The organism is Paenibacillus sp. MMS20-IR301 (genome assembly GCF_032302195.1).
Taxonomy (GTDB): Bacteria; Bacillota; Bacilli; order Paenibacillales; family Paenibacillaceae; genus Paenibacillus_AQ.
Map to the genome: position 1 here is coordinate 6,585,001 of NZ_CP135275.1, position 57,507 is coordinate 6,642,507.

Genomic DNA, 57,507 nt, shown 5'->3' on the forward strand with positions numbered 1-57,507 from the left:
GGTCAGGAGTTCGAATCTCTTAGGGCGCGCCATTTTTCTTATTTGAAGTAACAAAGTTTATATTAACGGGATGTAGCTCAGCTTGGTAGAGCACCTGGTTTGGGACCAGGGGGTCGCATGTTCAAATCGTGTCATCCCGATTTTCACCTTTGCGGGTGTAGTTCAATGGTAGAACTTCAGCCTTCCAAGCTGATAGCGTGGGTTCGATTCCCATCACCCGCTCCATATTAATTTCATAGTTTCGGGATGTAGCTCAGCTTGGTAGAGCACCTGGTTTGGGACCAGGGGGTCGCATGTTCAAATCGTGTCATCCCGATCATACAGCTTCTAGCTGACAACGAACTCTTACTGCGGTAAGAGTTTTTTGTTATGTCAATAAAGGAGCACAAGCTCCTTTACTCATCCCCGATAAAAATCACTTCTGCCGGAATGCCAATCCTTGAGTAATAGCTCATTAAGGATTCCTCTTGATCAATGGAGGTTCCCGCAGATAGCAGCTTAACTGCAAACTGATTAGCCTGGCGTTCGAGCTTCCCGGGTGAGAAATAAGAATTCTCCTCCAGAAAAAAACGGTTAACTCCTTTATGAAGCCGGTCATGTGCCAGTTCATGTGCACATACGAAGCGTTGCCACTCCAGCGGCAGCTCGTTATGAATGACAATAAACCTTCTTCTTAATTTACGGTAATATAAACCCTTGGTCCCTTTGCCGAGGTCCATGAATCTGATGTGGATCCCTAGTGCCCGAGATAGCTCGAACGGGCTGTTGGTTTTATATTTTTTGACCAGTCGATTGATTAGCTCATCCATATTCTTCACCCGCAGCTTGTTAGTAGTTATATGATACTCCTGCTAATCCTTAGTATTGGAACCGTGCGTAGGCTTAGTCCGTTTATTCATCTGCTTAGCTTCCCAGAATAGCCCTGTCAGAACATCTTTAATCCGCTGCTTATCCTCTTTGTTCAGCGGGATCCCGTCAAACATCAGCTCACCATCATCTTCAAGCATTTGCCGGAAGTCCCGTTTATCCTTAGATGTAGCCCATTCGGGGATAGTCTCCTCTGGACTGCCCTCTGAGTCTGTCAGATAACCGGCATACCCCATAAGCTCTTCATAGGATACCTCCGTTGCTTCAGCAATTTTACGCAGTGTAGCAGGCTTAGGAACCCCACGCAATCCATTCTCTATCCGTGAAATTTGTGCTCCGCTGATTCCGGCAAGGGAAGCCAGCTGATTAATTGTCAGACCCTTCTGTTCCCGAAGCTGCTTCAGATAATTCCCAAACTCCTCTGCCATCGTTAACCACTCCTTATGACCTAATAAGCTGTTGCTAATAATATAAGCTTTTTTTGCCTATAGGTAAACAATAAAACGTATATTATTGCCAAAAGGTAAGAGAAAGTATGAATTCAGCCTGTTTATGCTCAAAAACAAGCTTAAATGAGATTTTACGGAATTGGCAGATAAGTGGTATATTATTGAAAAAGGGGAACAACATACGAACAAGTAAGATCATAACACATTTGGCCGGAAAGGTCCGCAATAATGATCTCAATGCTGTATCACAATCAAGATCACCATTAAAGGAGTAGATTATATGATGATTCTATCTTCACTGCCCGAGCTTGACCGCCGCCAAACTCAGGTCACTATAGAAAACATGCTGGAGAAGTACCGGATCTTTAAGACGGTTACTTTCGAGGCTAAAGAGGCAAGCATTACGTATTCCTACAATGAAAGATTTCATGGAGCAACGAATGCAGTTAGCGATCAGACAGCAGCCATCGCGGCTCATAATGTGGATGTACCTGCAGCACGAAGAGCATATTGTGCCGTGATAGATTCAGTTGTAGAGCGGCTCACACAGAGAGAACAGCAGCTGGTGCGGGAAAGGTATATGCGGCGGGAAGAGAGCTACGACTATACGATCTATAATCATGTGTTCGATCCTCCTGTGAGTAAGGATACCTATGTAAAGATAAGATCGAAGGCTTTTTATAAAATGGCACTCGCTCTGGCGGATCTGCAGCTATTGTCGTTAACTGCACTGGAGAAGCAGGCTCCGGGAGGTCGGAAAGAGAAAAAGTAGAACACCATTTGTGCATGTTCCCGTGCAGGATTTTGGAGAAGCAACGTGTAACTGAGATAAGGATTTCAGAAGGCCGTATCCCCTTTTAGGGTGATATGGCTTTTTTGCAACTATGTGGGGTTATTTTGCTGCTCCGCAGACTGTCTTTTCCCATCCCGTTAACCCCCTGAAGTTAGCCCGTTCACCTCCCGGATTACGCCTGCACTAGGGTTCAAAGGGTCTATGATTATAACATGGCAACTGAAGCAGAAAGACACCGCAGGAGCATGAATGCTCTACTACTATCCGCCCTGAAGCGGCTCTTACTAAGCGGTGAAAGCTCTTCTGCCGGCAAGCCATTGGCGGGACAGACATTAATTCTTTAGGGAGGGATAGTCACAACGATTGAGGAGAGGGTTGGGATGATGACCGTTGAGCGAATAAGGGAGAGCATTACAGCCGCATTGATAAAGTTTTATCCGGAGATTCCCGTCTATGCAGATGGGGACAAGCCGCAATCCGCTTACTTCCAGCCGGTGCTGATCTCGGCAACCTATGACAGGCAGCGGGAAGGAAGATACATGGCCGTTTACCGTTTCGGTATCCGCTACGAGCAGGGAAGTGTGCTTGAGGCAGAGGCATTGGCAGATGGATTATGCGAGGCGCTGGCGGTACAGGAAAGCGGTAACTCTGCTTTTCGCGTGGTACGCCAGTCGTGGGAGGCAGGCACGGATGGAAGCGGGGCGTTGTTCACGGTGGACTATATGCTCTATCTCCAGAAGCAGCTGCCTGATGAGGCCAGGCCTATGATTCATCTCAGAGAAGGGATGGGGCTGAAATGAATGCGAATGAAGTGAAGACAAGTGAGCTGGAGCAGTGCGGGCGGGAGCAGAATACTTTTGGAAAAAAGCAGCTCGCGGGCTCAGCCGTATTTTCACCTAAGGAAAAGGATGTACTGGCTGTAGTACTGCAAGAGAATGAATACTACACTGTCGAGGAAGTAAAGCAATTAATGGAGCTGTATCTAACTAAGGAGGTTATCTAATGGCTGGAGGAACATGGACAACACAAAACAAGGTGCGTCCGGGGGTATACGTAAATGTGGCCTCAAATGGTAGCGTTGCAGGTAAAATGGGGGAACGCGGTACGGCGGCACTGGCGCTTGCGCTGCCTTGGGGGCAGGCGGGAGTGATTCTTAAGCTTACTGCCCAAGCGGATTTCAAACAGGTACTGGGTTATGATCTGACCGATACACCACTGCTTCCGGTAAGGGAAGTGTTGAAACGGGCAGGCACGCTGCTGCTCTACCGTTTGAATGAGGGTGTCCAGGCAACTGTGACGAATAACGGGGTTCAGGTTACTGCGCGTTATGGTGGGGAGCGGGGCAACTTACTTAAAGTTGTTATTGAAAAGAATATCGACGACAGTGCCGCGTTCGATGTGCGGACATTGCTTGATAATGCCGAAGTAGACAAGCAGACCGTAGCTGCTGCTGCCGGACTGAATGCGAATGATTATGTAGAATTTAAGCCGAACGGACCCGGAGCGCTGACGCTAACGGCAGGAATGCCGCTGGCTGGAGGTGCGAACGGTACAGTCACCAATGCTGAGCATAGTGCCTTCTTGTCGGCACTTGAGGTACAGGACTTCCAGACAGTTGCCCTAATCTCGCAGGATAACTCGCTGAAGGCTCTATACAGTGCCTATGCAAAACGTCTGCGTAATACGGAAGGTAAAAAAGTGCAGGCTGTATTGTCCGATTATGCTACGGCCGGTCATGAAGGCATCATTAGCGTGGCGAACGGTGTGGTGCTGAGTGATGGAACCATTATTGATAAGACGGCCGCCGTGGCTTGGGTAGCTGGAGCAACTGCTGCCGCTGCAGTGAACGAGTCCCTGACTTATCAAGGGTACGACGATGCTGTGGATGCAGATGTCCGCTTCAGCCATTCTGAGACTGTAGCTGCACTCACTGGCGGTGAACTGCTGTTCACTTATAACGGGGGCCGCGCTGTGGTAGAGCAAGACATCAACACCTTTACTTCATTCTCACCGGATAAGGGCAAAGCCTTCTCCAAGAATCGCGTTCTGCGTGTGCTGGATGGAATTGCTGGTGATCTGAAGCGGATTTTCGAGAACTACTTCATCGGTAAGCTGCCGAATAATGAAGACGGGCGGGCGCTGTTCTGGTCGCAGTGCGTTACCTATATGAACGACTTGCAGAATCTTGGGGCGATTGAAAGCTTCAACGCACAGAGCGATATTGTGGTTACAGCCGGAGCAGACAGCGACAGCGTTGTGCTGGAGGTAGCCGTCAAGCCGGTGGATTCCGTAGAAAAAGTATATATGAAAGTGCAGGTGGTTTAAGATGACATTTTTGAAAGCCAGTGATACCCTCTCCGGCCAGGAAGGCCGTGCGTATGCCACAATTAACGGACAAACGGAAGAAATGTTCTATGTGAAGACTCTGGAAGCCACGGTAGAGAAGCAGAAGGCGGAAGTGAAGACACTGGGACGCCGCGGCGTGCAGCATAAGGCAACGGGCTGGTCAGGCAGCGGCACGATGACGATTTTCTATATGACGAGCCGTTTCCGCCAGATGATGCTGGAATATATGAAGACAGGAATTGACCAGTATTTCAGTATTATTGTAACCAATGAGGATCCGTCTTCATCGGTGGGTGCGCAGCGCATCATGCTGAAGGATGTCAATCTGGACAGCGTAATTATGGCTTCACTGGATACGGAGTCGGATGCGCTGGAGGAAGAGGTCAGCTTTACCTTTGAAGATGTGGAGCTGGTTCAGCCCTTCAGTGCTACGGCTAATTCCGGCCAATAATTTATAGATGATCCGGGGCCCCCGCAATGTATCCGGATCTATATCGGGTTGTTTTGCGGCGGGTCTGTTCTCAGCGTCTGTTTTTTTTAGCCTAATTAAATCTAATATTCCGGGAGGAACATCATGAGTGAATTGAGTTTGTTTTTTGCCCAAAATGCGGCCTGTGATGCAACGGAGGAATTTATTGTCTCTCTGCGGTTCAAAGACAAGGAAGGTAAGCCTGCCGTCTGGAAGCTGCGCAGTATGAATGAGGATGAGAACCAGGAATGCCGGAAAGCGGCCACCCGCAAGGTGAAGGGGAAAAACGGCACCTATACCACGGACATTGATCCCAATGAATATATGGCTAAGCTGATGACGTCAAGCGTCGTGCATCCGGATCTGAAGAACAGTGAGCTGCAGCGTTCTTACGGTGTAATGGGGGCGGAATCGCTGCTGCGCAAAATGCTGCTGCCGGGTGAATTCGCTGCCCTGGGTGAACGGGTTCAGGCGCTTAACGGCTTCGCTACAGATATGAACGAGCTGGTGGATGAAGTAAAAAACTGATTAACGAGGGCGATGGTGAAGCCAATCTGGCTTACTACGCCCTCCACGAGCTGCATATTCTGCCGCATGAGCTGATGAAGCTCTCCGTACGCGAGCGTGCCGCAGTCTATGCGATGATTGCCGTACGTGTGGACAAGGAGAAGCGGGAGCGTGCGCGGAGTAAGGGGAAGAGAAGATGAAGGGGGTGAATGAATGGCAATAGAACTATCCAAAGTCGTCATGGTACCGCTCAAATCGCTTACGGTCTGGAAGGCTGTCCATAAGCAGTGCCTGCGTGCGAATAACAACCTGGAGTCCGTTAACCGTTCTGTTAAAGGGTTTCAGGCTGCTGTAAAACGCTCCAGTGAGCAAATTATCCGCTCCGAGGATCGTATCATTCTGGCTCTGCAGGAGATCAATGATACTTTGCTTGAAGGATTCCGGCGGCTGCCGGTAAAAGTGGAAGTATCGCGATCCATTGTGATAGAGCAAAGCCAGCAGGCGGCTCAATCACAGATGCTGGCAGTCCATACGCTTAATGCTTCCCCATCGGTACAGAAGGCTAACAAAGAACCGGAAGAGGAAGAGCCTAGAGAAGTAGAATGGTGGGAAGGGCTTGAAAAAAAGGAGGATAAAGACGAAGAAGAAAAGAAAGCTGAAGAAAAGAAGCCGGAAGCGAAAAAGCCTAAAGTGAAGCAACCGGAGGTAAAAGCGCCAGAGCCGGAGGTGCTTCCAAAGCCTAGAATTAATTTAAGGAAGGACCCGCTTCCACCACCGCCGCCACCGCCGCCTCCGCCGCCTCCGCCGCCTCCGGACCCTCCACCACCGCCAACGCCTAAAAAGGATCCCAAAGTAATGAATTTTCTCAAAACCGCAGATATCGCTACTCCCTTCAATGCCATCAAATCCTTTGGGGAGAAGGCGGTGAAAGCGGCCGCGGAGCCTGGGGACATTGCTGACTGGAACAAAATGAATGACAACATTGACGGCGCCCTCGGACAAATTGGTGCCAAAGCGTTAGGGGCTCTGCGGCCGGTAATGGATACAATTAATACTGCGTTGACTTCAGGCCAATTGCAGCCGATTATTGACGCCATGGCTAATGGTTTTCTTTTCATAGCAAATGTAATTTCGGTGGTGGTCGACGGATTATTGTGGCTGGCCGGAGTGGTTCAGGATAACTGGGCCTTTATCAAGCCTATCCTTGAAGCGATAGCTGTTGTTTTTCTGGCGGCTATGATAGTCCAGGTATATATGCTCGCAGCTGCCTGGCTGGTGGCTAACTGGCCTATTCTAATCGTAATTGCAGTGATTGCGGCATTATTATTAATCTTACAGAAGCTTGGCGTCTCGGCGGGTGATGTAGTCGGTTTCATCGTGGGTGCGTTCTCGGTTCTGATTGCTGTAATACAGAATATAGGGATCTGGATTTACAATGTCTTCGCTATAGCCAGTGATTTCATGATTAATACCTTTAATACAGCTGTAAATAAAGTGCAAGGCTTCTTATATGGACTAGCTGCCGGAGCGCTGGATGTACTCTATAATATTGCTGTCGGAGCAGAAGGCTTCGCCGGAGGTTTCATGAAGGTAATGGCTAAAGCGATCCAGTGGGTATTGGATAAGTTCAACTGGCTGATTGAGGCAATGAGTCAACTTCCATTCTTCGACGAGCTGGGAATCAGCAAGCTTCAGCTTAAAATAGAAGAACCGGAAACTCCGCATGCTGCCAGTGATCTCATTCAGAAATACCGTCAGGGGCTTGAGACGATCAAGCCGGACAATAATATTCAGGAACGGCATACTGAGCTGAAAGACTATGCTAATGTTAAAGATGCATACAATAATGGAATGAAAAATGGGGACAACCTTTTTGAGAAATTCGGGAATAAAAGCAGAGAAGCCACAAAGACCTTTAAAAATATGACCAGTATTCCAAAGATCAATCCGGGAGGCGGTACTGGAATATTGGCCAGTCAAAACGGCACCCTCAGCAACATCAACAAAGTAAACGAGGTCGGTTCCATTAATGAAAAAGTGAATGTCTCCAGTGATGACCTGGATATGCTGCGCGAGCTGGCGGAGATTCAGTCCATTCAGAATTTCGTTGAGCTGACACCTACTGTGCAGGTAACAACGGGTAATATTAATAATTCTGGTGATATTGACTCTATTATTACGAAGATTGGGCAAAAGCTGAAAGAGGAGTTCGTCTCAACGGCGCAGGGGGTGTATACGTAACATGGAAGAGTATGGATTCTTTCTTAGCTTCAACAATTATGAAGAGGTAATCCGGCTTCCGGTTAACCCTGAGACGCTGGAGATCAAGGAGATCGGCGACGGAAAAAGCTACACGATTATCGACCTTGGTGAAATCAATGCGATTGCCTATCCGAAGCTGACGGAGATTACGATTGAGAGTATTTTTCCGGCTCAGTATTACCCGTTTGTGGTGTATCCGCAGGAACGCGCCGGCAAGCTGCTGAAGCCCTATGAATATGTCGAGCTGATCCGCAAATGGATGCTGAGCCGCAGGCCGGTCCGGTTTGTTTTCTCGGGGCTGAAGGCGGTAAATGTGCAGACTGCGCAAACTCCAGATTGGCTGAAACGGGCGGCTTCGGTGGCCGAGCAGACTTTTACAGGGGATATCGGTATTAATATGGCCGTCAGCATCGAGAGCTTCTCATGGAAGCTGAGTGCAGGTTCATCAGGGGATATTGAATATACTATCGGGCTGAAGAAGTATGTGTTCTATCAGGCGCTGTCAGTGAAGGTCGGCAAAACCGGTGAAGTGAAAACGCAGCAGAAGCGGGCCAGTGAGAAGGCAGCAGCCGCTGCGTATACGGTCAAAGCCGGTGATACCCTCTGGGCCATAGCGCAAAAACAATTGGGTGACGGCAGTAAAGCCAAGACTCTGCAGCAGCTTAACGGTATCCCGGACAGTGAACTGAAGAAGCTCAAACCCGGCAGAGTAATAAAATTGTCGTAGGAGGCTAGGGCAGATGGAATTGATAGTGATCAATAAAGCAGGTACGATCTGGGATATTTCCGGAATTGCTACTGACATCACTTGGAAAACCACACGTACCGGCAAGCCGTCGACACTTGAGCTGACACTGGCGGACAGCGGAATTTACCAGCACAAGAAGTTTGGGATCAGTAACGGCGACATTGTGCAGTTCAGAAAAGACGGGGTGGATGTATTCTACGGGTTCGTATTCAGTATAGATACAGGTACAGATCAGGAGATCAAGCTGACTGCCTACGACCAGATCCGTTACCTGCTGGGGAATGCCAGTTATGTGCTGCAGAATGTCACGGCAAGTGAGGTAATCCGTACAATCGCGGGTGACCGCGGACTGCGCCTGGGGACGCTTGAGCCGGCGAAATATAAGATTCCCTCGCTGATTGAAGATGATAAAAAGCTGCTCGATATCATCATGGGGGCTGTGGGCAGTGAGCTGCAGTATATGGGCCGGCTGATGGCTTTTTATGATGATTTCGGAAAGCTGACGCTGCGTACGCCCCAGTCGATGCTGCTGAATGTGATTCTGGGCGCGGGCCATTCCTTGTATGACTATTCGCTCAAAAGAAGTATCGACAACGATACCTACAACACGATTCTGCTCTACAAGGATAATGAGGAAACCGGCAAACGCGATTTCTATCCGGTCACGGATAAGGAGAATGTTGCGCGCTGGGGAATTCTTCACCTGTACCAGAAGGCGGATGATAAAGCGAATGCTGCGCAGATTCAGGAGAAAGCAGACAATCTGCTCAGGCTGCATAACCGCGAGAAGCTAAGTCTCTCCGTGCAGGCCATCGGAGACATGCGGGTGCGTGCCGGTAATTTTATTTATGTGCTGCTTGATGAAATGGAGACCCAGCTGTTTCTCGTTGACCAATGCAACCATAAAATTTCAGGCGGGGAGCATACGATGTCCCTGGACATTAAGGTGGTGTGATAACATGCTCGATATTATAAAACAAGCAAGCCTCGGAGTCGTATCGAGTACGAATCCGGTGGCTTTTTCTTATGGGACGGTGGTATCGGCTGAGCCGCTGCAGATTCAATTGGAACAGCGGTTCATTCTGAGCGGACCAGCCCTGGTTGTTCCTGAATCCGTAACGGAGAGTAAGGCGGTGCTGGCCGGCGATGAGGTTCTGCTGCGCCGCGGCCTTGCAGCCGGCGACCGTGTGCTGCTTGCACGGATGCAGGGCGGACAGAGCTATATTGTTCTGGATCGGCTGATGGAACCATGATTCCGGCAATTGGCAGGTCTGGTCCAATCTCAGCGTCCCTTAATTCAGGTAATGTACTCATCTCCGGCAACAGCCCCAGCCTGACGTACCGTATAGACTGGGAGCGGGGGCGGATCGCCGGGCTGGCGGACGGGCTGGAGGCAGTGAAGCAGGCCGCAGTCAAAGTGCTGCAGACAAACCGTTTCGAGCATCTTATCTATAGTCCGGACTACGGGATGGAATGGAACCTCGTGCTGGGCCAGGACAGACTGCTGGTCAGGCCGGAGCTGCGGCGGCTTATAAGTGAAGCGCTGCTGCAGGATGAACGGATTCAGGAGCTGACGGATGTGGACATTCAATTCAGCGGTGATACGGTAAGCTTCAGCTGCACAGCAGTTACGGTGTATGGCAGCTTTGAACTTAGAAAGGAGGAGATTACCGGTGTATGAAGATCAAACCTATGAAGCGCTGCTTGAACGTATGCTGGGCCGGGTCCCGGAAGGGATGGATAAGCGCGAAGGCAGCATTATCTATGATGCGCTAGCTCCGGCAGCGGCTGAACTGGCCCAGATGTATCTGGAGCTTGAGGTCAGCAACAATCTGTTTTTTCCTGATACGGCAACGGGCGAGTATCTGGAACGGAGCATTGTCTGGACGGGGATTGCCCGCCACCCGGCAAGCAAGGCTCAGCTGAGCGGGAGATTCTATGGCAGTGGTGAGGCGCTGCTGGATATTCCGCTTGGAAGCCGGTTCTCGCTCGGCCTGCTTCATTATAGTGCAGTAGAGAAGCTCTCACCCGGAATGTACCGCCTCGAAAGTGAGGCAGCAGGCAGGGAGGGGAATCAGTATTCAGGCCAGCTCCTGCCGATTGACTATATCCCGGGGCTTGCCCGGGGAGAGATTACGGCGCTGCTTGTTCCCGGTACAGATGCGGAAGAGGATGAGGTATTGCGCCAGCGTTACTTCGCTTCCGCCAGACGGCCTTCAACGAGCGGCAATAAATATCACTACATGGAGTGGGCACAGCAGGTTGAGGGGGTAGGAGGAGCGCGGGTCTTTCCGCTGTGGGCCGGGCCCAAAACGGTCAAGGTAGTTATTGTGGACACGGAGCATAAGCCCGCGTCTGCGCTGCTGGTGTCCCAAGTGCAGCAATTCATTGATCCGGCTCCGGGTCTTGGCGAAGGGCAGGCTCCGGTGGGAGCTGTAGTGACTGTAGAATCGGCCGCAGGCAAAACCATCAGCGTCGCCGCCAGGGTTACGCTGGCAGCGGGATATGCGCTGCAGCCGGTCATTAACGCATTCTCGGCAATCCTGGAGAAATATCGTAAGGAGAAAGCTTTTACCGCCACCTATATCAGCCATTCGGTAGTTGGGGCACTGCTGCTGGATACCGAGGGCGTAGTGGATTACAGCGGACTTAAGCTGAACGGCGGGACAGGCAATGTGACACTGAATGAAACGGAAGTGCCGCTCTTCGGCAGTATCGTACTGGAGGTGTAAGCATGGGATACCCCGAGCAGATTAATGTATTTCAGGATAAACTCAACAAAAAAGCCAACGGCGGAAGCTATGTTGTAGAGGAGAAGCTGCAGCTGGCAGGCGGTGTGTTCAGTGGGCTTCTCGCCCATGACAACATTAACAACCAGACTCTAGCCGTATACACAGGCTCCCGCTATACCGGGACTGAGCTGCGGAATTACTCGCTATCTTTGCCGGATGAAGCGCCATGGCGGCGGATGATCAAAATCTATGCGGATGTGCCTGAAGTGTATGTAACTTACGAGACACCGGGCGATACGGTCGAAGCGGATGATGTGAATCAGCTGCAGTCGGGACTGACCGCCACACAAGTGGAGCTCGAACGCTATAAAAAGGCCGGGCTGATTGACGGCGGATCTTTCAAGAGAGAGGTGTAAAATGGCACAGAGTATTCAACTCAAACGAGGTACCCGGGCTGAGCTGTCCACATACGGTGCACTGAAGGCCGGAGAAATGGGCTTCTGCACGGACACTAAGGAAATCTATGTCGGAGACGGGTCCTCCAATTCAATGGTCGGCCGGGCATTATCCGGTCCGGAGGCTTCGCGTCCGGCAGCAGCAGCTGTAGGCCGTCTGTATTATGTAAGCAGCGGAACGAACAGCGGATATTTGTATTTCGATGACGGAGCGGCGTGGCGCCGGGTGAATGCACAGAAATTAACGGATCTGACCGGAACCGTGGATGATGTGGCGGATGGTACCACCTACGCCAAGGTACTTAAGGCAGACATCACGGCAGGGCATCCTAACAAGGTATCGGACGGCACGAATACGAAGACGGCTGCTGAGATTAAGACTCATATTGACGATGCTGCAAGGCACCGGTTAATCAACGACACGGGAACAGCAATCACGGATCTCTGGTCGGCGCAGAAAATTAAAAACGAAATCGAGCTAGCTAAGCATAATATCGAGCCGCAGGCTTCAGTCAAGGATCAGAACCTGGCAGCTCCTCCGGCCAGTCCGGTTGAAGGGGACCGGTATATTATCCCGGCCGGCGCTACCGGAGTCTGGGCAGGGAAGACCAGCCAGATTGCGGAGTACCAGTCCGCAGCTTGGGCGTATTATGTGCCGGCTGTCGGCTGGACTGCTTACATTGACGATGAGCAGAAAATCTACAGCTGGAACGGCACCGTCTGGGTACGGACCGGCGGAGCGCTGCAGACTATAACTGCCGGCAGCGGGCTTACCGGCGGCGGCCAGGCTGACAGCGTAACACTGAATATCGGAGCAGGCAACGGGATTGCAGTGAGTGCAGATGCGGTTACGGTAACTGCAGGTAAAGGTATTACCGTGGATGCGGCAGGTGTTGCTGCGAATGTGGATGGAAGCACCCTTGTGTACGATGCGGGGAACGGCAACAGGCTAATGGTAGGCATTATTGACGGCGGAACATTCTAGGAGGCGGTGACCATGGCACTGAAGACATTGATTCAAATCCGCCGCGGCCTGGAAAATGCCCTGGGCACACTTGCCGCAGGTGAATTGGGTTACTGCACCGATACAGGCAAGCTCTATATCGGTAACGGCAGCAGTAACCTGCTGCTGGTTGCCGCCCAAAGCACCGGCGACATGCTGAAGAGCATCTATGATACCAATAACAACGGCAAGGTCGACTATGCGCAGACTGCAGATGCCGTTGCCTGGTCAGGCGTGGACGGTAAGCCTTCCGTGTATCCCCCGGCAGCACATACGCATGATTACCTGCCCAAGGGACCGCTGACCTGGAATCAGCTGAAGGGGGTGTAGCTGTGGCTTACGGAGACATTATATATGGCTTGCTTGAGTATTCGGCAGACGGCCAGCCGCAAGATGAGCCGCAGCTTGAAGTCCCTTATCTTATGAAGTATCTGCCGGAGTATTACCTGGGCGTACCCGAGATGGAGCAGCTCCAAGCGAGTGCCGGTGCGGAATGCGGCGGGCTTGCTTATGCAATGGCAGACAGCGACGGGCAGAAGATTCTGGAGTCTGCCACCTGGGGGCTGTCCCGCTGGGAGCAGATGCTGGCGCTGGGCACCGATACAGGCAAATCTTATGCCACCCGCCGCGAGATGATCAAGGCGAAGCTGCGGGGAAGCGGAACGACGACGCCGGAGATGATCCGGCGGACAGCGTCAGCTTTTTCCGGCGGGGATGTGGAGGTAGCGGAAGTCCCGGATGCGTATAGCTTCGAGGTGCGTTTCGTGGGTACACTGGGCATTCCGGCCAATATGGCTGGTCTGATTCAAATTATGGAGGAGATTAAACCGGCGCATCTAGATTATAGCTTCGTCTACAGCTATACCTGGTGGGATTCACTGAAGCAGCTTACCTGGAACGGCGCACGGGGCGGAACCTGGAACGAATTAAGAGTATACGAATAGGAGTGTGAGATATGAAGACAACAGGGAATTTGGGGCTGAAGAAGCCGGATGGTACAGATATTGTAGATATTGCCGATTTGAACGGCAACATGGATATTCTGGATACAGCCGTTAAGGCGGTACAGGATCATACTGCGGATGCAGTCAAGCATATCACTGCTGCTGAGCGTACGGCGTGGAATGCCAAAGCCTCTACTGCCGCTGCCACTACAGCAGCAGCAGGGCTGATGGCGGCAGCAGATAAAGCGAAGCTGGACGGGGTGGCGGCTGGGGCGAATGCAGTGGCTAATTCTGCTGCCAATGGTGTTATTACCATTAATGGAGTGAACGCCACAGTATACACACACCCTAATCATACCGGTGATGTGACCAGCACAGGGGATGGTGTAACTGCTATTGCACCGGGGGTAATCGTCGATGCAGATGTGAACAGCGCTGCGGCCATTGCCTGGAGCAAGCTCAGCAAGACCGGGGCATCACTGGCTGATCTGCCGACCCGTTCCGCAGCGGACTTGACGAGCGGCACTCTCTCCGCTGCGCGTCTCCCGGCGGCAACGGGTGATGTAACCTCTCCGGCAGGTAGTAATGCCTTTACATTGTCAGCAGGAGTGCAGGGTCAGATTAATTCGAAAGCTAATTTGATGACTACGCCGCAGCAGACTACAGCAGACATTACCTACTATGTCCGTACAGACGGCTCTGATAGCAATACAGGGCTTGCAAATACGGCGGGCGGGGCTTTTAAGACGATTCAAAAGGCGGTTAACATGCTCCCGGCAAGGTGTATTCATCAGGTGATTATAAACGTGGCGGCTGGAACCTATGCTGAAAATGTAGCCATAAATGATTTTGTGGGCCTTGTGTCCTTGCAAGCGGGCAACACTGCTGTCGGTCAAACTAATGTACAATCCATCACATTTACAAGATGTATCGGCAGGTTTGAAGCTAACGGATTCACAGGGACATCTAACGCCGTCACTGCCTTTGCAGCTCTTTATTCTCAACAGGTCATACTTACAACTTGCTGGGCTACAGCAGGCGCATCACAGAATGCTGTTGAATTTACCTTTAGTTCAGGGCGTGTACAAGGCGGCTCTTACTCGAATAGATCAAACGGAATAGTTGCGGCGTGGTCCAGTAACATATATGTCAACGATGTAGGCGGTACAGGTAATGCTGGTTACGGCGTCCTAGCCATAAGATCGTCTTATATCGGTTGTGAAACAGTCACGCATCCTACGGGTGTTGTCGACCAATATGCTTCTAGTGGAAGTACAATCATAACTAACAGTGGCGGTGTTGTTAACCCGTGGGGAGATAATACAACGTCAAGTCGTAGTGCAGCTAGAGCATGGATTAATAATAGTCATGGTTTGACAGGTGGCACCTTTACAAAGCTCCAGTTTAACGGAGTTATCTTCGACCAACAGAATGATTTCTCAACTACTTTATACAGATTCACTGCGAAAAAAGCGGGGATCTATCTGATTGCCGGTTCTGTAAATACCGTCAACAGCACTCCCGCAGGCACTTCCGTTACTCTGAGTGCTTGGATCAATGGCGGTCGCGGTGCAGATTTGGGTTCATATTCAACATCGGGTTTTATCGGAAACACATATACGCAAGGAGCAAGAGCCGTAAAACTGAATGCCGGAGATTTTGTAGAGCTTTATGCATACGCAACCGTTGCTACAACAATCATTCCCGGAGATGGAGCGGTAAGTGGCTTTGAAGTTGTTCAAATAGCATAAAAGGAGGGGGATGACCATGAATATAGCATTAGCAATTATGCACCTATACCCACAAGTTAACCCAATGCGTGATTTCATCGTCCAAGACAACGGCCCAGAGCCTATCCTGCGCCCAGGGGCCGAGGAAAAAGCCCGCGTCCGCTACGAGATCAAACCGCCAGAAGCCGGCGAAGAATCTACTGAAGGCGTCCATTACCGCTACGGCATCGACTACAACCTGCTGACTGAGGGCGAGGATTACGATCTTGTTGAGCGAGGTCCATATATCGCGGTGTGGAACCTGCCGGAACCGCAGCCAAGTGAAGCCGAACTGCAGGAAGCCTGGGAAGCTTACCAAGAAGCGGAGGCCAATAAACCGCCTGAGCTCACTGAGATCGAGCAATTGCAACAAGAAAACATGCTGCTGAAGGCGCAGAATAACGCGCTCTCCAAACGTGCAGATTTCATCGAAGACATCATCGCGGAGATGGCAATGCAGGTCTATCAATAATATTAGGCATTCCTTTATAGGTAGTTGATCCTGCAACCAGAAGGGAGGGAGAACACAATGGCGGCATTTTTTGCAGAGCGAGTGATTCTCGGCAAAACCAAGTATACCGAAGTACCGAATACACTTAAATTGGCAGTTAAAGAGATTTTAGCCGTTAAGGGCAATGAAGCTCTCGCGGCAGAAGAATAGGTAACTTGCAAACGCCCGCGAAGGCGTTTTTATTTTGCCTCCGGCCATCCGGGGGCATTTCTTGTTGGACCAATACGGAAGGGAGTGAAGTAATGAACAGCAATGACATCGCGAATCTGGAGAAGCTGCTGCCGCTGGCAGATAAGTATGGACTGGCTTATATTATTGCGCTGATTCTGCTGCTGATTTTTCTGGTGCTGCTGCGGTCAATTGTCAAAGGAAATCTTGTGCCGCGCGAGCTGCTGGAGCGTGCCGAGGAGGACCGGGACCGGCTGCAGAATATCCTCGACAAGGAGCGGTCTGATTTCATGGCACCGACACTCGAGGTGCTGCAAAGGCTGAAAATCGACCATACCGCAAACGGAGCAACAGCTGGCAGTACACAAGAAGAAGACAGGAGGGGATAACGTGCTGAGTAAGTGGATCAAACGGTTATCTCCTCTCCACCGGGACCGGGAGCGGAAGCTGATGCAAGCGGGCGTTGGAGTCACGCTCTCAATCCGGCGGTACAGGGAATTCTCCAAGGAGATTCAGGATGAGATCAGAAACAACGGGTTTGCCGAGTTTCTAATTTATGACCGGGGGGCTAAAGATGAACATCACTGATATGATACTGCTGCTGGCCTATTCGATATCCTTCATCTGTGCGCTGCTGCTGATAGCTGCGCTTTTTTTGTATTTCCGCAAAAGATTCAAAGCGCGCGTAGTCAGTTTGTTTATGCTGGCGGCATTTTTTTTCCTGGGAGCCTATACGGTTAAAATGGCGGTTGCCTTCTGGATCAGCTTCAGCAGCTCTTCCGGAACGGACGCAGTGTTAAGCTCCTTGCAAACGCAGGCCTGGGTTGTTGCCCAAATTGGCACCACAGCAGGACTTATTATTCTTACTGTACTGATGTATACGAAAAGGCAAGATCTGTTCGTGGTGTTATCCCAGTACCGTAAAGGGAGGTCTGCTCATGCCGACACTGACTCTGCCTCAAGTTCTGAATAAATCTGCTGCCCGGTTATCCGGGCTTCATCCTGCAGTGCTGGCTGCCGCCAATTCACTGATCGAACGCTCCTTTGCCTGTGGTGTACCCATTCTGATTACCCAGGGGCTTCGGACATGTGCCGAGCAAGAGGTGCTCTACGCCCAGGGGCGCACCAAGCCGGGAGCGATTGTTACCAATGCCCGCGGAGGTTATAGCTATCACAATTACGGGCTCGCTGTGGATTTTGCGCTGCTGCTCCCGGATGGTTCGAATGTATCGTGGGATATGAATAGAGACGGAGATAATGACCGTATCGCAGATTGGCTGGAAGTCGTGCAGCAGGCTAAAGAGCTTGGCTTCGAATGGGGCGGGGACTGGACGACGTTCAAAGATTATCCGCATTTCCAGCTGAGCTTTGGATTGCCGCTGGCTGCGCTCCGCGCAGGGGAGAAGCCGGCTGCGGCTGCAGTAGCTGCGGTATATGAACGGGTTAACCGTAGAGGGGGAAGCAGCGTGAAAGCTGACATCATCACAATGGTAAAGATGAATGGAGTGAAGATTGCCGAAGGCATCCTGGAGAACGGCGTAACGTATGCTCCAGTGCGTGTAATTGCCGAAGCGCTTGGTGCACAGGTTGGTTATGATCCGGTAACGAAAGCGGTAGAAATTACCACAACCCGTTAGAATCGAACGAAATAGAAGATTTAAAGAATGAGATGAAAAGAAACATAACCTATATGTAACGGCCGGCTCTGCGGAGTCGGCTTTTTTGCATAGAATGCGTTATATAAATTTACATATTCACTACATGAACTGCGAATAAAACAGACATTATAATAGGAAGAGATACATAATTTTTTGTGACTGTATAAAAAGCCGGATTGGTGTATAATCGTAATTACTGCACTGCTTTACCGCGCAATAAAGTTGAAGATTTCCGGAAGGTTTTATTGTATGATATGGGGAAAGCTTTGAAATAGACAATGTTAAGAGCATTGATCCGGAAGAGGATGGGGGGAGCAGCATGACCGAACTTACGACTACCGTTAGCAAAAGCAACTCCAACAATCTGCTGCGGCGGGACGTACGGTTCCTGGGGAACATACTGGGCGAAGTCTTGGTACACCAAGGCGGTAACGAGCTGCTGGATATCGTGGAGAAAATCCGGGAAACCAGCAAATCGCTGCGCTCACTGTTTTTGCCTGAACTGCACAATGAATTTAAAGAGCTGATTAGTTCACTGGATCCGGAGAATCGCCATCAGGTGATCCGGGCCTTTGCCATTTATTTTCAGCTGGTGAACATTGCCGAGCAGAATCACCGGATCCGCCGCAAGCGCGACTACGAACGTTCTGCCGGTGAGACGGTACAGCCGGGATCAATCGAAAGTGCGATTCAGGAGCTCCGTGAGCGGGATTTCTCCCATGAGGATGTTCATGAGATTATGAATGGCCTGTCGCTGGAGCTTGTCATGACAGCTCACCCTACAGAAGCTATGCGCCGTGCAATCCTCGATATCCACAAACGGATTTCCGACGATGTCATGGGGCTGGATAACCCGACACTGACGTTCCGTGAGCGTGAACAGCTGCGTGAGAAGCTGCTGAATGAGGTTATTACCTTATGGCAGACGGATGAATTGCGTGACCGCAAGCCTACGGTACTCGATGAAGTGCGGAATGGAATGTATTATTTCCATGAGACGATCTTTGAGGTGCTGCCGGATGTATACCAGGAACTTGAGCGATGTCTAAGCAAGTATTATCCGGGCCAGAACTGGCATGTGCCGACCTACTTGCGTTTCGGTTCGTGGATTGGCGGCGACCGTGACGGTAACCCTTCAGTAACTGCAGCGGTAACCCTGCAGACCCTTCGCCTGCAGCGCAAGCTGGCTATCCGTGAATATCAGCGGATTATGCGCGAGCTGATGCAGTATCTGAGCTTTAGTACAAGCATCGTTAAGGTGACGCCTGAACTGCTGGAATCCATTGAGCAGGACCGGGAGATCATCAACCTGAACCGGGTGGACGCTTGGCGCAATGACAACGAGCCTTACCGGATTAAGCTCAGCTATATGATATCCAAGACACAGAATGTTCTGGACGATGATAAAAAAGGTACACCGGAGCGCTACTCCTCCCCAGAGCAATTTATAGATGATTTGAATGTGATTGACCGCAGTCTGCGGCATCACTATGCCGATTATGTAGCCGACACTTATATTAAAAAGCTGATCCGTCAGGTCGAGCTGTTCGGCTTCCATACATCAACGCTGGATGTGCGCCAGCACAGCCAGGAGCATGAGAATGCGATGACCGAAATTCTGGCCAAGATGAATGTTACACCGGACTACTCCAAGCTTCCGGAGAACGAAAAGATTGTCCTGCTTGAGAAGCTGCTGAATGATCCCCGTCCGCTAACCTCCCCTTACCAGTCTTACAGTGAGGGTACAGAGGAATGCCTTGCGGTATACCGGACGATCTACCAGGCGCAGGAGGAATACGGCAAACAGTGTATTACCAGCTATCTGATCAGTATGGCGGAAGCGGCGAGTGATATTCTGGAGGTTATGGTCTTCTCGAAAGAAGTCGGCCTGTTCCGCAAAGACAATGACGGTACGGTAGTTTGCACTTTGCAGGCTGTGCCGCTGTTCGAAACGATTGACGACCTTCATGATGCTCCGCAGATTATGCACACACTGCTCAGCATGCCGATCTACCGTGATGCGGTTAGCGCGATGAATGATCTGCAGGAAATCATGCTTGGTTACTCGGACAGTAACAAAGACGGCGGCGTGGTGACAGCGAACTGGGAATTGCGTGTGGCGCTGAAGCAGATTACAGCCACGGCTGATGAATTCGGCATTAAGCTGAAGTTCTTCCACGGACGCGGTGGGGCACTCGGACGCGGCGGTATGCCGCTGAACCGCAGTATTCTGGCGCAGCCGGCTTCAACCATCGGCGGCGGTATCAAGATTACCGAGCAGGGCGAGGTTATCTCCTCCCGGTACTCCATGAAAGGAATTGCTTACCGCAGTCTTGAACAGGCAACCTCTGCTCTGGTTACGGCAGCGATTCATGCCAAATCGCCGGAAGCCGATCTGTATGAATCCAAGTGGGATGAGATTATTGCCGGCATTTCTGAAGTGTCCCTGAACAAATATCAGGATCTGATCTTCCGTGACCCGGACTTCCTGACCTACTTCAAGGAATCCACTCCGCTGCCTGAGGTCGGTGAGCTGAATATTGGTTCACGCCCTTCGAAGCGTAAGAATAGCGAACGCTTCGAGGATCTGCGTGCCATCCCTTGGGTCTTCGCCTGGACGCAGAGCCGTTACTTGCTGCCGGCCTGGTATGCAGCCGGAACGGGCCTGCAGAGCTTCTACGAAGATAAGGAAGAGAACCTGAAGATTATGCAGCATATGTATGCCAACTTCTCGTTCTTCACAACCTTAATTGATACGCTCCAGATGGCAATCGCCAAGGCTGATCTCGTTATCGCCAAGGAATATGCCGGTATGGGCAAGAACGAAGAAGCACGCCAGCGGATCTTCGGCCAGATTGAAGCCGAGTTCAAGCTGACCTCTGAGCTGATTCTCAAAATCACCGGCCAGCAGGACATCCTGGATAACGTTCCGGTCATTCAGGAGTCGATCCGCCTGCGTAACCCGTATGTTGATCCGCTCAGCTACCTGCAGGTTCAGCTCCTTGCCGAGCTTCGTGCGCTGCGCGATGCTGAAGGTGATGACGCCGAGCTGCTGCGTGAGGTGCTGCTTACTATCAACGGTATTGCCGCAGGACTGCGGAATACCGGCTGATGCAATAAATGGTTCAAAGTCGGCGCAGCCGCTTTAATCTTTAGGTGCTTGATCTTTGAAGCCGGCACAGCCGCTTCCGAACCCCGTCCCCTCTTAACACGAGGATGGACGGGGTTTTTGTGTTGCAAACGAGCCCGGGAGCTGTGACCCGGCAAGTAGCAGTACCGAAGCAGAAGCTGCCGGATACAGCAGCTTCACGCTCTTTGCCCTACCCCATTGTTGCCTGAGATTTACTTTGGGCAACAAAGAGGGGGTCACCTGGCTGATGGAGACGGCGGAGCGGAAATTTGGAACTGTAGGAGCGGCAGCGTCCGCCTTTATTGTCAGATTTCCACCGCAGACTGCGGTTCCAATCAGGAAATCTGACAATAACAGCGGCCGGAAGTCCAAATGTTCCGCGCAGTCCGCAACTAATCAGCCTCCCGGTAAGGTCCGCTACTGCGCAGTCCGCGACCAATCAGCCATTTTTTCCACCCAAATAAAGTACAATATATATAGAAGGTAACAATACATCCCTTGATTTTTGGAAGAACTTGAATTACGATTTAAGAGCTTGTACCGTGGATTTTCGGAAAACCAAGGGCGGCAAGTCTGGGGGAGTTAACAGGTGGAGAATCTGGAAGGCAGATTGACAAAGCTCGCCTTAAAGGGTGATCAAAGGGCATTTGCCGAGCTTGTGGAACTATATAAAGACAAAATATTTCATTTGGCTTACCGCATGCTGAATAATCGCCATGAGGCTGAAGATATTGTTCAGGAGACTTTTTTGCGCGTGTACAGAAATTTGGACCGGTATGATGATAAACAGAAGTTCTCAACCTGGATCTACCGGATTGGCACGAACCTCTGCATTGACCGTCTGCGCAAGCGGCGCCCGACCTATTCGCTGGATGCAGAGATGAATGATCAGGAGGGAATCGATGGGTATTCCATGATCCCGAGCGATAATGTGACTCCGGAGACAGAACTGCTGCTCTCGGAGACGCAGAGCCTGATCTATGAAGCCATTGACAGCCTGCCTGTGAAATACCGGTCGGTGATGATACTGCGGTACCTGCAGGATCTGTCGCTACAGGAGATCAGCGATGTGCTGGATATGCCTGTTACGACGATCAAAACCCGTGTACACCGCGGACGTGAATTTTTACGTAAAAAATTAGGGCCTAAAATGTAAAATAGATTATTTTTTATGAAACATCTTAAGGGCAGTGACGTATGTAAGTTGTGCAAGTCTTACGTGTCCTGTTCCTATGCCTGAAATAATTAAATAAGCACTCATGAAAGGATTGGCTCCTATGGAATGCAAACTGGCCGTCTCTATGATGCATGACTACCTGGATGACGACTTGCCCGAACTGCAGCAGAGGGAATTGAAGGAGCATCTTCTATCCTGTACGGATTGCCGTGCGAAGTTCAAAGAATTGGAACAGACCGATATGCTGATGTTTTCCCTGATGCACCAGACACCCGTTGCCTCGGATGATCTAGTAGGCCGGATTATGGATTCATTGCCGAAACCCAAGAAGGAAAGAGCAATAATCACCTGGATCAAGCGGCATCCCGCGCTTACTGCGGCTTCCGTGTTCATTCTCGTGATGCTGATGAGCTCGGTTACTTTTTGGAATCAGGATAGACAGCTTGTGGTCAGAGGGACTGACCTTGATCAGGTTGTAATCAAAGGAGATACGGTAATCGTACCTTCCGGCAAAATCATTTCCGGCGATCTGACGGTGGAGAACGGTAAAACGCAAGTGTACGGGGAAGTCAATGGCAATGTAACGGTCATCGACGGCTCGCTGTACCAGGCTTCAACCGCCCATATTTCCGGGCAAGTCAAAAGCATAGACCAAGCGGTAAGCTGGCTCTGGTATAAAGTGACGAACATGTTCTCTGAAGTTGCCTACCGATAGCTGATGTTGGTCGCTTGTAGCAGAAAACTCATTTGCGCCTCTTTTTCCGGAAAGATGGCGCTTTTTTGTTGCCTGTATGCACAGGTTCATCAATTTAAGCGGTACGAAACTTGCAACCGGAGCCTGAACGTTATAACCTAGATATGATATGGAGCTTACAGACAATTTACATAAACCCAGTTAATTTGAAATGAAGGGGTTTTCGGCCATGAGCTATTTTACCGACCTAACATGGAAAGAAGCCATTAAAGATATAGTCGATATTCTGATTGTCAGTTATATTATCTACCATGTGCTCAATATGGTGCGCGGGACACGGGCCGTTCAGCTCCTGAAAGGGATTCTGGTACTGGTCGTCATCTGGGGCGGCAGTACACTGCTGGATTTGTACACGCTGAAGTGGCTGATGAACCAGATGTTTACCTTTGGGGTATTTGCGATCTTTATTATTTTTCAGCCGGAGCTGCGCAGGGGGCTGGAGCAGCTGGGCCGGGGCAAATTCTTCGGCCGGAATGCGGAGACGGATGAGGAGATCAGCAAATTAATCGGCGAAGTGATTAAAGCGGTGAATTATTTGGCCGTCCGCAAAATCGGGGCATTGATCGTCTTCGAACGGTCCACCGGGCTTAACGAATATACCGAATCCGGTATAGCCATGCGTTCTGAGGTAAGCTCGGAACTGCTGATCAACATTTTTATCCCCAATACCCCGCTGCATGACGGGGCGCTGATTATGCAGGGGAGCCAGATTGCTGCCGCCGCCTGCTACCTGCCGCTCTCGGAGAATCCGTTCATCAGTAAAGAGCTGGGGACGCGGCACCGTGCAGCCATCGGGATCAGTGAAGTGGCTGACTCTGTATCTGTGGTCGTCTCCGAAGAGACCGGGCAGATCTCCCTGGCGATAAATGGACAAATTGTCCGGGATATCAAAGAGGAGTCGCTGATCTCCAAGCTGCACCAGGAGCTGAGTGCAAGTTCACCTCTGATGGAAAAAAGTTCCGCTTTCTGGAAACGGAGAGGGGGTAAGAGCAATGGATAAATGGATGAAGAACAATAACTTCAATAAAATTCTTGCCCTTGCCCTTGGCATAATTCTGTGGACGATTGTCCATGTGGATACCGCACCTGCCAGTCAGACTACCGTAAACAGCGAATCTAAGACTATTGAGAATGTTAAAGTGGAGGTCGAAGGCCTCGACAGTGATTTATATGTGATGACCAAGGATGTGGATAACGTGAGAATGGAGGTCAGGGGGAAAAAGTCCGATCTGACCTATAAATTCTCTGATGCATACCGGGTGTGGCTGGACCTCAGCGAGGTTAAGCCGGGGGATAATACCCTTCCGCTGATGTATTCGACTCCAAGTGGCGTGACTTTGGATGATATGGTTCCGAATCAGGTGAATGTGCATATTGAGCTGCGGACAACCAAAGCGTTCCCGGTTTCACTGAATATTACAGGAGCGCCGGCAGAAGGCTATGAAGTAGGGGCGCCGGTCATCGAACCGCTTGAAGCCGAGGTCACTCTTCCGGCAAGCGAGCTGGGGCGGGTGGCGAAGGTGCAGGGGAATGTCGAGCTGGATGGTGAGAAGGAGCCGTTTAGTGACAAGAAGCTGAAGCTCTACGCTTATGACAGCGAGGGGAATGAACTGAAGGAGGCGGTGATTACGCCTTCTACAGCGGCTGTACAGGTGCCGGTCTCCCTTCCTTCCAAAACATTGCCGCTGAATATCAGCTTCACCGGCAGTCTGCCGGGTTCACTTGTCCTCTCCCGGGTGACGCCGGATCAGGACACAGTTACGGTCTACGGGAGCAAAGAGATTCTGCAGAACCTGTCCTCTTATGATGCGGTGCTTGACTTAAGCCCGATTGCAGCCGCCGGTACCGAGCAGGTGAAGCTTGCCCTGAAGCCGCCGGAGGGTACAGGGAAAATAGAGCCGGCAGAGATGAATGTCTCCGTCTCGTCAGCAGAAATTGCCGAACGGACGCTTTCGGCGGTGCCTGTCAAGCTTACGGGTGTAGGCAGCGGGCTGACGGCTGTTATACTGGAGCCGGTGAGTGCCTCTGTAGATCTGACCTTAACCGGAGCACCTACTCTGCTGGATCAGCTTGATCAGGATAATGTCAGCATTGTGGCCGATGTGGGCGGGTTTGCGGCAGGGATTCATGACATTCCGCTGCAGGTTTCACTCCCCAGGTTCATTGCACTTAAGAGTGGAACACAGCAGCTTAGTGTCCGGGTAGAGCTGCTCGTTCCGGCTACGCCGGAGGCTTCTGCCGAAGCGGGCGATGCTACAAACGCTTCTACTCCGGAGCCCAGTGCTGAACCTGCATCCGGTGAGGAGACGCCTGTAGAGCCCTCTCCTGCTCATACGGGCGAGCCTGTAGAGCCGAGCCCGACTCCTCCAGTGCATACGCCGGAGAATACAGCTACACCGGCAGCAGGCGGGAGCAATAACGGGAGTACGGGCGGAACGTAACTTTTTCTCCGGAAAGCAGTCTATTTATTATGCAACTCACATACACGCAATAAAGAATCATTCATACTATAATTTATTAAGCTGAAGCAGCGTATTAAAAGGAGAACTATAATGGGTAAGTATTTCGGAACAGACGGTGTACGCGGAGTCGCCAACCGTGAATTGACGGCAGAAATGGCCTACAGCATTGGACGCTGCGGGGGATATGTACTGGCAGGCAATGTGGAAAAGCCTAAAGTAGTCATTGGTATGGATACGCGGATTTCCGGTCCGCTGCTGGAATCGGCACTGGTTGCCGGATTATTGTCCATCGGCGCAGATGTAATCCGGATTGGTGTAGTAAGCACACCAGCGGTGGCTTACATTACAAGATTGCTGAAGGCGGATGCCGGGGTTATGATCTCCGCTTCGCATAATCCGGTGGAAGATAACGGCATTAAATTTTTCGGCGGAGACGGCTTCAAGCTGACGGACGAAACTGAGCTGCGGATTGAAGAGCTGATGGATGCTGAGGTGGATGAGCTGCCGCGTCCGGTCGGAGCGGGACTTGGTACACTGCGGGTAGATAATGATGCGAAATATCTGTACCTGGAGTACTTGAAGACGACAATTGATCAGGACTTTAAGGGCATTAAGGTTGTACTGGACTGTGCGCATGGCGCAGCTTATGAGCTGGCACCGCGGCTGTTCAGAGAACTGGGCGCAGAAGTAATCGCGATAGGGGCAGAGCCGGACGGCCTTAACATTAATGACGGCTTTGGCTCCACACACCCGGAGACCTTGCGTGCAGAAGTGCTGCGCCACGGGGCGGATCTGGGACTTGCTTTTGACGGGGATGCTGACCGCCTGATTGCCATTGATAATAACGGGGACGAGGTTGACGGTGACTTCATTCTCTGCATTTGCGGCGATGCCATGAACCGTGCCGGTAAGCTTAACGACGGGACGATTGTCTCGACCGTAATGAGCAATATCGGATTCTATAAGGCTACAGAGAAATTGTCGCTGAATACGGCGAAGACGGCAGTCGGTGACCGCTATGTGATGGAAGAAATGCGCCGCGGCGGCTATAATTTGGGCGGAGAACAGTCCGGTCATGTTATTTTCCTCGATTACAATACTACAGGCGACGGCATTCTGACGGCGATTCAACTGGTCAATACGATGAAGACTTCCGGTAAGAAACTAAGTGTGCTGAAGTCGATGATGACCAAATATCCGCAGGTGCTCGTGAATGTACGTGTACAGGACAAAACCAATTATCCGAACAATCCGGCGATTGAAGCTGCGATTCTGGAAGTGGAAGGCAAGCTCGGCGACAACGGCCGTGTACTGGTGCGTCCATCCGGAACCGAACCGCTGATCCGCGTAATGGCGGAAGGGCCGGATAAGGCTGAGCTGGATCTTTTTGTAGGGCAGATTGTTGAAGTTGTTCAGCGTGAGCTGGTATAAATACTCGTTATAGAGCATGAATGGCAGCCGGGGGGCGGATGGGATACGATTCGTTCACCGGCTGAAATTAATGAAATGGATGAAAAAGGTTTTCTTCGCCGTATCATTGCCAAAACGATGTAAGGTGCATATAATAGACTAAGTGTCATTCCAGAAGGAAAGCGGGGATAGTAAGGTTAACGTAATGCAAGCGCCAGAGCTTGATCTTGCGCGGGGGAGAAGGGAAGACCGTTAGCTGCCAACGGGGCAGAGCGGCCTGAACGGATCACGGCAGATGTAAGCTGACGAGGTGGAGGTGTTCGAAATGTTCGGCGGGGACCTCCCGGTGATGCACCAGAGCCGTAAATGGAAGCGGAAAATGCGAGGGCGACCTCTCACACAACGCTCCTGTGGGTGCAAATAGAAATGTATAAATCATGGGTATGCGCATAGGATAAGCAACACAGATAAGATCTGCCACGGCAGAAGAGAAGACTGTGCATTGTCATGACTACAGGTTATAGTGTTGCGCTGTAAAGACAACATCATATTTGCTTTTCTTCAAAAACATGCCGCACGGCACGTTTCTTTCCTCATGCCGCCCACACTACGATAAATTGGACGGGGGAAAATATAATGTGTGGTATTGTAGGATATATTGGTAATCAGAATTCGCAGGGGATCTTGGTAGAAGGGCTGAAGAAGCTGGAGTATCGCGGGTATGATTCCGCTGGTATTGCTGTATTCACCAAGGAAGGTCTGCAGGTTGTTAAAGCTCAGGGCCGTATGGCGAACCTGGAATCCCGTCTTGAAGCGACTCCGCTGACAGGCAGTGCAGGTATTGGCCACACCCGCTGGGCGACACACGGCAAACCATCTGACGAGAACTCGCACCCGCACACAGATAACACTCACAAATTCTCGGTTGTGCATAACGGGATCGTTGAGAACTATCTGGATCTGAAGGAAGAACTGATTGCCGGCGGAGCTAATTTCACTTCCGAAACAGACACTGAAGTAATTTCCCACCTGATTGCCCGCGAATACAATGGCGATATCGTGAAAGCTGTGCAAAAAGCAATCACTTATATGCGCGGTGCATTCGCACTGGGCGTGCTGACTGAATATGAGCCGGATAGACTGGTAGCTGTACGTCAGGCCAGCCCGCTGATTATTGGTCTGGGAGATGGCGAGAACTTTATCGGGTCGGATATTCCTGCACTTCTGGAATATACACGTAACGTATACATCCTGAACGACGGCGAAATGGCTGTATTGACACGGGATGCTGTCGAACTGATGACGATTGAAGGCAACTTTATTTCTCGGGAAATGATTACTGTCGATTGGGATGCTGTTACCGCAGAAAAGGGCGGTTATGAGCACTTCATGCTGAAAGAAATTCACGAGCAGCCAAAAGCTTACCGCGATACTATGCGCGGCCGTGTGAATGCTGAAGGCAACAAAGTTATTCTGCCTGAGCTGAACCTGACTGAAGAACAAATCAAGAATATCCGCAACATCCAGATCGTAGCTTGCGGAACTGCATATAATGCGGGTCTCGTAGGACGTAACCTGATTGAGTCACTGGTTCGTATTCCAGTTGAGAACGATATTGCTTCTGAATACCGTTACCGTGCACCAATCGTTACTCCAGAAACCCTGGTAATTGTAGTCAGTCAATCCGGTGAAACTGCCGATACCCTGGCCGCTCTTCGTGAAGGTCAAGCGAACGGCGCCCATGTACTGGCGATCACTAACGTAGTAGGCAGCTCTATCGCCCGTGAAGCTGACAGTGTGCTCGTAACCCTGGCTGGACCGGAAATCGCTGTAGCCTCGACCAAAGCTTACACTTCCCAGCTGATCGCATTCACTTTGCTTGGTCTGTTCCTGGCAGAAGTACGCGGCACCCAGTCTGAAGCTGAAGTGAAGTCGATTGTGGCGGCTATGCAGTCCCTGCCGGAGCAGGTTGAAGTGATTCTGGGCCAGAAGGATGTTATCAAAGCCTATGCCGAGCAAATCGCTGAGCATAAGCACCTGTTCTTCATCGGCCGCGGCGTAGACTACGCAGTAGCTCAGGAAGGATCGCTGAAGCTTAAAGAAATCTCCTACATTCACTCCGAAGCTTATGCTGCGGGTGAGCTGAAGCACGGGACACTGGCACTGATCGAAGACGGCGTTCCTGTTATTGCCTTGGCAACTCAAGAATCCGTTCTTGAGAAAACGGTAAGCAACATCAAGGAAGTCAAAGCCCGCGGTGCACACGTCCTGGCGGTTACCCATGAAGAACACAAAGACGATCTGCTCAGATCCGTTGACCAGGTGTTTGTAATTCCGCAGACGCTGCCGCTGCTGACCTCTGCCTTGTCCGTAGTATCGCTGCAATTGCTGGCTTACTACGCATCGCTGGCACTCGGTCACGATGTTGATAAGCCAAGAAACTTGGCTAAGAGTGTTACTGTGGAGTAAGATGAGTAGATATTAATTTATTAACAAGAGCCGTCCTAATGATTTAGGGCGGCTTTTTTTATTTTACTATATAGATTGAACTATAAAACTTTAGAAAAAGGAGCGCTGGCGGAGGGGAGCTTGGAACTGCAGGGATGCTAGCGGCCGGAAGTCTCACCTTTAAGCGGAAAATCATGTTCAATGAGCTGCCGCGCAGGTAAAGGGACGGAATTGGCTCTCTGTTCAGAAAGTAGCCAGGCACGTAACGGTTGTTCAAGTGACTGGCTAAGCGTTACGGACAGGAGAGACCTTAAGCCTGCGGAATGGCACCAAAGTGCCGACTTGCGGACACCAGCGCCGTTATTTCACCGGAAAAGCGGAGTTAGCCTGTGAAAAGCGGCGGATAAGGTCCGTGGTGTCCATAAGACCGCCTAAAAGGCCTATTTTGAGCGAATAAGAGCTGTAGTGTACTTCTGTCAATAGAGTGGACACGGAAAAACAGGTCATTTTGCAAGTTTTAGATTACGGTAGTATAGGGATTCGAAGCGATCCGGAGACAGGTATCCCAGTTTACTGTGGATTCGCTTCCGGTTGTAAAAGAACTCAATGTATTGAAACAGTTGGTGTTCAGCTTCTTTTTGCGTCTCAAACTTTCTGCGGTAAATGAGTTCCCGTTTCAGAATGCTGTGGAACGATTCAATGCAAGCATTGTCGTAGCAGTTTCCACGGCGGCTCATGCTACGAATCATATGGTACTCTTTCAGCTTTTTCCGGTAGTCTGCAGAGGCGTACTGGCTTCCCCGGTCTGAATGGTGGATCAGTCCCTTCCCCGGCTGCTGAGCCTCGTAGGCCCTCGCTAGCGCGCCAGATACCAGTTCCACTTTCATCCGGTTCCCTAGCTTCCAGCCTACAATCTTACGCGTAAATAAGTCTAATACGCTTGCCAAATAGACCGTGCCTTGGCGTGTTCGGATGTAGGTAATATCCGTTACCCATACCTGGTTCGGTTGGGTACACACATCAAAATGCTGGTTTAGCCAGTTGGGGGCAATCGGGAAATCATGGTTGGAATCCGTCGTCTGGACATTGAATTTTCTCATGGCTTCGGAACGGAACTTATGCGCCCGCATGAGTCGGCCTACGGTTTTTTCACCCACCGTAAACCCTTCTTCTTGCAGCTTTTTGGTGATTTTCGGACTGCCATAGATTTTATCGTTATCGTAAAAGTGGTACTCAATGCGCTTCACCAACTGCTCCTGTCGTTTCTTTCGGTCACTGGGAGGGGTCTTTCGCCATTTATAGTAGCCGCTGCGGGAGACGCCAAGTACGCTGCACATCTTCTCAATCCGGAACATGGAACGGTGTTCCTCAATAAACTGAAACCCTAGCTCCGGTCTTTGCTGAAGATGTGCATAGCTTTTTTTAAGATGGCGATCTCCTCTTCCAGATCCTTATTCTTTTGCTCGAGGTCCACAATCTGTTGTTCTTGGCTACGCAGCCGGCCACTGCCTACAAACGGTTCATCGGGGAACTGACGGTACGTGCTCATCCAACCCTTCAGTGTTCCTTTTGGAATATTGAGCTCGAGGGCAATCTCATCCATGGACTTCCGTTGTTCTTGGATGTACTTTACCGTTTCTTCTTTAAACTTTCGGTTATATCGCTTCCGTTCTGACACGGCGTTCACCTCTTCTGGCATTTATTCTATTATCCATGGGTTGGGTTTGCCGTGTCCACTTATTAGTCTACTTCATAGTGTCCATAAGGGCAAGAATTGGGCTGTATTTGAACCGGAGAGTTGGCATAAGTCCGCTATAACCAGATCCAACGTCACATTTGACTTGGCTTAGCTGCGGGTAATGTACACAGGCAATCGTGTATATTAAGCTGTCGTGCGGGCAAGCGGTGAATCAATAGAATGATTTTCTACCGGCCGTTCAGCAAGGGGATTCTTTGAAAAACTACTCATAATCGAGAGCTTTTTGGCAGAACTTTTCTGTAAACTATTTTTTATATGCCTTTATCTCTTCCTTTAAATTATCCAGTGTTTTACCATTCAATAATTTTCCTGCAAACCCCGTTTCCCCCTGTTCCTTGTTTTCATAAGCCGATAGCACATAATTGTCGTCTACCACATAATACGATCCGTATTTAGTGGAAAAGTAATTTCCCTCGGGATGCAATGAAGCCCTAAATAAAGAGGTGACTAACTTTGTTCCTGGTGTTAAATCAGGTTCACTTTCACTCAGATCAGAGTTGTAAATTAGGTTAACATATTCTCCCACGGATTCCCCGGCAATAACCTCATTGACCTTAACCTTAAAGGGTATAAACTTCGCTTCTGCAAAAGAAAAGCCCATACTCTTTTGCTTTTGATTCAACTTCCCTTCAGGGGTGTTTTCATCATTTATTAGATTAAGAGTGTATTCCGGTAACTTTTCAATCACCTCTACTTCCGCAACGGTTTGAGAGAAGTCTATAACATCAGTGAATGACAACTCTTTAGTCATAGCATTTTGAAGTGTGCTATGGTTTACAGGATACTGGTCTCTAAGCTCGGCAATACGTTCCCGGGAAAGTGACCTGTCTTTTAAAGCTCCCTTCCCGAATAAAGAAGTTCCTGCTCCAACAAGAGCCATAACTAATACAATGATGAGCCAAAGGTATCCTCGTTTTTTAAAAAATCCCATTCAGCTTCCCTCCCATTAGTTCTATTATTTAATCATTGAAGAGTTAGGTATGCAAGGCTGTGATAGCTGGAGCAGAACAGAATACCACCTGCTTAACCAAGTTCCCGCAAGGGTAATATTGGAAAAGATACATACCCGTCAATTACAGGAGGCTGAACCATGAGCGAAGAAGAGGTAGAAGCAAGCGGCTGGGATGCGATTGAAGAGCAAATGAAGAGACTGTATGGTGAGCAGGAGCCTAAGCATTATGGGACTCTGGTGCCTTATATCCTGGGAGGGAAGGATCCGCTGAATGGAATCAGCGCCTATAAGGCCGAGCTGCCTTATCCTCACTGGCATTTTGTAACGTTTGGCTTCTCTGAGCTGTATGCGAAGGAGTCGACAGATCCGGAATACAGCGGCTACGGCTTTGAGCTGACCTTCCGGCTGAGCCGGACTGCTGACGAGCAGGAGCCTCCGGCCTGGGCGCTGAATCTGCTGCAGAATATGGCGAGATATGTATTCTCAAGCGGCAATTTCTTTGCGTCCGGTCATCATCTGGATGCGAACGGCCCCATCTGCCTGGGGGCAGATTCCAAGCTGACTGCGCTTGCCTTCACGGATGATCCTGAGCTTCCGGCCATCGATACGCCTAATGGCCACGTTGAGTTTCTGCAGATGGCAGGGATTACAGCGGATGAGCTGGAGGCTATGACTATCTGGAATACGAATGCCTTCCTGCAGGCAGCAAGTGATGTGCTTCCTTACTATATCACTGATCTCACACGTGATTCACTGCTGCGGATTCCCGGCATTGCGGATGCGGTGCGGGAGGGCATTGAGCGTGACGGTTCCAGTACGGGCTTTTTATATGTCGATCAGCTAGGGTGGGAGCCGGGGAAGAACCGACTGTTCGGCAAGGCGCCTACTGTACTGACCATGGGGGCTAAGCAGGCTGAAATGGCGGCCAGACTTCTCAGCGCCCGGCTGCTGAAGGGGAGGGAGCTGTCCTTAACCAGCCGGGAACTGCATGTTGTGCTGGAGCTGGGAGAGGAGACCGGGTTCAAGGAGGGTGAGAAGTCTGTCCGGATCAGTCTAAGCGAAGAGGCTGTACGGGAATTGTCCTCGGTATTACGGCCCGTTCAGGGCGAATATAAGCTGGCGGCGGCCAAAGAACTGATTGTAAGAGTAAACAAGACGTATATTAAGGACCAGGATGGTCAGGTAGTGGAGACTATCGGCTAGCGTAGTACACCGTTTCCACCTTATAAAGCGTATTCTCAATCACCGGACAGAGGCCGGCATCTGTCTTATAATACTTTACCCGGAAGTACAGGCTCTTCAAGAAGTTCTTGATGTTATATCTCTGCCTGAAGGCAGGGAGGAAATCCGGACTTTTCTCTGCCTCCCCGAAGCCTTGAATCCACTGCTCCACGTAAGCCTGGCTAAGCAGCTGCCGGTTCAGCACACTAATGATGGGCCTGACCAGCCGTTCGTCCTCGCCGTCAGAGTAGATCCGCTCTGTTATAGTCACCTTGGCCTGAACCACATCGAGGATATTCACGAGGTCATCGTAATCCAGCTCAGGGCATTGTGCCAATTCGTCCAGCACATCTGCCCCATGGGCTATGGCATGAGCCCAGCCCTTGTCCTCGTCATAACCGCGGTAATCCCGCTCTGCCAGTATGCTGTCGAGTACCTTGTCTTTGATCTGATGGATCTGCCTGCTTGTGAGAAAAGGTGATTGTCTATGCCTCGTGAAGAGAAGCGGTAAGACCAGCAGAGAGAAGGACCGGGTGAAGACTGAGTCTGTAGCGGTCTCGCCGGACTTAAACTGTAGATGCTGATCATCCAAAATAACGGGGAGCAGCTGTTGCAGTTCATCCACGGTCAGTGATTCGCCGGGAATCCAGTGTGACAAGGTTGTATAAATGAGATCATCCCGAAGTTCGGCATCTGTAGAACCAATGTTAAGTAACATTTCCTGCACTAACTGATATGTACCGGGAGGCGCCTGATAGGCGTTTTCCCGAATCCAAATAAGCTGTTCCTTTAAATTCATTGTATACTCTCCTGCCGGGATTTATATAAATACACGTTCTTTTATCTTACTATAAGGTGCATATATTGTCCCGTGTGCGGATCAAAGGTCTCTGTAGCTCTCAACCACCTGCTCCAGGTAAGCTGATACCTCCGGTGTCTTCTTGTTTCCGGCAGCGTCCAGCAGCGGTATCAGCTTGGCCAGAACCTTCAGTACACCGTTGTCACCCGGCCCTTCCCGAAGAACATCATCGTAGGCCCGGCGGAGTTCGGGGTCCAGTTCATTAGTCTGGTAATCATAGGCGGGGGTATTATCAGCCCCCAGCAGTATGGAGGGAACCGTATAGGACAGCTCTTCGCGTATAGCTGCGTTACGGTTGGATTTCGGATATTTCTGGACAAAATCACTCATGACTGCTGCCCGGCCAATCAGCTCGTCCCATGTAATGACAATTGCGGCGTCGAAGCTGGACGGTGTATTGCTCTCGGTTGCCATAATGTCAATATACGCGGCGATATCCTTGCTGATATTCGGCTTGAATACCTTGAATCCTTCATAATGCATGACAGGGTAATACATGCCTTCACTGGTCTCCAGCTTGTACCCCTTATCCCAGGTTTGTTCAAGCAGCTTACGGACGCCCGGGTCCTTAATCCGCTTCAACTGCTCTGTATAAGTCAGATCATTGCTGATCTCCGCATCCATCAGTACCTGCTGTACATGCTCCGGATAAATGTACTCAGAGAACCGCGGCAGCTCGGCCTTCTGGACATTTTCAAGCTGCAGCGTCATCACGGTTCCATACCAGGAGCCGGCTTCAGCAATATGGTTAATCAGATATTTGCGGGCCTGTGCCAGGCTTGAGGGATTGCTTACATACTTGCGGAACTGGTTATAGACGGCCTGGGCATCAGATGCTGAAGCTGCCGATACCGGCTGGGCATAGCCTGCCGCGGTACCGCCGGCAATGGCCAGAGCTGCCCCCAGCAGAACGGCTCTGCCTGTTTTCGCCAAAGAATTGTGTATGCTTGTCATGTCATAGCCTCCTGTTATAATCATGTTTGGCCTATTAAGTCTATTGGACTGTTCTGAAAGGATTGAATCGATTTTGTTCCCGGCTTATGTAATAATGATAATTACATTAAGGGGGGATTGGCCTATGATCAGCAGCAGGTTTTCTGTAGCTATTCATATTTTATCTCTGGTTCATATCAATGAAGGAAAAGTTACCTCCGATTATATAGCCGCAAGCGTGAATACCAACCCGGCTGTAATCCGTAAGATTATGAGCATGCTAAGCAAGGCCAAGCTGATTGAATCGCGGCCGGGAATTACCGGAATCAAATTGCTGCGGCCGGTGGCAGAAATTACGTTTCTGGATGTGTATAACGCGGTGGAGCTGCCGGAGGCCAAGGATCTGTTCACGATCCATCAGGAGACCAATCTGCAGTGTCCGGTAGGCCGTAATATCCAATCGGCGCTGATGACGCCACTCAAAGCAGCCCAGCTGCAAATGGAACAGATGCTGGCCCGGACGACAGTGGAACAGATCGTGAATGAGATTGAGCAGAGTGAAATAAACAGCTGACAGGAAAATCCGCAAAAATAAGAGTTGACTGATTTAAATGTAACTGTTAAAGTTACAGCATAAGAGGCGCTTCTTATTTTTTTGTTCATATTAGTAACCGTGACAGTTACTAATAACGGGCTATTTTAACGCATAATTACTTAGAATTCGCAGATAATGTGAGTGAATACTCTATTTCAGGAGGTTACACAAGAATGAATCATTTGATCGTATACGCACACCCTCACGAAGGCAGCTTCAACCATGCTATTCTGGACACTGCTGTTAATGCCTTGAAGTCGAAGGGGCATGAGGTTCATGTCCGTGATTTGAACAAGCTGGGATTCAATCCCGTGTTAACTCCGGCGGATACAGCGGCATTACGTGAAGGAAATGCACCCGCAGATATCGCAGCAGAGCAGGAATTCCTGACTAAGGCTGATGTAATTACGTTTATTTATCCTATTTGGTGGGCAGGTCTCCCGGCGATCCTTAAGGGTTATGTAGACCGTACTTTCTCTTACGGATTTGCCTATCAATATAACGCTCAGGGCGGAGTAGACAAGCTGTTTACAGGTAAAAAGGGCGTGCTCGTCAATACGTACGGAACACCTGGTGAAATCTATGAAGCCATCGGAATGAATGCATCGCTTAAGCAGACCTCAGATGGCGGAATCTTTGAATTTTGCGGCATTGAGGTGGTTGAGCACTTCCTGTTTGGCGGCGTAACTACCGTAGCTACGGATGAAGACCGCGCAGGCATGCTGAATCAAGTGAAGGAGAAATTTGCTTCGCTCTAAGGGTAACTATTTAAAATAACTAAAAACCAGACAAGCAAAAACGGCGGATTTCTGCCGTTTTTTTGCTGCCTGCATTTTAGCCATTGACCGAATCGGTCGAGAGGACTATACTATGCTCGTAAACCGAATCGGTCGATTCGTAATGATGGAGGTGACCAGTTGGATAAGTTCATAAATCTGGCGGAAGACAAGCAGACGCAAATTATCGACGGCGCACTGGCAGCCTTTAGCGCAAATGGATATAAGAAGACTTCCGTAAGTGATATTGCCGCTGCTGCAGGGATCTCTAAGGCGATGGTCTTTCACTACTTTGGCACGAAAAAGGACCTGTATCTGTATTTAATTGATTTTGGCAGCGGTATTATAATTGAAGCCATCCAGGAGAAATTCGACCGGAGTATAACGGATTTCTTCGACAGAATCAGAATGGCTACAGCGATCAAGATAGCGGCGATGGAGCGGCATCCGGCGATCCTGTCCTTTTTTACCAGTGTATTCTTTGAAAGTGACAGGGAAGTGAAGCAGGAGATTAAGGCTAAGCTTGCCTCCGGGGAGGGCTTCAGGAATAAGCTTGCCCTGGAGGGGATGGACGTCTCCAAATTCAAGGATGGCGTTGACCCGAAGATGGTGATGAAGCTGCTGGTCCGCTATTCGGAGGGTTTCGTGAATGAGCTGCCTGGCACGGCGGTGATTGACCCGGCAGTGATTGCTGAGGAGTTCGAGGCGTGCATAGTGATGCTGCGGAATAATCTGTACAAAGAGGAACATCTCATTTAGGAGAGTGGCGCGATGAGCATCATTGAAATGACCAATCTTACCAAGCATTACGGGGCAGCGAGGGGAATTAAGAATGTTAATCTGTCTGTACAGGAGGGGGAAATCTTCGGTTTCATCGGGCCCAATGGTGCAGGCAAATCGACAGCCATCCGCACCCTGCTGGGACTGATCTCCCCGACCAGCGGCAGCGCCACAATCTTCGGCAAGAGCTGTACCGAGTATCCGGAAGTCCGCAAAGAGCTGGGTTATCTACCGTCCGAGGTCTTTTATTATGATCATATGCGGGTAATCGATCTGCTCAACTATTCGGCAAGCTTCTATAAGAAGGACTGCACGAAACGGATCAAGGAGCTGGCTGCAGTCATGGATCTTGATGTGAAGAAGAAGATCGACGATCTGTCGTTCGGCAATAAGAAAAAGGTGGGTATCGTACAGGGGCTGCTCCATGAGCCGAAGCTGATTATTCTGGATGAACCGACCAGCGGACTGGATCCGCTGATGCAGCAGAGGTTCTTCGAACTGATCGGAGAGGAGAACCGGAAGGGGGCTACGGTCTTCTTTTCCTCCCATATCCTCAGTGAAGTGCAGAAGATGTGCAGCCGGGTGGCCTTCATCAAGGAGGGGGAGATCATTAAGCTGGAGAAAATGAGCACGCTGCAGGAGAACAGCTATAAGCGGATCAGCATTGAGGGAGCTTCGGCAATCCGTAAAGAGGATTTCAATATCAGCGGTGTGAGCAGGCTTGAAGTGGAGGGTACGGAGGCCAAATTTATTTTCAGGGGAAATATCAATACGATTATGCAGAGAATCTCGGAGATTGAGCTGCGCAATATTGCGATAGAAGAACCCGATCTTGAGGAAATCTTCATGCACTATTATGTGAAGGAGGATTGAGCGGCTGTGAATATGTATCTGCATGAGCTGAGATCCCTCCGCAAATCGAGCATACTCTGGACCTGTGCCATGACACTGCTCGCTGCCATGTTCCTGCTCATCTACCCCAGTATGGTAAGTGATGCGGCAGACTTCAAGGAATTACTGGGCGGCTATCCTGCCTCCATACGGGCGATGCTGGGCATTAACCTGGACTACATAACCTCTATCCTCGGCTTTTATTCCATGGTCTTTGCTTATATCACACTGTGTGGAGCGATTCAGGCGATGAACCTTGGCTTGTCGATCCTGTCCAAAGAATCGCGGGAGCGCACGGCCGATTTCCTGCTGGTTAAGCCTGTCTCGCGTACGAAGATTGTTACTGCCAAGCTGCTGGCAGCCTGCACGATGATTATCCTGACCGATATTGTATTCTTCGCTGCTACTTATCTGATTGCGGGAAACGTCGCTGCTGCCGGCTATAGCCATAAGCTGTTCCTGCTGCTTAATCTGCCGCTGCTGTTTATCCAGCTGATCTTCCTGGCGGCCGGGGCGGGGATCTCCGTATTCTTCACCAAGCTGAACAATGTGCTGCCACTCTCGCTTGGCACCGTATTCGGCTTCTATATGATTGGGGCGCTGCTCGCAACGGGTGCAGAGGATGGGGCAGCACGCTATCTGTCACCGTTCAAATATTTCGACAGCATCTATATTATGGAGCATGCCGGGTACGAGCTGCCGTATTTGCTGGCTGGTGCCGTGATTACCGCTGCTGCGGTGACTGTAAGCTACAGGGTGTATATCCGCAAGGATATTCATGCGGTGTAGCCGGGAGTTGGCCGGGGATGGCTATAAGGAGGCCGGATGATGAATATATTTTGGAGAGAGATGAAGGCAAGCCGCAAGGCGCTGATCATATGGAGCGTATGTATGTTTCTGCTGGTCGCGAGCGGTATGGGCAAGTATACGGCGTATTCGGCCGGGGGAGCGGGCAATGAAGTTTTCAACCAGATGCCTGCCTCATTAAAAGCACTGCTGGGAATCGGTTCGCTGGATGTGACGGTGATGAGCGGATTCTTCGCCCTGCTGTTTCTGTATATTGAGCTAACCGCCGGCATTCATGCCGTGCTGCTGGGAAGCAGCATCATTGCCAAAGAGGAGCGGGATAAAACGGCGGAGTTCCTGATGGCCAAACCGGTGTCGCGCAGAGCGGTCATAACAGCTAAGCTGCTGGCGGCCCTGGTGAATGTTATCGTGCTCAATCTGGTTACGCTCCTGTCCTCGCTGGTTATGGTGTCTGCCTATAATAAGGGCAAAGATGTTACTGCTGAGATTGTCTGGTTCCTGCTGAGTATGCTTGTGGTCCAGCTGATTTTCCTGGCGCTCGGCGCCTTGCTGGCAGCATGTCTGAGGAACCCGAAAGCCCCGGGAGGGATTGCGGCGGCAATTCTGGTCGGCTCCTTCGTGATATCGAAGATCACTGATCTGGCAGAACAACTGAGCGTACTGAATGTGCTGGTGCCGTTTAAGTATTTCAGCTATACCCGGATTGTAGAGGGGAGCGGACTTCACCCGGGCATTATAGCGCTGTCTCTGCTGCTGGCTGCAGGGCTGACGGTGCTGACTTATTATTTCTACGGGAAGCGGGAGCTTAGCGTATAAGCTATGCTGTGAACAGAGGGCACTGATGGGGAGGGAAGGCTCCTTATCAGTGTTTTTTTGTTATTGATACAGAAGAAATATCCCTGTTTAGAAAGCAGTGGTTATTTTTAGCTGAAAAAATGGATTAGTTTAGTTGAGGCGGCATCTTTTCTCTTCAATAAATTCTATTCAGCGCATTGACTTTGGCAAAATCCGGTGTTACCATGGCCTCGTAATCTTAAAATCTGAATGTGTATAACTAAAAAAGAGTTTGTTAAGTGGAAAAGTTTAGGGGGATCATCATGAAATGGCGTAAACTATCGTACAACCGCAAGCTGTTTATTACTTTACTGCTTATTGCCAGCTTGCCAGTGCTGCTATTAGGTACCATTGCTTATAAGAAATCCTCCCGGACCCTGCAAGCCCAGACCGAACAGGATCTGCAGGTGATTGCCACCCAGCTTAATTCTGCAATCGAGAAGCAGATCAGTGACTTTGACCGGTTCAGTATTCTTCCCTACTATATGCCGGAGGCCTTCAAGCTGCTTAGCCAGCCGTACGTCCCGGAGGATGAATGGGGCTCGGCAGAGCTTAATTCGCAGAAGCAGCTGGTGCGTCTGATGAGCGCGTATCCGTCGATTAATACATCGATAAAGGGAATGGTGCTGTACGGGATGAACGGGGCAATCAGTGCTTACCGGACGAGTGCTTCCTCAACGGTCAACAGGGAGTATGATGCTTCGGGGGAGTCATGGTACAAGGCGGCTCTTGCGCAGAAGGGGGGCTTCGTGGTATCAGGGGTGCATGAGATCAGGCAGTTTGAAGGGAAACCGTTTCAGGCGGTGACCGGCGCAAGGCTGCTCCTGGACGATAACATGCGGCCGCTGGCTCTGATGGCACTGCATATCTCTCCTGATTTCATTGAGACCATCATCCGTTCCTCCCAGCTGCGCAGCAGTGTAGTGACGGTGGCCGATGCGGATAACCAGCTGGTGTACACTTCGGATACGCAGATTGCCGGATCGCTGCTGGGTCAGCTTGCCAAGGGTGAATCCCGGGGAATATGGACTACCGAAGGAACCGGAACCGAGGGAAAGGTCATCTACCGTGGTGTTATGAAGCAGAGCAAGTACCTCGGCTGGACAATTTATCTGGGCAAAAACCAGAATGAGCTGCTGCGGGACAGCCGGTCAATCCGCCAGTATACCTTCATTATTGTGGCCGTGCTGGTGATATTCGCGGCAGCCGTTGCCTGGCTGATGGCCCGCAGTCTGTCCGGCCCTATTCTGCAGCTTATCCGCTCTATGCGGAATGTAGAACAGGGGAGATTCGAAGATGTGGAGCCTTCGCTGCGCCAGGACGAAATCGGCCAGCTGCATCTGAGCTACTCCAGAATGGTGAAGCGGCTCCATGGCCTGATTGAATCCATTGCGGACAAGGAGCGGCAGAAACGTAAAGCAGAGTTGTATGCGCTTACGCTTAGGATTCAGCCTCACTTTCTGTACAATACGTTGAATTCAATCCGTATGCTGGCTATCCTGCAGCAATCCCATCAGATTGCCCGTCTCATTCATTCCCTGAACCGGCTGCTCCAGTCCTACATGAGGATTCAGGATGAGCTGCTGCCCTTGTCTGAGGAAATCGCCTTGCTGCAAACCTATGCCGAGCTGATGGATCTGCGTTATACCAACACCTTCGCCATTGAATGGGCAGTTCCGGAAGAGCTGCTGGATGCAGGAATTCCGCCGATGCTGCTGCAGCCTGTTCTGGAGAATGCCATCTTCCATGCCTCCAAGGGCCTAAACCGCAGCCTGAAGATTAAAGTTGGAGCTACACTTGCCGGACCGGGCAATCTGCTGCAGATAGAAGTCTGCGACGATGGCATCGGAATTCCGAAAGAGCAAATTACCCGGCTGCTGAATGACCGCAAGCAGGGCGGAACCTCGAGCATTGGACTTAACAATGTGAATGACAGAGTCCGTTTGCGCTTCGGTCCGGATTATGGTTTGCAGCTTCACCGGCTGCCGCAGGGAACGGCTGTAATCATTACTTTGCCTTACGATCAATTGACTCAAAGGAGCGGTGAATAACATGTGGAATCTGCTAGTCGTGGAAGATGAGTCCATCGTCCGGATGGGGCTGCGTTATATGCTGGACTGGGAAGCCTGCGGCGTGAACTGGAAGGCGGAAGCCTCAAACGGGGAAGAAGCGCTGAAGATTCTGGAGAACGGTGACATTCATATCATCATGACGGATATCCGCATACCGGGGATGAACGGGCTAGAGCTGGTTCAGCAGGTCCGCAGGAACGGGGATCATAAGACTGCGGTGATCTTCCTCAGCAGCTACGATGATTTCCCTTATGTGAAGGAAGCTATCCGGCTGGGGGCCATAGATTACCTGCATAAGCCTACGATGGATGAAGCGGAGGTTGCCGCAACCCTCCACAAAACGATTGCTCTGCTGGAGAGAAGCGCCGAAAGACCGCAGACGCTGCTGACTGAGAAGGAACGGAATGAACTGCTGGTATCGCTGCTTGATGTCTATACATTTCCTCATGACGGGAGCTATGAGAAGCTGCTGGACGAATCGTTTAAGCGGGGGCTGTGGCTGGCCGCCTTCCGGCTGCGGGATGATGCAGCAGACCAGATCGGCATTACTGCGGAAGAGGATCATATGAAGTTCATGTCGATCCGGTATCTGATTGATGAGTATGTGGCTAAGGACTGGGGCGGCCGGGTCTTCCACCGCAATCACCGGGAGATTATCTGGCTGGCTCCGGCGGAAGCCAAGGATGAGCGTAAGGTGCCTGCAGACAAGGAGCATTATCTCGACAAAATGCGTAATAAAATCTTCGAACTGTTAAATGTGTCCCTGATCTGCTCCAGCAGCCGGGTATACAGCGGGCCGGCGGAAATTCCCCAGGCCTACTTCGAGGCGGAACTTAAATTTCCGGCTCATCAGCAAAGTGACAGCCTGTATGTGCGGATGGCGAAGCAATTCGTCGACCGTTATCTCCTGGAGGATATTTCACTTCCCAAGGTGGCAGAATCGATTCCGATCAGCACCAGCTATTTAAGCCGGATATTCCTGAAAGAGGTCGGGGAGAGCTTCAGTGAATATGTCATCCGCAATAAAATCATGTATGCGCAGAAGCTGCTACGGGAAACCAACAACAAAATCTATGAGATTGCAGAGCAGCTCAGTTATACGAACCCGCATTATTTCGGGAAGCTCTTCAAAGAGCGGGTAGGGATGACTCCGCTGGAGTACCGCAACCGTTAGAGCATAAAAACATAGGAAATGACACCAGAATGAAGGATCTGAGTCCCCTCTCCGGCAGAGCGCTGAATCAGGACATGAAAGCGGATGAAATGGCAATGCAGGCCCGTATTCGGCAGCTGGCCGGGCGCGGTAGACTGAGATCAGGCAAATGAGGGATCAGTTGCTGAAAATATCCAGGGGGTTATGAACACATGAGAAAAAAATACCTGTCCGTTATGCTCACGGTTATGCTGACTGCAATGCTCCTGCTTACAGCCTGCGGTTCGAAGAACACAGCTGCTCCTGCTGCGGGTGCTGCAGATGAAGGTGAAACGACAATTTCGCTTTGGGTTCTGAACGATCAGGCCACCTATTTAACGCCCATGATTGATGCTTTCCAGCAGGCTAATCCGGGAATCCATGTCGAGGCGAGCTACTATGGAACCGATCCTTTGAAGGAATCGCTTAAGGTAGCGGCATCCTCCAAGACATTGCCGACCATGTGGTTCACCTGGGGCGGATCGCTCGGCTCCTTCTATCCCGAGAATAATCTGACGATGGATTTGACTTCCATTGCTGAGAGCCACAAATGGAGTGATATCTATAATCCGGCTGCGCTCGATCTGGTGAAATACAATGACAAAGTATCCGGTGTACCGTTCCATCTGGCTTCACTCGGCATGTTCTATCCGAAGGCGCTGTATGAGAGCCTGAACATCGCGCCGCCAACCTCGTTCGGTGAGTTTGAGCAGCAGCTGGAACAGATCAAGAGCAGCGGCGTAACCCCGTTTGCTGTCGGCGGCAAAGGCGGCTGGATGGTCATGCGTCTGACCGAGCAGCTGCTGGAGAAATATGCGGGAGCAGAGCTTCACGACAAGCTGAGCACCCTGGAAGCTTCCTGGGCTGATCCGGCTGTGGAGCAGACCTTCGCCAAACTGAAGGACTGGGCGGATAAAGGGTATTTCGAAAAAGGCTTTATCACCATTGACCCGACTGAAGCGGAAGCGCCCTTCTACCAGGCGGAACGTGCCTTTACACTCACAGGCTCCTGGGTGGATCTGAGCATCAGCCAGGCGGGCAGCAGCCCGGCCGATTTCGGAGTATTCAAATTCCCTAATGACCAGCCGGTCTCCCGGATGTCCAGCTTCGCCGAAATGTTCCAGATTAACGGCAGCAGCGAGGCCAAAGAGCAGGAAGCCGCTGTGAAGCTGGCGGAATATATGACCGGACCGGATACGGTTAACCAGTATATTAACCAATATGGATCACCGGCGCTGAAGGAGTTCGAAGGCTCAGCTGAATCTCCGCATACCGCCGAGCTGGCGCAACTGATCGGCGAAGGGAATTTCCTGATTGCTGACCAGGCGCTGCCGCAGGCTGTAGCACAGAAGCTGTTTGAAGCCCAGGATGCGGTAGTGCTGGGCGAATGGACACCGGCACAGGCTGCTCAAGAAATGCAGAAGGCCGTTGAGACCTATAAGAGCGGCCAGTAAACGGCCGGGCATCAGCCAAGGAGGCATCTTATGAAGATCAAACAGTGGAAGCCTTGGGCATTCGTCATGCCGGCGCTGCTGGCATATCTGGTGGTCATTGTAGCTCCATCCCTATATACACTCAGGTTAAGCTTCTATAACTGGAACGGAATTGCCGCAACCAGAAAGTTTGTCGGCTTGCAGAATTATCGCTATCTGCTCAGTGAGGATACCGTGTTTAGAGTGGCTCTGCGCAACAATATTATGTGGATGATCGGCTCGCTTACGGTCATTATCGGCCTCGGGCTGATGTTCGCACTGCTGCTGAACCGCAGGCTGAAGGGCCGTTCGATTTTCCGGAGTGTCTTCTATTTTCCTTATGTACTGTCGGGGATTATCGTGGCCTTAATGTGGACCTGGCTATACCATCCGAGCAAAGGCTTCTTCAATGTAGTACTGGAGCAGCTCGGGCTCGGGGCCTGGGCACATGCCTGGCTGGCTGATCCCCGTACAGCTCTGGCCGCAGTATTCGTAGCCGGTGTATGGCAGGGTGTCGGCTTGCCGATGGTCTTATTCCTGGCAGGACTGCAGACGATCCCGCGTGACTGTTATGAGGCGGCGATTATTGACGGCGCGAAGCCGCGCCAGTCCTTCAGATATATTACGGTACCGCTGCTCAGCGAGACATTCGTTATCGTCTTTGCCACAACGCTCGTCAATGCAATGAAGGTGTACGACATTATTTACGGCATGACAGCCGGAGGCCCGGCCCAGAGCACGCAGGTGCTCTCATCCTGGATGTACTATCAGACGTTCAAGCTCAACAATATCGGCGCAGGCTCGGCGATCTCCTGGGTGCTTGTCTTCATTACAATGATTGTAATTATTCCGTATGTAATCTATACCAACAAAAAATCTCATTTGTGATGATAGCTAAAGGAGATACAGACTTATGGAGGAAACGAATTATACTGCGTCTTCAAAAATAATCAATTATCTCATCCTGGCCTGCCTGGCTGTACTGTTCCTGATTCCGATCTACTTTATTGTGATGACAGCGTTGAAATCAAATGCGGATTTGGCAAAATATCCGGTATATGCTTTTCCTGAGAAACTGCAGTGGAGCAACTTCTCGCAGGCCTGGGCGAAAATGAGCATCTATATCCGTAACAGCATGTTCATTTCGGCTGTGAAGGTACCGATCGGCATCCTGCTGGAAGCACTGGCTGCATATGCGCTGACGCGGATGAATTTCAGATGGGGGAATGTGCTGTTCGGATTCTTCCTGATCGGAATGATGGTACCCTTCCAGGCTACGCTTGTGCCGCTGAATATGATGATCAACTTCTTCGGTCTGGAGAATACGTATCCCGGCGTGTTCATTATTTATATCGGCTTCGGCGTACCGTTTGGCATTATGGTGCTGCGCGGCTTCCTCCGCTCCATCCCGAAGGAGCTGGATGAATCGGCATTTATAGACGGCTGCGGCGAGCTGGGCAAATTTTTCCGGATTATTGTTCCGATTGCCATGCCGGCGATTGCCACGCTGATCATTCTGGATTTCCTGGCTACGTGGAATGAATTTCTGCTGGCGCAGATTTTCATCACGAAGGACTCTATGCAGCCTGTAACGGCGGGCTTGTTGACCTTCCAGGGGCAGCATTCCAGCAATTACACCTTACTGAGTGCAGCCGTATTATTATCGATTATACCGATTCTTGCCGTGTATCTGTTCTTCCAGAAGTATTTCGTCGCCGGCATGGCCGGAGCGGTCAAGGGCTAACTATTAAGGAGGATATTGATGATTACTGAACAGACGAAGATGGGGGCTATTCTAAAAAATGAATCCGCGAGAGCCTGCCTGGTCCGCGCATTCCCGTTCCTGGATGAGGAGAAGCATCTGCTGTTTATCTATAAGACGATGAAGCTTGGCGAGTTCCTCGATTCCAGGGTGAGGCTCGGCTTCGCTATGGAGCAGCGCGCTGTGCTTGCGGATGAGCTGCGCGGACTTCCGGAGATTGCGGAGCCTGGAGCAGGCGGTTCAGCAGACGGGCATCCGCTGCAGTACACGGCCGCTGATGCTGAAGGGAGGGTGCTGCTCTCCCCGGAATTTGCCCCGCAGTGGGAAGTATTCGAGCTTCAGCTGGAAGGACCGTCAGCCGGAAATCCGTATATAGAGGTAGAGCTTGGGGCTGTTTTCAGCAGAGCCGGTGAAGATAGAACTGTTAAGGTGGACGGCTTCTACGAAGGCAACGGTTATTACCGGGTCCGGTTCATGCCTGACAGTGAAGGGGAGTGGCATTACCGCACGTTCAGCTCCGTTAGCGGGCTGTCCAGCCATGAAGGCGATTTCTTCTGTACGGCTCCCTTGGCTGGAGTTCATGGCCCGGTCCGGGTCAGTAACACCTTCCATTTCTCGTATGCCGACGGTACCCCGTATCTTCCGGTAGGAACGACCTGCTATGTCTGGACGCATCAGGAGGAGAGTGTAGAAGAGGCGACGCTGGAGTCACTGAAGGACTCGCCGTTTAACAAAATCCGCATGTGCGTCTTTCCCAAGTCTTATCTCTATAACCGGAATGAGCCGCAGCGTTATCCGTTTGCCGGTTCCCTGGAGAGCGGCTGGGACTTCGAAGTGTTTAACCCTGATTTCTTCGAGCATCTGGAACGGCGGATTGCCGGGCTTGGCAGGCTGGGGATTGAAGCAGATCTGATTCTTATGCATCCGTATGATAAGTGGGGCTTCTCGGAGATGGACCGTGCTGCGGATGAGCGTTATCTCCGCTATATTATCGCCCGGCTGGGGGCGTTCCGTAATGTATGGTGGTCACTTGCGAACGAATATGACCTGATGTGGGCCAAGACGGATGAAGACTGGGAATATTTTGGAACGCTGGTTCAGGCGAATGATCCTTACCCGCATCTGCTGTCCAACCACAACTGTCTGGCCTTCTACGATCATGACAAGCCGTGGATCAGCCATTGCAGTCTGCAGCGGGTTGATGTCTATAAGACCTCGGAGGCCACCACGGAATGGCGGCAGCGCTGGAACAAGCCGGTTGTCATTGATGAATGCGCCTATGAAGGCGACATTGACCAGGGCTGGGGGAATATTACCGGAGAAGAGATGACCCGCCGGTTCTGGGAAGGCTTCGTCCGGGGCGGTTATGTCGGCCATGGCGAGACTTATATGAACAGCGAAGAGCTGCTGTGGTGGTCAAAGGGCGGCGAGCTGACCGGCACGAGCCCGGCAAGAATTGCCTTTCTGCGCAAGATGATTGAAGAATCCCCGGCCGGATATTGGGAGCCGCTGCCTTCGGACTGGGATCTGCCGTGTGCCGGCATTGACCAGGAGTACTATATTTATTATTTCGGCTTCAATCAGCCGCGCTTCCGGAATTTCCATTTCAAGCCGGGTGTACAATATGCAGTGGAGATCATTGATACCTGGAACATGACCATCAGCAAAGAACTGGAGCTGAAAGAGGGCAGCTTCCGGGTTGATCTGCCGGCGCGGCAGTACATGGCCGTGCGGTTCACCCGGCAATTGCCGTAGCAGACCGGGATTAGCCCTTCGGAATACTGCGGTAACGGGACGGCGAGAAGCCGGACATTTTCTTGAACAGTCTGGAGAAGTAGTAAGGATCATTAATGCCGACGGCTGCGCTGATCTCCTTAATGCTTAGCTCGGTAAGGTCAAGGAGCTGGCCGGCCCGCTGGATCTTCAGCCGCAGGAAGTATTCAATCGGCGGAACGCCGGTCTCCAGATTGAACAAATGAATCAGATGCTGCTGCGACAGCCCGACATGTCTGGCCAGCTCCGTAAGCTTGATAGAGGTATCCATGTGCTGATTCATATACTGGATCGCTTGCTCCAGGTAATTCTCCCTCTTCTTCTCCTGTGCCGACTTCATCGTATTCAGGCCGATGCCGGAGAGCAGCTGCCTTGCTGTCTGGGCAACATGAACATGGGAGGTCAGCGAATATGTCCGCTCGGCAAGCAGCTCATAGGCAGGCTGGAACCATTCGGTGAACCGGGCAATCCCGCTGGGCGGAAGGGCGAGCTGCGCTGCGGACAAGCCGAACAGGCTGACGAGCTGCGCTGCATGCTCACCCTTGAAATGAAACCAGTAGATGCTCCATGGATTTGCGGCTGCTGCACCATACCGGTGAGGAGTACCGGGAGGAATAATGATCATATCGCCTTCCCGCAGGGTCATCCGCTCATCCTGCTGCAGCTCGACCCAGCCTTCTCCCGCCGCGCAGAAAATAAAGATATGCGCCGGAGCCCCCTCCGGCCGTTCGCGGAAATGGTACTGGGCACTCGGGAAATAGCCGATATCTGTTATGTACAGAGAGGAAGTAAGGTCTTCCTTCTCCAGTTCCCTTATCCAATAATCAGGGAGCACATACAGCTTCTCCCTCATGAAGCCTTCGGGCTTCTTTGTTGTTTCTCCGGCCATTGTCTGAACCTCCTATATGTCATCCATTACAGCAGGCTGATCTCATCCTGTAATGTAATTTTGCCGCCCGAGCAAATCGCTTCATCAACCGCAAACGAGAGTCTGGCGTCAGTTAACGCCTCTGCCAGAGAATAGGACGAAATCCCTGTCCGCAGGAAGCCGGACATATTCAGCAAGGCTTGGCCAATTCCGATCTCTTCATCAGAGAGCGGGGCCGCAGGAAAGGGATTGCGGAACAGACACTGGCCTTCGGCCCGCAGCTCCCGCAGGGCAAGGCTGTCCAGGCTGCCTTCCTGTCCGCCTTGAATCCGCAGGATCTCTGCATAACCGGTCTCCTCTGCACTGAGGCGGCGGCTGATCTCATTGTCGCGGATTTCGCCGTGTGATCCGCGGATCAGGACGCGGTTCCTGCGCAGCGGCGAGAAATACTGTGAGCGGGTGAAGTCAAGCACCGCACTCTGGCCGGAGGGGAATACCATAATTGCGATATCCTGCTGCTCTGTCGTCAGGCTGTCTTCGGCTGCCCGTCCCCGGTAGGGGAAGTCCATAATGGGCAGCTCCAGCCGCCGGGCCGTGATTTCACAGGCGGTTCCATTGACAGACAGCCAGCGGCGGATCAGGCTGATGCCATGATAGCCATGGGCGACAGAGACCTGGACATGGCCGATCCTGCCAAGCTGCCCCTCCCCGATATAGGCGGTTCTCGCCTGATGATGCGGAAGCAGCGGATATTGCTCGGCTACCTGAATGAGCGAAGCGCGGGTGAGGCTGGCACGGAGCCGTTCATATTCAGCCGGTGAGGCGGCAGCAGGCGTCTCGGCCAGCACAGGAATCTGCAGGTCTGCCAGCTCCAGCAGCAGATCCGCTGCCGCCGTCTTGGACACGGCCAGCACCAGGAAATCACTGTCCGCCGCAAGCTGTCCGGCAGAGCTGTATACCTTAAGGCTCCATCTGCCGATAAGCTGCTGATATTTCGCCGGGTTACGGATTACCGCACCGCTGACCTGAAATTGCTGCGGCAGCATCTGAGCCAGCTTCAGATACATTTCTGCTCTCCATCCGCTGCCAATAAGGCCGAAACGAATAGGTTGGTTGGTGGTTGGCATACACTTATACACCCCGGTTGATTATTTATAATGAGCTTGTACAGTCAATACACTATTTCCTTATTGTATATGAAAAACCAAGAAGCCCGCCACACCCGTACTTCCGGGCAGGCAGGCTTCTTGAATGATCCGGCTTAAGCAGGCTGCTTCACCTTAAAGACGCGGCGGACCAGCTTCGCCAGCTCCATCACAATAACAGCGGCTAATGCGAGGCCGGCTGCGGTCAGCCAGTGATCCATGCCGAAGGCGGCGGGAATCGAGAAGATCTCTCTGACCCCGGGCAGGACGGCTATGCCATAGAAAGCAAAGCAGACCAGAACGGCGCCAATTACATATTTGTTGCTGAAGAAACCGGCCTCCACCGAGGTCTGGCTGTTGGAGCGGGCGGCGAAGGTCTGCAGGGTACGTGCCAGAATCAGTGTGGTAAAGGCCATGGCGATACCCATCTCTCCGGAATGCTGCAGCCCGATATACTGGGAGATAATGACGGCAACCCCGATCAGCAGCCCGCGGGTGATGACAGCCTGCATCATGCCTCCGGCAAAGATGCCTTCATTAATATCCCTTGGCTTGCGGCTCATGACATCCGGCTCCGCCTTCTCCATCCCGAGGGCAATGGCTGGGAGGGAATCGTTCGCCAGGTTAATGAACAGCAGCTGGATCGCCGTGAACGGGTTAATCCAGTCGAAGATAAGCGCGAACAGGATGGCGATAATCGCGCCCAGATTGCCGGCGAACAGATATGCAATGGCCTTCTTGATGTTGTCGAACACGGTCCGGCCTACAGCTACGGCGTTGACTATGGAGACGAAGTTATCATCGGTCAGGATCATCGCTGCTGAATCCTTCGCGACATCTGTTCCGCTGCCCATGGCCACGCCGATGTCGGCCTGCTTCAGGGCCGGTGCATCATTGACACCGTCTCCGGTCATGGCTGTAATCTTGCCTTTACGCTGCCAGGCACGCACAATCCGGATCTTGTTCTCGGGAGAGACGCGGGCATAGACACCAATCTGCTCCAGCCGCTCATCCAGCTCCTCCTCAGACATGGCATCCAGCTCCTGGCCGGTGACGGCAATCTCGTGCTGCGCCATCAGTCCGATGTCCCGGCCAATTGCCTGGGCTGTGGTCTTATGGTCCCCGGTAATCATGATCGTGCGGATGCCGGCCTTGTTCGATTCGGCGATGGAGCCGTATACCGCTTCGCGCGGCGGGTCGATCATCGCCGACAGGCCGACCAGCACCAGGTTCTGCTCATCCTCAAGACCAACCTCAGTGAATGTATCCGGCACAGTCTTGTAGGCATATGCCAGCACCCGCAGGGCTCTGGCGGAGAACTGCTCGTTCGCTTCTGTGAAGCGCTCCAGCACTTCGGGAGTGAGCGGAACCTCGCGGCCGTCCAGCAGGACACGGGAGCATCTGCTGAAGAGCACATCCGGGCCGCCTTTGGTCAGCAGCGCTTTCTGGCCGCTGAAGGTATGCAGTGTCGTCATCAGCTTGCGCTCCGAATCGAACGGCAGCTCCGCTTCCCGCGGGAAGTTATCGCGGATCTCCCGGTAATCCCTGTCCTTGCTGTTGCTGAACGCGATCAGTGCAACCTCTGTCGGGTCGCCCAGCTCCTTGCCTTCTTCATTGATATTGGAGTCATTACAGAGAACGGCAATATGCAGCAGCTTGCGGGCTTCCTCCGACCATTCATCCGCCTGCAGGCTGAACTGCTCCTGCGGTCCTCCGGGCAGGAAATAATCGACAACCGTCATTTTATTCTGGGTCAGGGTACCGGTCTTGTCCGTACAGATTACACTGGTTGAGCCGAGTGCCTCAACCGCGGGCAGCTTGCGGATAATCGCATTCTGCCGGGCCATCTTATTGGTGCCTACGGAGAGGACGATCGTTACGATAGAGGACAGGGCTTCGGGAATGGCAGCTACAGCTACGGCCACAGCGAACATCAGGGCATTCAGAATGGCTTCGGTCGTATCCACTGTATCGCCTGAGAGCCATACACGCGCTGCCTGAATCGAGAAGATGAGCACGGACAGCAGCAGGACAGCGATGCCCAGCTTTTTGCCGAAGCTCTCCAGCTTGCGCTGCAGCGGTGTCTGCTTCGCTTCTGCACTTTCGATCAGGCCGGCGATCTTCCCGAGCTCGGTGCCGAGTGCGGTTCCGGTAATCACCAGCGTTCCCCGGCCGTAGACGACCAGTGAGCCGCTGAACGCCATATTCCGCCGGTCGCCCAGCGGTGCCTCTTGGGCAATCTGCTGGATATGCTTCTCGACAGCTTCCGATTCACCGGTCAGCATCCCTTCGTCAATCCGCAGGCTCCCGGATTCGATTACCCGCCCGTCAGCGGGTACATAGTCACCGGCCTCCAGCAGAACAATATCGCCGCGCACCAGCTCCCTTGCCGGTACGGAGAGCAGATTACCGTCCCGGAGTACCTTGGCTTCGGGAGCGGACATTTTGCGGAGGGCATCCAGCGAGCTTTCCGCCTTGCGGGTCTGGATTACACTGATAACAGCGTTCAGCAGCAGGACTACGAAGATAATAACCGATTCCATTACATGTCCCAGTACAATCTGAACCGTAGCCGCAATCAGCAGCACGATAACCATCGGATCCTTGAAATTCTCCAGGAACAGCTTCCAGAGCGGATCTTTCTGTTTGCCTTTTAATTCATTGTAGCCTTCCTTGGCCAGCCGGTTGTCCACTTCAGCAGACGTAAGCCCGCTGGCTGAGCTTTGGACTTCCTCAAGCGTGTCTGCTATACTGCTGCGGTAATACTCCATCAGATAGTGCTCCTCTCCGGTATTTTCTTGTCTGTATGGTTCAAATCTACGTGAGAATTTGCGGCAAGTTTCAACAAGGTTTCCTGCAGCGGCCTGGCCGATGCTATAGTTACTCTTAGGAATATACCCGTGCTTAAGCAGGAATAACCGTATATTCCGCGAATAATGTCATGATTGCCGGTATGTTGAGAGCAGGGCAGCGGAGACCAAATAGGAGGTTAAGTCATGTCCCTTGCGGGTGAAGAAAGAAAGCTAAGTATTATGAATCTGCTGAATGAATACGGTAAGGTCACTGCTGCTGATCTGGCGCGTATGTTCGAGGTTACCTCAGAAACGATCCGCAGAGATTTGGATGAGCTGGAGAAAGACAACAAACTCAAAAAAGTATACGGCGGGGCGATCAAGCCGAAGACAGAGGCAGAGCCGACGCTGGTTGAACGGTCATGCATTAACCAGGAGGCGAAGGAGAAGATCGGCTACCTGGCGTTTACATTGATAGATGACCATGATGTGATTTTTCTGGATGAAGGCACAACGCCGCTGCAGATGATCCCGTATATCGGGCAGAGAACAGGGGTTACGGTCCTGACAAGTTCGATCTCCGCGATGATGGCCTTAATTGAGCTTCAGAAACGGGAGCAGTTCGACGGTAAAATCATTATGCTCGGCGGCGTCGTGAGCGCGAAGCATCTGCGTGTATCGGGCGCTTTTACTGAGGCAGGCATGTCCGATCTGTTCGTCAATAAAGCCTTCGTTACGGTCGATGCCTTATCGGTGGAGCACGGGTTCACCAGCTATGATTATGAAAAAGCCGTGCTAACGCGCAAATGGATTCAGCAGTGTGACCTGTCTGTGGTGCTCGCGGATTCATCTAAATGGAATAAACGGTCGCTGGCCAAAATATGCGGGTTCGACAATGTGGATGTGGTGATTTCGGAGCTTGAGCCGCCTGAGGAGTGGAAGGACCGGCTGGAGCAGTCCGGTACCCGGTGGATGGCCCGGTGAGCTTTTGCCGGAGAAATAAGGATGTCCTAATCCGCCATTATCGTATAAAATAAATGGAATTACCTTAGGAAAGCGAGCTGATTACAGATGATGTCTGCACCGCGGTTTGAGAATGATGTACCAGTAGTTCTTCTCCCTTAACGGCAGAAAACTACAACTCCGTTAAGGACAAAGCGTGTCTAAACAAACGGAGGGTACAACTTGAAGAATACATTATTAGGGTCGTTATATTTATCGCTGGCCGCCAGCATCTGGGGCGGAATGTTCGTGGTTGTAAAGCATGTGGTGGACGTTGTGCCGCCGCTCGAATTAGTATGGATCCGCTATGTAATTGCCGCTGCTGCACTGCTGCTGATCGGGGTAATGACCCGGCAGTCCTGGCGGATTGCGGAACGGGATATACTGCTGATTGTCCTGATCGGACTGATCGGCAATACCCTGTCGATTGTCACCCAGGAGATTGGCACGATGCTCTCCACGGCGCAAATGGGTGCGATGATTACTTCTACAACACCGGCATTTATGGTGCTGTTTGCACGGATGGTCCTGAAAGAGAAGATTACATTCCGTAAAGCCTTCTCTATTGTTCTGGCCACCGTTGGGGTGGGGGTTATCGTCGGCAATGCCGGCATTGACCCATCCTTCCAGCTTGGCGGTATATCGCTGCTGGCAGCGGCGCTGACCTGGGCGCTGATGTCGGTGCTAATCAAAAAGGTGCCGGGACAATACTCTCAAATTGTCGTCACCTTCTACGCGGTTCTCGTCGCTGTTGCCCTGCTTACCCCGTTCACAATCGGCCGGCTGCCCGGGCTTGATCCTGCGGCTGTGCTGCATCCGTCGATTTGGGGCGGACTTCTGTACCTGGGATTTATCTCTACGGCCTGCGGCTTTCTGCTGTGGAACCGCGGACTGCAGATGCTGAAGGCTTCAAGCGGCGGTTTGTTTTTCTTTTTCCAGCCGGTTGTCGGCACGTTTCTGGGCTGGCTGCTGCTGGGGGAACAGATTGGCTTATCCTTCTGGGCGGGTACGGTATGTATCTTTGCAGGCGTGCTGTTAGTCATCCGGGAGCAATAAGCGGGCAGCGGCTGCTGCCGCGGTAAGAATAGGGTCGTCCTCAAGCTGAGGGCGGCCCTATTGCTGTTTCGGCGGAGCGGTGAATGGCGGCAACATTTCATATTGTAAATTCAGAGGACTGTCTGCAATACTATAAATATTGGAAACTGCGGACGGAGCGGACCTTATATGCAGTAGCAGGTGTCTTTTTGGCAGGCTAACGGACATCAGCGCAGTTATATGGAGGATTTTATTCATAAAATGCCCTCCGGAGCTTCGATAAGTGCACTACAGTCCGTTAGCCCGGCGAAAGAGGATATTTTGGCATAATAGGGTCTCCTGAGTCCGTAAGGATTCAGGATGATGGCAGGTGAAAGCGGGCTGCTGTTGATCAGACAATGGAAGCTAGGGAGGCAACTATGATTACCGAACTCACCAAATCACAATTGTATAAAGTGCAGCACCTTACAGACGCATGTAAAAATATTGAATGCCGCGCTATAGTTAACGGGATTAATCCCGGCAGGGTATATGCAGATGATCCTGCCGAGCCGGCCGCAGCGTTAATTTGGATTCAAGGGCAGCAGGGATTTCAGCTCATAGGCGATGCGCAGAGTCCGGTATTTGCCTGGAATCTGGAGGAATACATCAGAACCCGTATTGAACCGGAGCTGAGGGGGCAGGACATCCATTGGGTGGAAATAGGTGCGGACAAGGCCTGGGAGCACACGCTGCGGCAGATATTCAGAAGCCGTAATCTTTCGGCGGACGATCAGCATGTGTTCACTTTAGGGGAAATCCGGGGGCCGGTAGAATTGCCGGAGGATAGAGTAACTATTCGCAAGATTGATGCGGCCTTGCTGAAATCCGGACGGCTGGAGAATCATTCTTTTTTAGAGGAGAAAATACTGCATTTCTGGGACTCCGCCGACAGCTTCCTGCACCGGGGATTGGGCTATTTGGCAGAACACGATAATCAGGCGGTAAGCCTGGCCTTCTCGGCTTTTGCAGCGGGCCGGACGCATGCCATTGATATCGAGACCCTCGAAGAGTATAGACGGAATAATTACGGGACAGCGGTAGCTGCTGCACTGTTACAAGAATTCAGGGTGCAGGGAATTGAGCCGTACTGGGATTGCACCCCAGAGAATACAGGATCCATACGGATTGCAGAGGCGATCGGGATGGTGCATGATTTTGACTACCGGATTTTCTGGTACAGGTTCTGAGTATTGTTTGAAGAAGGGGTTGCCGTACAGGTACTACGCGCATAGGTTGGAAGCTGACAAAATGATTATAAGGACGCCAGGGCATAAATGCCTTGGCGTTTTTTTGCTGTTTTGCTTCAAGCAAAACAGAGGTCACTGGTTTAATTACCTCCTTGGTAGCAGAATGTATTCGGTTTTTCACATACAATTGGCAGATTACCTCTTTGGTAGCAGAATGTATTCGGTTTTCCGCATACAATTGGCAGATTACCTCCTTGGTAGCAGAATGTATTCGGTTTTTCGCATACAATTGCTCGAATTACCTTCGCGGTAGCAGAATGTATTCGGTTTTTCACATACATTGGTCGAATTACCTCCGCGGCAGCAGATATCAGCCGACCAGACCAGTTTCCTCCCTCCCGCCGCAAACTCTGGAAGACGTGTTTTGGGTAGAATCCAATAATAGTGGTATTTTTCCCAATAGGGGGTTCCTTATGCTGGAAGAGTTGTCGAACTATAATATGAATGCGGTTACATAAAACCGAGGAACGAACAAAAAGGGGAGGCAAAGTATGAAAAGTATGAAACGTGCGTTAGTCGGAATTTCTACATTGCTCGTAATGTCATCGGCTCTTGCAGCATGCGGCGGAAACAACAATTCCAGCTCATCCGGTGCGAATGCTACCACAGCTCCTGCAGCCACAACTGCGGCCGAGGCAACACCGGCTCCGGCAGCCGGAAGCGGGGAGAAGGTCACCATCAATCTCTGGAGCTTCACGGATGAAATTCCGAATATGACGAAAAAGTATATGGAAACTCATCCGGATGCGAATGTAGAGTTCAAGACTACTGTTATCGCAACTACGGACGGCGCCTATCAGCCGGCGCTTGATCAGGCGCTTGGTGCCGGGGGCAAGGATGCACCGGATATCTATGCGGCGGAATCCGCATTTGTACTCAAATATACGCAAGGTGATGCATCTACTTACGCAGCAAACTATGCCGACCTCGGTCTTGACGACCAGCTGGTGAAGGATGCGGGCATCGCCCAATATTCCGTGGATATCGGCAGTAAGGACGGGCAGCTGAAAGGGCTTGGTTATCAGGCAACTGGAGGCGCCTTCATCTACCGCCGTTCGATTGCGAAGGATGTCTTCGGAACGGATGACCCGGCTGCAATCAAGACGGAAGTAGGACCAGGCTGGGAGAAATTCTTCGAAGCGGCGGCTAAGCTCAAGGCTAAAGGCTATGGTATCGTATCCGGCGACGGCGATATCTGGCACCCGATCGAGAACAGCTCGGACAAGGGCTGGATTGTAGACGGCAAGCTGCATATCGATCCGAAGCGTGAAGAATTCCTGGATCTGTCCAAGAAGCTGAAAGACAACGGCTATCATAACGATACTACAGACTGGACGGAAGCCTGGTATGCGGATATGTCCGGTGCCGGCGCGCAGCCGATCTTCGGATTCTTCGGTCCCGCCTGGCTCATCAACTATGTCATGAACGGTCAAGTGAAAGATACGAACGGTGACTGGGCAGTTACTGAACCGCCAACAGGCTTCTTCTGGGGAGGTACCTGGCTGCTGGCTAACAACGAGGTTACCAAGGACGATGCAAAGAAACAAGCGGTTGCTGACTTCGTGAAATGGGTAACGCTGGACTCCTCCGAGACGGGCCTCCAGTACTACTGGGCTAACGGTACGATGAAGGAAGG

General features: G+C 51.4%; 57 protein-coding genes and 4 tRNA genes (2 of these 61 cut by a window edge). 51 read left to right on the forward strand and 10 right to left on the reverse strand.

Annotation, left to right across the window (positions count from 1 at the left end; genetic code table 11):
- The 4 genes from LOS79_RS28340 to LOS79_RS28355 form a co-directional block, all read left to right on the forward strand.
- Positions 1 to 32, forward strand: a tRNA-Arg gene (locus LOS79_RS28340) (it extends 45 nt beyond the left edge of the window).
- A gap of 34 nt (positions 33 to 66) precedes the next feature.
- Positions 67 to 140: transfer RNA gene (locus LOS79_RS28345), tRNA-Pro, on the forward strand.
- A gap of 11 nt (positions 141 to 151) precedes the next feature.
- Positions 152 to 225: transfer RNA gene (locus tag LOS79_RS28350), tRNA-Gly, on the forward strand.
- A gap of 17 nt (positions 226 to 242) precedes the next feature.
- Positions 243 to 316, forward strand: a tRNA-Pro gene (locus LOS79_RS28355).
- Positions 317 to 395: 79 nt separating this feature from the next.
- Here the strand turns inward: LOS79_RS28355 and LOS79_RS28360 are convergent.
- On the reverse strand, positions 396 to 809 hold the full coding sequence (locus LOS79_RS28360; RefSeq protein ID WP_315414090.1) for an ImmA/IrrE family metallo-endopeptidase: 414 nt from the start codon (positions 807 to 809) through the stop codon (positions 396 to 398).
- Positions 810 to 851: 42 nt separating this feature from the next.
- Complete coding sequence (locus tag LOS79_RS28365) at positions 852 to 1,295, reverse strand: helix-turn-helix domain-containing protein (RefSeq protein WP_315414092.1); 444 nt, start codon at positions 1,293 to 1,295, stop codon at positions 852 to 854.
- A 304-nt stretch (positions 1,296 to 1,599) separates the two neighbouring features.
- Here LOS79_RS28365 and LOS79_RS28370 point away from each other — a divergent pair, with 304 nt between their 5' ends.
- From LOS79_RS28370 to glmS, 30 genes are all read left to right on the forward strand, one after another.
- The gene (locus LOS79_RS28370) at positions 1,600 to 2,088 is read left to right on the forward strand and encodes an ArpU family phage packaging/lysis transcriptional regulator (protein ID WP_397386818.1); all 489 of its coding nucleotides are present in this window, start codon (positions 1,600 to 1,602) and stop codon (positions 2,086 to 2,088) included.
- A gap of 401 nt (positions 2,089 to 2,489) precedes the next feature.
- On the forward strand, positions 2,490 to 2,909 hold the full coding sequence (locus LOS79_RS28375) for a phage tail terminator family protein (protein WP_315414093.1): 420 nt from the start codon (positions 2,490 to 2,492) through the stop codon (positions 2,907 to 2,909).
- Entirely contained in the window at positions 2,906 to 3,112 is a 207-nt protein-coding gene (locus LOS79_RS28380; RefSeq protein WP_315414094.1) for a hypothetical protein, read from the forward strand. The genes LOS79_RS28375 and LOS79_RS28380 overlap by 4 nt, the downstream gene beginning before the upstream one ends.
- On the forward strand, positions 3,112 to 4,434 hold the full coding sequence (locus LOS79_RS28385) for a phage tail sheath family protein (protein WP_315414095.1): 1,323 nt from the start codon (positions 3,112 to 3,114) through the stop codon (positions 4,432 to 4,434). Before LOS79_RS28380 ends, LOS79_RS28385 begins: the two co-directional genes overlap by 1 nt.
- Position 4,435: 1 nt before the next feature.
- Positions 4,436 to 4,906, forward strand: a complete 471-nt coding sequence (locus LOS79_RS28390) for a phage tail tube protein (protein ID WP_315414096.1) — start codon at positions 4,436 to 4,438, stop codon at positions 4,904 to 4,906.
- 123 nt (positions 4,907 to 5,029) lie between these two features.
- Entirely contained in the window at positions 5,030 to 5,452 is a 423-nt protein-coding gene (locus LOS79_RS28395; protein WP_315414097.1) for a phage tail assembly chaperone, read from the forward strand.
- A gap of 192 nt (positions 5,453 to 5,644) precedes the next feature.
- The gene (locus LOS79_RS28400; protein WP_315414098.1) at positions 5,645 to 7,672 is read left to right on the forward strand and encodes a phage tail tape measure protein; all 2,028 of its coding nucleotides are present in this window, start codon (positions 5,645 to 5,647) and stop codon (positions 7,670 to 7,672) included.
- A gap of 1 nt (position 7,673) precedes the next feature.
- Positions 7,674 to 8,420, forward strand: coding sequence for a LysM peptidoglycan-binding domain-containing protein (locus LOS79_RS28405; RefSeq protein WP_315414100.1), 747 nt, complete (start codon positions 7,674 to 7,676; stop codon positions 8,418 to 8,420).
- A gap of 13 nt (positions 8,421 to 8,433) precedes the next feature.
- Complete coding sequence (locus LOS79_RS28410) at positions 8,434 to 9,396, forward strand: XkdQ/YqbQ family protein (RefSeq protein ID WP_315414101.1); 963 nt, start codon at positions 8,434 to 8,436, stop codon at positions 9,394 to 9,396.
- Between the two features lie 4 nt (positions 9,397 to 9,400).
- Positions 9,401 to 9,694 carry a DUF2577 domain-containing protein gene (locus LOS79_RS28415; protein WP_315414103.1) on the forward strand — a complete coding sequence of 98 codons (294 nt, stop codon included), beginning with the start codon at positions 9,401 to 9,403 and terminating at the stop codon, positions 9,692 to 9,694.
- Entirely contained in the window at positions 9,691 to 10,122 is a 432-nt protein-coding gene (locus LOS79_RS28420; protein ID WP_315414104.1) for a DUF2634 domain-containing protein, read from the forward strand. Before LOS79_RS28415 ends, LOS79_RS28420 begins: the two co-directional genes overlap by 4 nt.
- Positions 10,115 to 11,173: a baseplate J/gp47 family protein gene (locus LOS79_RS28425; protein ID WP_315414105.1), complete on the forward strand. Its 1,059-nt coding sequence runs from the start codon at positions 10,115 to 10,117 to the stop codon at positions 11,171 to 11,173. The genes LOS79_RS28420 and LOS79_RS28425 overlap by 8 nt, the downstream gene beginning before the upstream one ends.
- A gap of 2 nt (positions 11,174 to 11,175) precedes the next feature.
- Positions 11,176 to 11,589 (forward strand): phosphoglucomutase, encoded by a 414-nt coding sequence (locus tag LOS79_RS28430; RefSeq protein ID WP_315414107.1) that lies wholly within the window; start codon positions 11,176 to 11,178, stop codon positions 11,587 to 11,589.
- 1 nt (position 11,590) lies between these two features.
- Entirely contained in the window at positions 11,591 to 12,613 is a 1,023-nt protein-coding gene (locus LOS79_RS28435) for a DUF2793 domain-containing protein (RefSeq protein ID WP_315414108.1), read from the forward strand.
- Positions 12,614 to 12,625: 12 nt separating this feature from the next.
- Complete coding sequence (locus LOS79_RS28440) at positions 12,626 to 12,961, forward strand: hyaluronate lyase N-terminal domain-containing protein (RefSeq protein WP_315414110.1); 336 nt, start codon at positions 12,626 to 12,628, stop codon at positions 12,959 to 12,961.
- A gap of 2 nt (positions 12,962 to 12,963) precedes the next feature.
- On the forward strand, positions 12,964 to 13,575 hold the full coding sequence (locus LOS79_RS28445; protein WP_315414111.1) for a putative phage tail protein: 612 nt from the start codon (positions 12,964 to 12,966) through the stop codon (positions 13,573 to 13,575).
- An 11-nt stretch (positions 13,576 to 13,586) separates the two neighbouring features.
- Positions 13,587 to 15,326, forward strand: coding sequence for a hypothetical protein (locus LOS79_RS28450; protein ID WP_315414113.1), 1,740 nt, complete (start codon positions 13,587 to 13,589; stop codon positions 15,324 to 15,326).
- Positions 15,327 to 15,342: 16 nt separating this feature from the next.
- Positions 15,343 to 15,816 carry an XkdW family protein gene (locus tag LOS79_RS28455; protein WP_315414115.1) on the forward strand — a complete coding sequence of 158 codons (474 nt, stop codon included), beginning with the start codon at positions 15,343 to 15,345 and terminating at the stop codon, positions 15,814 to 15,816.
- A 57-nt stretch (positions 15,817 to 15,873) separates the two neighbouring features.
- On the forward strand, positions 15,874 to 16,005 hold the full coding sequence (locus LOS79_RS28460) for a CD1375 family protein (RefSeq protein ID WP_315414116.1): 132 nt from the start codon (positions 15,874 to 15,876) through the stop codon (positions 16,003 to 16,005).
- Between the two features lie 92 nt (positions 16,006 to 16,097).
- A complete protein-coding gene (locus LOS79_RS28465; protein WP_315414118.1) occupies positions 16,098 to 16,412 on the forward strand; it encodes a hypothetical protein in 315 nt (104 codons plus the stop codon).
- A 1-nt stretch (position 16,413) separates the two neighbouring features.
- Positions 16,414 to 16,611, forward strand: coding sequence for a hypothetical protein (locus LOS79_RS28470; RefSeq protein ID WP_315414120.1), 198 nt, complete (start codon positions 16,414 to 16,416; stop codon positions 16,609 to 16,611).
- Positions 16,598 to 16,996, forward strand: a complete 399-nt coding sequence (locus tag LOS79_RS28475; protein WP_315414121.1) for a hypothetical protein — start codon at positions 16,598 to 16,600, stop codon at positions 16,994 to 16,996. Before LOS79_RS28470 ends, LOS79_RS28475 begins: the two co-directional genes overlap by 14 nt.
- Positions 16,962 to 17,660, forward strand: coding sequence for a M15 family metallopeptidase (locus LOS79_RS28480; RefSeq protein WP_315414122.1), 699 nt, complete (start codon positions 16,962 to 16,964; stop codon positions 17,658 to 17,660). The genes LOS79_RS28475 and LOS79_RS28480 overlap by 35 nt, the downstream gene beginning before the upstream one ends.
- A gap of 340 nt (positions 17,661 to 18,000) precedes the next feature.
- The gene (ppc, locus tag LOS79_RS28485) at positions 18,001 to 20,793 is read left to right on the forward strand and encodes a phosphoenolpyruvate carboxylase (RefSeq protein WP_315414124.1); all 2,793 of its coding nucleotides are present in this window, start codon (positions 18,001 to 18,003) and stop codon (positions 20,791 to 20,793) included.
- A 607-nt stretch (positions 20,794 to 21,400) separates the two neighbouring features.
- Positions 21,401 to 21,967 (forward strand): RNA polymerase sigma factor SigW, encoded by a 567-nt coding sequence (gene sigW / locus LOS79_RS28490; RefSeq protein WP_315414126.1) that lies wholly within the window; start codon positions 21,401 to 21,403, stop codon positions 21,965 to 21,967.
- 121 nt (positions 21,968 to 22,088) lie between these two features.
- Positions 22,089 to 22,703 (forward strand): zf-HC2 domain-containing protein, encoded by a 615-nt coding sequence (locus LOS79_RS28495; RefSeq protein ID WP_315414128.1) that lies wholly within the window; start codon positions 22,089 to 22,091, stop codon positions 22,701 to 22,703.
- Between the two features lie 208 nt (positions 22,704 to 22,911).
- Complete coding sequence (gene cdaA, locus LOS79_RS28500; protein WP_315414129.1) at positions 22,912 to 23,742, forward strand: diadenylate cyclase CdaA; 831 nt, start codon at positions 22,912 to 22,914, stop codon at positions 23,740 to 23,742.
- Positions 23,735 to 25,183 carry a CdaR family protein gene (locus LOS79_RS28505; protein ID WP_315414130.1) on the forward strand — a complete coding sequence of 483 codons (1,449 nt, stop codon included), beginning with the start codon at positions 23,735 to 23,737 and terminating at the stop codon, positions 25,181 to 25,183. Before cdaA ends, LOS79_RS28505 begins: the two co-directional genes overlap by 8 nt.
- A gap of 111 nt (positions 25,184 to 25,294) precedes the next feature.
- Entirely contained in the window at positions 25,295 to 26,635 is a 1,341-nt protein-coding gene (gene glmM, locus LOS79_RS28510) for a phosphoglucosamine mutase (RefSeq protein WP_315414131.1), read from the forward strand.
- Positions 26,636 to 27,250: 615 nt separating this feature from the next.
- A complete protein-coding gene (gene glmS / locus LOS79_RS28515) occupies positions 27,251 to 29,083 on the forward strand; it encodes a glutamine--fructose-6-phosphate transaminase (isomerizing) (protein ID WP_315414132.1) in 1,833 nt (610 codons plus the stop codon).
- 482 nt (positions 29,084 to 29,565) lie between these two features.
- Here the strand turns inward: glmS and LOS79_RS28520 are convergent, their stop codons facing one another.
- The 3 genes from LOS79_RS28520 to LOS79_RS28530 all read right to left on the reverse strand — a co-directional run bounded on the left by LOS79_RS28520 (position 29,566) and on the right by LOS79_RS28530 (position 31,752).
- On the reverse strand, positions 29,566 to 30,435 hold the full coding sequence (locus LOS79_RS28520; RefSeq protein ID WP_315422104.1) for an IS3 family transposase: 870 nt from the start codon (positions 30,433 to 30,435) through the stop codon (positions 29,566 to 29,568).
- An 11-nt stretch (positions 30,436 to 30,446) separates the two neighbouring features.
- Complete coding sequence (locus LOS79_RS28525; protein ID WP_315414133.1) at positions 30,447 to 30,761, reverse strand: transposase; 315 nt, start codon at positions 30,759 to 30,761, stop codon at positions 30,447 to 30,449.
- A 304-nt stretch (positions 30,762 to 31,065) separates the two neighbouring features.
- The gene (locus LOS79_RS28530; protein WP_315414134.1) at positions 31,066 to 31,752 is read right to left on the reverse strand and encodes a hypothetical protein; all 687 of its coding nucleotides are present in this window, start codon (positions 31,750 to 31,752) and stop codon (positions 31,066 to 31,068) included.
- Between the two features lie 159 nt (positions 31,753 to 31,911).
- Between LOS79_RS28530 and LOS79_RS28535 the strand changes: the two genes are divergently transcribed.
- Positions 31,912 to 32,976 (forward strand): suppressor of fused domain protein, encoded by a 1,065-nt coding sequence (locus LOS79_RS28535; RefSeq protein WP_315414135.1) that lies wholly within the window; start codon positions 31,912 to 31,914, stop codon positions 32,974 to 32,976.
- Here LOS79_RS28535 and LOS79_RS28540 read toward each other — a convergent pair.
- Together LOS79_RS28540 and LOS79_RS28545 are read right to left on the reverse strand one after the other, a co-directional pair.
- Positions 32,966 to 33,712, reverse strand: coding sequence for a DUF2785 domain-containing protein (locus LOS79_RS28540; protein ID WP_315414136.1), 747 nt, complete (start codon positions 33,710 to 33,712; stop codon positions 32,966 to 32,968). The genes LOS79_RS28535 and LOS79_RS28540 overlap by 11 nt on opposite strands.
- 162 nt (positions 33,713 to 33,874) lie before the next feature.
- Entirely contained in the window at positions 33,875 to 34,807 is a 933-nt protein-coding gene (locus LOS79_RS28545) for a hypothetical protein (protein ID WP_315414138.1), read from the reverse strand.
- Between the two features lie 124 nt (positions 34,808 to 34,931).
- Here LOS79_RS28545 and LOS79_RS28550 point away from each other — a divergent pair, with 124 nt between their 5' ends.
- The 12 genes from LOS79_RS28550 (at position 34,932) to LOS79_RS28605 (ending at position 47,722) form a co-directional block, all read left to right on the forward strand.
- A complete protein-coding gene (locus tag LOS79_RS28550) occupies positions 34,932 to 35,360 on the forward strand; it encodes an Rrf2 family transcriptional regulator (protein WP_315414140.1) in 429 nt (142 codons plus the stop codon).
- Positions 35,361 to 35,554: 194 nt separating this feature from the next.
- Positions 35,555 to 36,139 (forward strand): NAD(P)H-dependent oxidoreductase, encoded by a 585-nt coding sequence (locus LOS79_RS28555; protein ID WP_315414142.1) that lies wholly within the window; start codon positions 35,555 to 35,557, stop codon positions 36,137 to 36,139.
- 159 nt (positions 36,140 to 36,298) lie between these two features.
- Positions 36,299 to 36,916, forward strand: coding sequence for a TetR/AcrR family transcriptional regulator (locus tag LOS79_RS28560; RefSeq protein ID WP_315414143.1), 618 nt, complete (start codon positions 36,299 to 36,301; stop codon positions 36,914 to 36,916).
- Positions 36,917 to 36,928: 12 nt separating this feature from the next.
- Positions 36,929 to 37,810: an ABC transporter ATP-binding protein gene (locus LOS79_RS28565; protein WP_315414145.1), complete on the forward strand. Its 882-nt coding sequence runs from the start codon at positions 36,929 to 36,931 to the stop codon at positions 37,808 to 37,810.
- Between the two features lie 12 nt (positions 37,811 to 37,822).
- A complete protein-coding gene (locus LOS79_RS28570) occupies positions 37,823 to 38,617 on the forward strand; it encodes an ABC transporter permease subunit (RefSeq protein WP_315422492.1) in 795 nt (264 codons plus the stop codon).
- A gap of 36 nt (positions 38,618 to 38,653) precedes the next feature.
- Entirely contained in the window at positions 38,654 to 39,451 is a 798-nt protein-coding gene (locus LOS79_RS28575; protein WP_315414146.1) for an ABC transporter permease subunit, read from the forward strand.
- A 281-nt stretch (positions 39,452 to 39,732) separates the two neighbouring features.
- Entirely contained in the window at positions 39,733 to 41,520 is a 1,788-nt protein-coding gene (locus LOS79_RS28580; protein ID WP_315414148.1) for a sensor histidine kinase, read from the forward strand.
- Position 41,521: 1 nt separating this feature from the next.
- Positions 41,522 to 42,715, forward strand: coding sequence for a response regulator (locus tag LOS79_RS28585; RefSeq protein WP_315414150.1), 1,194 nt, complete (start codon positions 41,522 to 41,524; stop codon positions 42,713 to 42,715).
- Between the two features lie 191 nt (positions 42,716 to 42,906).
- Positions 42,907 to 44,187, forward strand: coding sequence for an ABC transporter substrate-binding protein (locus LOS79_RS28590; RefSeq protein WP_315414152.1), 1,281 nt, complete (start codon positions 42,907 to 42,909; stop codon positions 44,185 to 44,187).
- 30 nt (positions 44,188 to 44,217) lie between these two features.
- Positions 44,218 to 45,093: a carbohydrate ABC transporter permease gene (locus LOS79_RS28595; RefSeq protein ID WP_315414154.1), complete on the forward strand. Its 876-nt coding sequence runs from the start codon at positions 44,218 to 44,220 to the stop codon at positions 45,091 to 45,093.
- Positions 45,094 to 45,118: 25 nt separating this feature from the next.
- Entirely contained in the window at positions 45,119 to 45,949 is an 831-nt protein-coding gene (locus LOS79_RS28600; RefSeq protein WP_315414155.1) for a carbohydrate ABC transporter permease, read from the forward strand.
- An 18-nt stretch (positions 45,950 to 45,967) separates the two neighbouring features.
- On the forward strand, positions 45,968 to 47,722 hold the full coding sequence (locus tag LOS79_RS28605; protein ID WP_315414156.1) for a DUF5605 domain-containing protein: 1,755 nt from the start codon (positions 45,968 to 45,970) through the stop codon (positions 47,720 to 47,722).
- 10 nt (positions 47,723 to 47,732) lie between these two features.
- Here LOS79_RS28605 and LOS79_RS28610 read toward each other — a convergent pair whose 3' ends face one another.
- The 3 genes from LOS79_RS28610 to LOS79_RS28620 all read right to left on the reverse strand — a co-directional run bounded on the left by LOS79_RS28610 (position 47,733) and on the right by LOS79_RS28620 (position 52,524).
- Positions 47,733 to 48,629 carry an AraC family transcriptional regulator gene (locus tag LOS79_RS28610; RefSeq protein ID WP_315414158.1) on the reverse strand — a complete coding sequence of 299 codons (897 nt, stop codon included), beginning with the start codon at positions 48,627 to 48,629 and terminating at the stop codon, positions 47,733 to 47,735.
- Between the two features lie 26 nt (positions 48,630 to 48,655).
- Entirely contained in the window at positions 48,656 to 49,735 is a 1,080-nt protein-coding gene (locus LOS79_RS28615; protein WP_315414160.1) for a Gfo/Idh/MocA family protein, read from the reverse strand.
- A 134-nt stretch (positions 49,736 to 49,869) separates the two neighbouring features.
- Positions 49,870 to 52,524 (reverse strand): cation-translocating P-type ATPase, encoded by a 2,655-nt coding sequence (locus tag LOS79_RS28620; RefSeq protein ID WP_315414162.1) that lies wholly within the window; start codon positions 52,522 to 52,524, stop codon positions 49,870 to 49,872.
- 225 nt (positions 52,525 to 52,749) lie between these two features.
- Between LOS79_RS28620 and LOS79_RS28625 the strand changes: the two genes are divergently transcribed.
- The 4 genes from LOS79_RS28625 to LOS79_RS28640 form a co-directional block, all read left to right on the forward strand.
- Complete coding sequence (locus tag LOS79_RS28625) at positions 52,750 to 53,529, forward strand: DeoR/GlpR family DNA-binding transcription regulator (protein WP_315414164.1); 780 nt, start codon at positions 52,750 to 52,752, stop codon at positions 53,527 to 53,529.
- A gap of 201 nt (positions 53,530 to 53,730) precedes the next feature.
- The gene (locus LOS79_RS28630; protein ID WP_315414166.1) at positions 53,731 to 54,603 is read left to right on the forward strand and encodes a DMT family transporter; all 873 of its coding nucleotides are present in this window, start codon (positions 53,731 to 53,733) and stop codon (positions 54,601 to 54,603) included.
- 398 nt (positions 54,604 to 55,001) lie between these two features.
- The gene (locus LOS79_RS28635; RefSeq protein ID WP_315414168.1) at positions 55,002 to 55,811 is read left to right on the forward strand and encodes a GNAT family N-acetyltransferase; all 810 of its coding nucleotides are present in this window, start codon (positions 55,002 to 55,004) and stop codon (positions 55,809 to 55,811) included.
- A 551-nt stretch (positions 55,812 to 56,362) separates the two neighbouring features.
- Positions 56,363 to 57,507 carry the 5' portion of an ABC transporter substrate-binding protein gene (locus LOS79_RS28640; RefSeq protein WP_315414170.1) on the forward strand. It continues 274 nt past the right edge of the window, so the window shows 1,145 of its 1,419 coding nt (coding positions 1-1,145); it begins with the start codon at positions 56,363 to 56,365; the stop codon falls past the right edge of the window.

Bases quoted from the DNA above. Each gene is read 5' to 3' on its own strand.
- LOS79_RS28360 (WP_315414090.1), bottom strand. From the start codon at position 809: ATGGATGAGCTAATCAATCGACTGGTCAAAAAATATAAAACCAACAGC.
- LOS79_RS28365 (WP_315414092.1), bottom strand. From the start codon at position 1,295: ATGGCAGAGGAGTTTGGGAATTATCTGAAGCAGCTTCGGGAACAGAAG.
- LOS79_RS28370 (WP_397386818.1), top strand. From the start codon at position 1,600: ATGATTCTATCTTCACTGCCCGAGCTTGACCGCCGCCAAACTCAGGTC.
- LOS79_RS28375 (WP_315414093.1), top strand. From the start codon at position 2,490: ATGATGACCGTTGAGCGAATAAGGGAGAGCATTACAGCCGCATTGATA.
- LOS79_RS28380 (WP_315414094.1), top strand. From the start codon at position 2,906: ATGAATGCGAATGAAGTGAAGACAAGTGAGCTGGAGCAGTGCGGGCGG.
- LOS79_RS28385 (WP_315414095.1), top strand. From the start codon at position 3,112: ATGGCTGGAGGAACATGGACAACACAAAACAAGGTGCGTCCGGGGGTA.
- LOS79_RS28390 (WP_315414096.1), top strand. From the start codon at position 4,436: ATGACATTTTTGAAAGCCAGTGATACCCTCTCCGGCCAGGAAGGCCGT.
- LOS79_RS28395 (WP_315414097.1), top strand. From the start codon at position 5,030: ATGAGTGAATTGAGTTTGTTTTTTGCCCAAAATGCGGCCTGTGATGCA.
- LOS79_RS28400 (WP_315414098.1), top strand. From the start codon at position 5,645: ATGGCAATAGAACTATCCAAAGTCGTCATGGTACCGCTCAAATCGCTT.
- LOS79_RS28405 (WP_315414100.1), top strand. From the start codon at position 7,674: ATGGAAGAGTATGGATTCTTTCTTAGCTTCAACAATTATGAAGAGGTA.
- LOS79_RS28410 (WP_315414101.1), top strand. From the start codon at position 8,434: ATGGAATTGATAGTGATCAATAAAGCAGGTACGATCTGGGATATTTCC.
- LOS79_RS28415 (WP_315414103.1), top strand. From the start codon at position 9,401: ATGCTCGATATTATAAAACAAGCAAGCCTCGGAGTCGTATCGAGTACG.
- LOS79_RS28420 (WP_315414104.1), top strand. From the start codon at position 9,691: ATGATTCCGGCAATTGGCAGGTCTGGTCCAATCTCAGCGTCCCTTAAT.
- LOS79_RS28430 (WP_315414107.1), top strand. From the start codon at position 11,176: ATGGGATACCCCGAGCAGATTAATGTATTTCAGGATAAACTCAACAAA.
- LOS79_RS28435 (WP_315414108.1), top strand. From the start codon at position 11,591: ATGGCACAGAGTATTCAACTCAAACGAGGTACCCGGGCTGAGCTGTCC.
- LOS79_RS28440 (WP_315414110.1), top strand. From the start codon at position 12,626: ATGGCACTGAAGACATTGATTCAAATCCGCCGCGGCCTGGAAAATGCC.
- LOS79_RS28450 (WP_315414113.1), top strand. From the start codon at position 13,587: ATGAAGACAACAGGGAATTTGGGGCTGAAGAAGCCGGATGGTACAGAT.
- LOS79_RS28455 (WP_315414115.1), top strand. From the start codon at position 15,343: ATGAATATAGCATTAGCAATTATGCACCTATACCCACAAGTTAACCCA.
- LOS79_RS28460 (WP_315414116.1), top strand. From the start codon at position 15,874: ATGGCGGCATTTTTTGCAGAGCGAGTGATTCTCGGCAAAACCAAGTAT.
- LOS79_RS28465 (WP_315414118.1), top strand. From the start codon at position 16,098: ATGAACAGCAATGACATCGCGAATCTGGAGAAGCTGCTGCCGCTGGCA.
- LOS79_RS28475 (WP_315414121.1), top strand. From the start codon at position 16,598: ATGAACATCACTGATATGATACTGCTGCTGGCCTATTCGATATCCTTC.
- LOS79_RS28480 (WP_315414122.1), top strand. From the start codon at position 16,962: ATGCCGACACTGACTCTGCCTCAAGTTCTGAATAAATCTGCTGCCCGG.
- ppc (WP_315414124.1), top strand. From the start codon at position 18,001: ATGACCGAACTTACGACTACCGTTAGCAAAAGCAACTCCAACAATCTG.
- LOS79_RS28495 (WP_315414128.1), top strand. From the start codon at position 22,089: ATGGAATGCAAACTGGCCGTCTCTATGATGCATGACTACCTGGATGAC.
- cdaA (WP_315414129.1), top strand. From the start codon at position 22,912: ATGAGCTATTTTACCGACCTAACATGGAAAGAAGCCATTAAAGATATA.
- LOS79_RS28505 (WP_315414130.1), top strand. From the start codon at position 23,735: ATGGATAAATGGATGAAGAACAATAACTTCAATAAAATTCTTGCCCTT.
- glmM (WP_315414131.1), top strand. From the start codon at position 25,295: ATGGGTAAGTATTTCGGAACAGACGGTGTACGCGGAGTCGCCAACCGT.
- glmS (WP_315414132.1), top strand. From the start codon at position 27,251: ATGTGTGGTATTGTAGGATATATTGGTAATCAGAATTCGCAGGGGATC.
- LOS79_RS28525 (WP_315414133.1), bottom strand. From the start codon at position 30,761: ATGCCAGAAGAGGTGAACGCCGTGTCAGAACGGAAGCGATATAACCGA.
- LOS79_RS28530 (WP_315414134.1), bottom strand. From the start codon at position 31,752: ATGGGATTTTTTAAAAAACGAGGATACCTTTGGCTCATCATTGTATTA.
- LOS79_RS28535 (WP_315414135.1), top strand. From the start codon at position 31,912: ATGAGCGAAGAAGAGGTAGAAGCAAGCGGCTGGGATGCGATTGAAGAG.
- LOS79_RS28540 (WP_315414136.1), bottom strand. From the start codon at position 33,712: ATGTTACTTAACATTGGTTCTACAGATGCCGAACTTCGGGATGATCTC.
- LOS79_RS28545 (WP_315414138.1), bottom strand. From the start codon at position 34,807: ATGACAAGCATACACAATTCTTTGGCGAAAACAGGCAGAGCCGTTCTG.
- LOS79_RS28550 (WP_315414140.1), top strand. From the start codon at position 34,932: ATGATCAGCAGCAGGTTTTCTGTAGCTATTCATATTTTATCTCTGGTT.
- LOS79_RS28555 (WP_315414142.1), top strand. From the start codon at position 35,555: ATGAATCATTTGATCGTATACGCACACCCTCACGAAGGCAGCTTCAAC.
- LOS79_RS28565 (WP_315414145.1), top strand. From the start codon at position 36,929: ATGAGCATCATTGAAATGACCAATCTTACCAAGCATTACGGGGCAGCG.
- LOS79_RS28570 (WP_315422492.1), top strand. From the start codon at position 37,823: ATGTATCTGCATGAGCTGAGATCCCTCCGCAAATCGAGCATACTCTGG.
- LOS79_RS28575 (WP_315414146.1), top strand. From the start codon at position 38,654: ATGATGAATATATTTTGGAGAGAGATGAAGGCAAGCCGCAAGGCGCTG.
- LOS79_RS28580 (WP_315414148.1), top strand. From the start codon at position 39,733: ATGAAATGGCGTAAACTATCGTACAACCGCAAGCTGTTTATTACTTTA.
- LOS79_RS28585 (WP_315414150.1), top strand. From the start codon at position 41,522: ATGTGGAATCTGCTAGTCGTGGAAGATGAGTCCATCGTCCGGATGGGG.
- LOS79_RS28590 (WP_315414152.1), top strand. From the start codon at position 42,907: ATGAGAAAAAAATACCTGTCCGTTATGCTCACGGTTATGCTGACTGCA.
- LOS79_RS28595 (WP_315414154.1), top strand. From the start codon at position 44,218: ATGAAGATCAAACAGTGGAAGCCTTGGGCATTCGTCATGCCGGCGCTG.
- LOS79_RS28600 (WP_315414155.1), top strand. From the start codon at position 45,119: ATGGAGGAAACGAATTATACTGCGTCTTCAAAAATAATCAATTATCTC.
- LOS79_RS28605 (WP_315414156.1), top strand. From the start codon at position 45,968: ATGATTACTGAACAGACGAAGATGGGGGCTATTCTAAAAAATGAATCC.
- LOS79_RS28610 (WP_315414158.1), bottom strand. From the start codon at position 48,629: ATGGCCGGAGAAACAACAAAGAAGCCCGAAGGCTTCATGAGGGAGAAG.
- LOS79_RS28615 (WP_315414160.1), bottom strand. From the start codon at position 49,735: ATGCCAACCACCAACCAACCTATTCGTTTCGGCCTTATTGGCAGCGGA.
- LOS79_RS28620 (WP_315414162.1), bottom strand. From the start codon at position 52,524: ATGGAGTATTACCGCAGCAGTATAGCAGACACGCTTGAGGAAGTCCAA.
- LOS79_RS28625 (WP_315414164.1), top strand. From the start codon at position 52,750: ATGTCCCTTGCGGGTGAAGAAAGAAAGCTAAGTATTATGAATCTGCTG.
- LOS79_RS28635 (WP_315414168.1), top strand. From the start codon at position 55,002: ATGATTACCGAACTCACCAAATCACAATTGTATAAAGTGCAGCACCTT.